The organism is Adlercreutzia rubneri, assembly GCF_009755265.1.
GTDB classification, from domain to species: Bacteria; Actinomycetota; Coriobacteriia; order Coriobacteriales; family Eggerthellaceae; genus Adlercreutzia; species Adlercreutzia rubneri.
This window is the reverse complement of record NZ_WPOO01000018.1, coordinates 1-50097: the sequence shown is the minus strand read 5'-3', so window position 1 is coordinate 50097 and position 50097 is coordinate 1. Positions and strand designations below refer to the sequence as shown.

At 64.8% G+C, this 50097-nt stretch carries 36 protein-coding genes; 10 read left to right on the top strand and 26 right to left on the bottom strand.

The window, feature by feature from the left end; all coding sequences use genetic code 11:
* Positions 1-189 precede the first annotated feature (189 nt).
* The 3 genes from GO707_RS09690 to GO707_RS09680 all read right to left on the bottom strand — a co-directional run bounded on the left by GO707_RS09690 (position 190) and on the right by GO707_RS09680 (position 4818).
* Complete coding sequence (locus tag GO707_RS09690; protein WP_157012903.1) at positions 190-2520, bottom strand: carbohydrate-binding domain-containing protein; 2331 nt, start codon at positions 2518-2520, stop codon at positions 190-192.
* A gap of 277 nt (positions 2521-2797) precedes the next feature.
* Positions 2798-3493, bottom strand: a complete 696-nt coding sequence (locus GO707_RS09685) for a DUF4956 domain-containing protein (protein WP_157012902.1) — start codon at positions 3491-3493, stop codon at positions 2798-2800.
* A 251-nt stretch (positions 3494-3744) separates the two neighbouring features.
* Positions 3745-4818: a VTC domain-containing protein gene (locus GO707_RS09680; protein WP_198161071.1), complete on the bottom strand. Its 1074-nt coding sequence runs from the start codon at positions 4816-4818 to the stop codon at positions 3745-3747.
* A gap of 260 nt (positions 4819-5078) precedes the next feature.
* Here GO707_RS09680 and GO707_RS09675 point away from each other — a divergent pair, with 260 nt between their 5' ends.
* Both GO707_RS09675 and GO707_RS09670 read left to right on the top strand, forming a co-directional pair.
* Positions 5079-5753 carry a response regulator transcription factor gene (locus tag GO707_RS09675; RefSeq protein ID WP_157012900.1) on the top strand — a complete coding sequence of 225 codons (675 nt, stop codon included), beginning with the start codon at positions 5079-5081 and terminating at the stop codon, positions 5751-5753.
* Positions 5754-5759: 6 nt separating this feature from the next.
* Positions 5760-7379 (top strand): sensor histidine kinase, encoded by a 1620-nt coding sequence (locus GO707_RS09670; RefSeq protein ID WP_157012899.1) that lies wholly within the window; start codon positions 5760-5762, stop codon positions 7377-7379.
* Positions 7380-7630: 251 nt separating this feature from the next.
* Here GO707_RS09670 and GO707_RS09665 read toward each other — a convergent pair whose 3' ends face one another.
* The 6 genes from GO707_RS09665 to GO707_RS09640 all read right to left on the bottom strand — a co-directional run bounded on the left by GO707_RS09665 (position 7631) and on the right by GO707_RS09640 (position 16348).
* Entirely contained in the window at positions 7631-8830 is a 1200-nt protein-coding gene (locus GO707_RS09665; RefSeq protein ID WP_157012898.1) for a 4Fe-4S binding protein, read from the bottom strand.
* 285 nt (positions 8831-9115) lie between these two features.
* The gene (locus GO707_RS09660; RefSeq protein WP_232325777.1) at positions 9116-10186 is read right to left on the bottom strand and encodes a 4Fe-4S binding protein; all 1071 of its coding nucleotides are present in this window, start codon (positions 10184-10186) and stop codon (positions 9116-9118) included.
* A gap of 12 nt (positions 10187-10198) precedes the next feature.
* On the bottom strand, positions 10199-10888 hold the full coding sequence (locus GO707_RS09655; protein ID WP_157012897.1) for a 4Fe-4S dicluster domain-containing protein: 690 nt from the start codon (positions 10886-10888) through the stop codon (positions 10199-10201).
* 219 nt (positions 10889-11107) lie between these two features.
* Positions 11108-12022: a dimethyl sulfoxide reductase anchor subunit family protein gene (locus GO707_RS09650; protein WP_157012896.1), complete on the bottom strand. Its 915-nt coding sequence runs from the start codon at positions 12020-12022 to the stop codon at positions 11108-11110.
* A 6-nt stretch (positions 12023-12028) separates the two neighbouring features.
* Positions 12029-12688: a 4Fe-4S dicluster domain-containing protein gene (locus GO707_RS09645; RefSeq protein ID WP_114549334.1), complete on the bottom strand. Its 660-nt coding sequence runs from the start codon at positions 12686-12688 to the stop codon at positions 12029-12031.
* Positions 12689-12703: 15 nt separating this feature from the next.
* Complete coding sequence (locus GO707_RS09640) at positions 12704-16348, bottom strand: molybdopterin dinucleotide binding domain-containing protein (RefSeq protein ID WP_157012895.1); 3645 nt, start codon at positions 16346-16348, stop codon at positions 12704-12706.
* A gap of 295 nt (positions 16349-16643) precedes the next feature.
* Between GO707_RS09640 and GO707_RS09635 the strand changes: the two genes are divergently transcribed.
* Both GO707_RS09635 and GO707_RS09630 read left to right on the top strand, forming a co-directional pair.
* Positions 16644-17597: a hypothetical protein gene (locus tag GO707_RS09635; protein ID WP_157012894.1), complete on the top strand. Its 954-nt coding sequence runs from the start codon at positions 16644-16646 to the stop codon at positions 17595-17597.
* Positions 17598-17606: 9 nt separating this feature from the next.
* Complete coding sequence (locus tag GO707_RS09630) at positions 17607-19559, top strand: UvrD-helicase domain-containing protein (RefSeq protein WP_232325776.1); 1953 nt, start codon at positions 17607-17609, stop codon at positions 19557-19559.
* 343 nt (positions 19560-19902) lie between these two features.
* Here the strand turns inward: GO707_RS09630 and GO707_RS09625 are convergent, their stop codons facing one another.
* Together GO707_RS09625 and GO707_RS09620 are read right to left on the bottom strand one after the other, a co-directional pair.
* Entirely contained in the window at positions 19903-20613 is a 711-nt protein-coding gene (locus tag GO707_RS09625; protein WP_232325775.1) for a TorD/DmsD family molecular chaperone, read from the bottom strand.
* 4 nt (positions 20614-20617) lie between these two features.
* Positions 20618-21454, bottom strand: a complete 837-nt coding sequence (locus GO707_RS09620) for a PD-(D/E)XK nuclease family protein (protein WP_157012893.1) — start codon at positions 21452-21454, stop codon at positions 20618-20620.
* A 331-nt stretch (positions 21455-21785) separates the two neighbouring features.
* On the opposite strand from GO707_RS09620, the gene GO707_RS09615 reads away from it, so the two are divergent.
* The 3 genes from GO707_RS09615 to GO707_RS09605 all read left to right on the top strand — a co-directional run bounded on the left by GO707_RS09615 (position 21786) and on the right by GO707_RS09605 (position 25457).
* Positions 21786-22301, top strand: coding sequence for a hypothetical protein (locus GO707_RS09615; RefSeq protein WP_114549336.1), 516 nt, complete (start codon positions 21786-21788; stop codon positions 22299-22301).
* Positions 22302-22526: 225 nt separating this feature from the next.
* A complete protein-coding gene (locus tag GO707_RS12430) occupies positions 22527-24422 on the top strand; it encodes a response regulator transcription factor (protein WP_232325774.1) in 1896 nt (631 codons plus the stop codon).
* Between the two features lie 510 nt (positions 24423-24932).
* Positions 24933-25457, top strand: coding sequence for a hypothetical protein (locus GO707_RS09605; RefSeq protein ID WP_157012892.1), 525 nt, complete (start codon positions 24933-24935; stop codon positions 25455-25457).
* Positions 25458-25581: 124 nt separating this feature from the next.
* Here the strand turns inward: GO707_RS09605 and GO707_RS09600 are convergent, their stop codons facing one another.
* The 3 genes from GO707_RS09600 to GO707_RS09590 are packed head-to-tail and all read right to left on the bottom strand — an operon-like array spanning position 25582 to position 28553.
* Positions 25582-26463 carry a sensor histidine kinase gene (locus tag GO707_RS09600; protein WP_335878781.1) on the bottom strand — a complete coding sequence of 294 codons (882 nt, stop codon included), beginning with the start codon at positions 26461-26463 and terminating at the stop codon, positions 25582-25584.
* A gap of 13 nt (positions 26464-26476) precedes the next feature.
* Positions 26477-27616 (bottom strand): hypothetical protein, encoded by a 1140-nt coding sequence (locus tag GO707_RS09595; RefSeq protein WP_157012891.1) that lies wholly within the window; start codon positions 27614-27616, stop codon positions 26477-26479.
* Entirely contained in the window at positions 27609-28553 is a 945-nt protein-coding gene (locus tag GO707_RS09590) for an ATP-binding cassette domain-containing protein (RefSeq protein WP_335878780.1), read from the bottom strand. The genes GO707_RS09595 and GO707_RS09590 overlap by 8 nt, the downstream gene beginning before the upstream one ends.
* Before the next feature lie 117 nt (positions 28554-28670).
* Between GO707_RS09590 and GO707_RS09585 the strand changes: the two genes are divergently transcribed.
* Together GO707_RS09585 and GO707_RS12775 are read left to right on the top strand one after the other, a co-directional pair.
* Positions 28671-29447 carry a response regulator transcription factor gene (locus tag GO707_RS09585; protein WP_232325773.1) on the top strand — a complete coding sequence of 259 codons (777 nt, stop codon included), beginning with the start codon at positions 28671-28673 and terminating at the stop codon, positions 29445-29447.
* Between the two features lie 223 nt (positions 29448-29670).
* Positions 29671-31728: a tetratricopeptide repeat protein gene (locus GO707_RS12775; protein ID WP_157012889.1), complete on the top strand. Its 2058-nt coding sequence runs from the start codon at positions 29671-29673 to the stop codon at positions 31726-31728.
* A gap of 7 nt (positions 31729-31735) precedes the next feature.
* On the opposite strand, the gene GO707_RS09575 is transcribed toward GO707_RS12775, so the two are convergent.
* Positions 31736-33352 carry a helix-turn-helix transcriptional regulator gene (locus GO707_RS09575; RefSeq protein WP_198161070.1) on the bottom strand — a complete coding sequence of 539 codons (1617 nt, stop codon included), beginning with the start codon at positions 33350-33352 and terminating at the stop codon, positions 31736-31738.
* A gap of 287 nt (positions 33353-33639) precedes the next feature.
* Between GO707_RS09575 and GO707_RS09570 the strand changes: the two genes are divergently transcribed.
* Positions 33640-35631 (top strand): FAD-binding protein, encoded by a 1992-nt coding sequence (locus GO707_RS09570; RefSeq protein WP_157012887.1) that lies wholly within the window; start codon positions 33640-33642, stop codon positions 35629-35631.
* 144 nt (positions 35632-35775) lie between these two features.
* Here GO707_RS09570 and GO707_RS09565 read toward each other — a convergent pair whose 3' ends face one another.
* From GO707_RS09565 to rplM, 11 genes are all read right to left on the bottom strand, one after another.
* Positions 35776-37869: a glutamine synthetase III family protein gene (locus GO707_RS09565; protein ID WP_157012886.1), complete on the bottom strand. Its 2094-nt coding sequence runs from the start codon at positions 37867-37869 to the stop codon at positions 35776-35778.
* Between the two features lie 269 nt (positions 37870-38138).
* Positions 38139-39500, bottom strand: a complete 1362-nt coding sequence (locus GO707_RS09560) for an MFS transporter (RefSeq protein WP_114540632.1) — start codon at positions 39498-39500, stop codon at positions 38139-38141.
* 26 nt (positions 39501-39526) lie between these two features.
* Complete coding sequence (gene rhaD, locus GO707_RS09555) at positions 39527-40459, bottom strand: rhamnulose-1-phosphate aldolase (protein WP_157012885.1); 933 nt, start codon at positions 40457-40459, stop codon at positions 39527-39529.
* 165 nt (positions 40460-40624) lie between these two features.
* Positions 40625-41878 carry an L-rhamnose isomerase gene (locus GO707_RS09550; RefSeq protein WP_157012884.1) on the bottom strand — a complete coding sequence of 418 codons (1254 nt, stop codon included), beginning with the start codon at positions 41876-41878 and terminating at the stop codon, positions 40625-40627.
* 245 nt (positions 41879-42123) lie between these two features.
* Positions 42124-43638 (bottom strand): rhamnulokinase, encoded by a 1515-nt coding sequence (locus GO707_RS09545; RefSeq protein ID WP_157012883.1) that lies wholly within the window; start codon positions 43636-43638, stop codon positions 42124-42126.
* A gap of 305 nt (positions 43639-43943) precedes the next feature.
* Positions 43944-44234, bottom strand: a complete 291-nt coding sequence (locus tag GO707_RS09540; protein WP_114540628.1) for a molybdopterin-binding protein — start codon at positions 44232-44234, stop codon at positions 43944-43946.
* A gap of 6 nt (positions 44235-44240) precedes the next feature.
* Positions 44241-45050 carry a molybdopterin-dependent oxidoreductase gene (locus GO707_RS09535; RefSeq protein ID WP_114540627.1) on the bottom strand — a complete coding sequence of 270 codons (810 nt, stop codon included), beginning with the start codon at positions 45048-45050 and terminating at the stop codon, positions 44241-44243.
* A 9-nt stretch (positions 45051-45059) separates the two neighbouring features.
* Positions 45060-46721 carry a molybdopterin-dependent oxidoreductase gene (locus GO707_RS09530; protein WP_157012882.1) on the bottom strand — a complete coding sequence of 554 codons (1662 nt, stop codon included), beginning with the start codon at positions 46719-46721 and terminating at the stop codon, positions 45060-45062.
* Positions 46722-46842: 121 nt separating this feature from the next.
* Positions 46843-48336 carry a hypothetical protein gene (locus GO707_RS09525; protein ID WP_335878779.1) on the bottom strand — a complete coding sequence of 498 codons (1494 nt, stop codon included), beginning with the start codon at positions 48334-48336 and terminating at the stop codon, positions 46843-46845.
* A 242-nt stretch (positions 48337-48578) separates the two neighbouring features.
* A complete protein-coding gene (gene rpsI / locus GO707_RS09520) occupies positions 48579-48971 on the bottom strand; it encodes a 30S ribosomal protein S9 (RefSeq protein WP_022740956.1) in 393 nt (130 codons plus the stop codon).
* A gap of 2 nt (positions 48972-48973) precedes the next feature.
* Complete coding sequence (gene rplM, locus GO707_RS09515; RefSeq protein ID WP_022740957.1) at positions 48974-49408, bottom strand: 50S ribosomal protein L13; 435 nt, start codon at positions 49406-49408, stop codon at positions 48974-48976.
* Positions 49409-50097: the final 689 nt, after the last annotated feature.

Sequence of the window (50097 nt, the reverse complement as noted above, 5' to 3'; positions counted from 1 at the left end):
AGTCATCCACGGACATCTCGCCGGGCATCGAGAACCACAGATCCAGCGCATCCTGCTTGGCCCTCTTGTCGTACATTCGAACTCCCTTCCGGACACCTGGGTGTCCAACTTGGAGTCCGCACCCCCTTGCGTCACAAAACCGTTCAAACCAAGCCAATTCGCGCGAAAAAAGGAGCGCCGGCACTGGCGCTAGGCGACCACCTCGGGCTGCGGGGTCTGCGCCGAGGCGCTCTGCTGCCCCTGGCCGCTCGTACCCTGCTGGTCGGCGCCGGTATTCTGCCCTTGCTGCGGGGCGGTGCCGTTCTGCTCGCCAGCCGTGGCGCCCTCGCCTTCGGTCGCATTGCCCTGGGCGTCACGCGCGCCGCCTCCGCGCGGACCGCCACCGCGACGACCGCCGTCGCCGCCACCCATGCGGCCCACCTCGTTGCTCGGCGTGGTGGAGGCGGTGAAGTCCACCGTCGTGCCACCCTCGACCGCAGCGCCAGTGGCATAGCCAGCGCTATCGGCGCCCGTCACCGTACCCCCGACGATCACTTTGCCCGTTGCACCCTCGGTCAGGCCGGGAGCGGACACGACGGCACACTGGAAGGCCTTGGGCACGGTATAGCTGACGAGCACGGTGCCCGCCTCGTCGGTCACGGCCAGATTCGTACCCGCGGCCCCCTCGGCCGCCACCATCGCGAAGGGCTGAGTGCCCTCGGTGAAGGTCTCGGCCATGCCAGTTGCGCCGGCGAGAATCACCGCGCCGCCCGTGATCTTGGCGCCGTACTCGTAGTCGAGCGCGCTATCGCCGCCGCCGGCCGAGCCACTCGCAAGAACCACGCCGCCGTTCACTTCCACGTACCCGTTGGAGTCGAGCCCGTCGCCGCCGGCGTCGACGGTTACCATGCCGCCGTTGATCTGGATGAGGCAATCCTCGCTCGCATTGGCCGCCACAGGACCACCCGCGCCGCCCATGCCGCCACGGCCGCCCTGGGGCATTGCGCCCTCGGTACCGGGATCACCCTCGGGACGCTGGGGCATCTGCCCCTCCTCCGCGCCCTCGGGCAGCTCGGGACGCTCGCCGTTCTGCGGGCCAAAGCCCTCGGGGGGCTCGGGAGCCTGCCCGTCAGCGCCCGTCGGCGGCTCGGGCATCTGCCCATCGGCGCCCGCCGGCGGCTCGGGAGCTCCCGATGCGGCATCACCCTGGGGGGCAGCCGCCGGGGCACCCCCGGCATTGCCGGCATTGTCGGCGCTCGCAGCGTCGCCGCCGTTGCTGTTGCCGGCCGCGGCATCGGTCGCCACAGCCGCCTCGGCGGTCTCGTCGGAACGCTCGGCCACCGCCGCGTTGATGCCATCGTCACTCGCCACGATGTTCAGCTCGCCGTCGTTCACGATCACCTTCTCGGCCTCAATGCCCTCGTCGCTTTCCGCAATGGACAGCACGCCGCCATCCAGGGTGAACCGGGTCTCGGCGTTCATGCCCTTGCCGCCAGCCTCAACCGTGAACTCGCCGCCGGTCATGGCCGCCTCAATCTCGGAGCGCAGGGCGTGGTCGGCCGCCTCCACCTGGCCCTTACCGCCGGCGATGCGCAGGTAGGTGGCCGCCTGCACGCCCTCGTCTCCCGCCTTAATGGCAAAGGTGCCACCGTCGATGGCCACGAAGCCGCGGGTCGGGTCCTCGTCGTTGCTCGACTGGATGCCGTCTTCCCCGGCCGTCACCGCGAACGTGCCGTCGGCGATCTTCACGCAATCCTTGCCGTGCAGACCGTCCTCCTTGGCGGTCACGGTGATCGCACCGCCCGTCACGACAAGATCGTCCTTAGAGTTCACGCCGTGGCGGTAGTTGCCCTCGACGGTCAGCGCGCCCGTGCCATTGATGGTCAGGTCAGCCTTGGAATACAGCGCGGCGTTGGGCTCGTCCTCCCCTTCCGCCAACATGTAGCTTGCACCGTCGGCCAACGTGTTCTGCGAACCTGCGGCCAAGGTCACGAACACCTTGTCGGCCTGCTGGATGTTCAGCGCCGGTCCCGCCTCGTTGCGAATGGAGGCGCCGCTAAGCACGATCTGCACCTTGTCCGCATCGCCCGCGTTCACCGTGAGCGACCCGGCCGTCAACTCGCCGCTCACCACGTAGGTGCCCGCCGCGGTAATAATCACCGTGGAGCCTTCCACCGCAGCCCCTTCGCCGGACACCGTCGCGCCCTGGCCCGTCAGCGCAATCTTCGTTGCCGCGGCCTCATCGTAGGAGGCGTCCCGGTCGCGGTCGGAGTACGCGAAATCCATACCGGGGATGTCGATGAGCGACGCCCAGTCCACCGCATCGGTCGCACCCGTGGCGCCGTTGTCGCCCTGGGCCTGGCCACTCTGTCCCTGCTCGGTCTTCTCGCCGGCACCTTCGGCGGCCTCTTCGAAGGTGCCCCCGGTGCACCCCGCCAGCGCCAGCGATCCCGCCAACGCCACGGCCAAGGCCCCGCGACCCCAAGCCCGTCGTCGCGCCACGCAAGCGCCCATTATCTCGTTCGTCTTCAACTTCAACATGTTTCTCCCTTTGTCGTTTGTCCTTATGGTCTTACACTACTATTGGGTCTATCTCCCTAGGTGCTTTCCGGCATCGGTGCTCGCCGACCTCTGATCGCCCCGCGAAGAACGCGGCCGTTAAGAAATAGCTTCCATGTCAGCAGCAACGATTTTGGGATGGTACCGACTCATGTGCGTTCCTTCCGCTATTTCTTTTGCCGCGTTCGCAGCGGGATAAAGCGATCAGCGGGCGGCGAGCACCGATGCCGGAAAGCACCTCGCGGAGTGCCCCGAGGACCTAAAGCGTCTCGCGCCCCTGCGGCGTCATCCCCAGAGATATCTTCAGATTCCCGTTCAGACACCGCAGCTCATCGATCATCGCTTTCTCAAGCCCCCGCTCGCGCAGGCGGAGCTGGTAGGTCAGCTGGAAGAGGCTGCCCATGTTGGTAGTCGTCACCTCGGTCAGCTCCGACTCCGCGGCGTAGCGGTTGAGCACTTCGTCGAAGACACCGTCGTACTCCAAATCTTCCGGAATGGTGATGCGCAGCGTCTTGCCCGGCTCGCGGGGCTTGCCGAAGGGCGTCAGCACGAACAGTAGGTTCACTACGGCCACCACCACGGTGAACACGACGGCAAGCCCCAGAAAACCCATGCCCGTGGCCAAGCCGATGGCCATGGCCAGAAACACGCTGCCGATATCTTTCGCCGAACCGGGAATGGAGCGGAAGCGCACCAGGTTGAACACGCCCATAACCGCGATGCCCGCGCCGAGGTTCCCGTTCACCAGCGTGATGACCATCTGCACGATGAGCGGCAAGAGCGCCAGCGTCACCACGAAGTTCTTCGAGTAGCTGTGCCGGAACATGTACACACCGGCGCAGGCCGCGCCCAGCACCACCGAGAACACGCAGCAGAGCAAGAAGTCCGCCGCCGAGACGGCCCCTACCAGCGATTCCGCTGTTCCGAACACTGACGAGAACGTTGATTCAAGCATGAGTTTCCTTTCTTGTTCATTCTCTGCCTACTCTTGCGAGCAACCTTCCAGACAATGCGCTCCCTCGTTTTGGGCAGGAATTCCGACTTGTTAGACTTCTTTGTTCTGAGCTTCGCCGAAAAGAGGGTCTGCGAGTGGGTTTTTCGCCTCAGATCGAATCACTTTTCCTCCGTTGAGGACCTTGAAGCTTAGCCCATGTCTAACAACTCCGTTTTTTCGCCTATTTCCAGGACTCGCATTTCCCGAACGGTTCACGCACCACCACGCATAGCCCTTCGATGATTTCGAGCGCGCGGCACAGCCGTTGCCATCTGATAAGCGTTGCCATACTTGGTAAATGAAGCCGAGTAGATGCGCTCGGCCGACAGCACGTCCACCAGCCACGGCGGGTAGGGCCCGGCGCTCTTTATCTCCATGACGGACTCGCTCGACTCGATGATGGGCCGCCATGGCGAACGGAAGCGATGACAGTCGAGATACTCCAAGCAGTCGTCGAAGGTGATGCGCAGCTCGGCGTCGAACAGCTCATCGCCCTCCCGCGCCTCGCGTACCTCGGGCCGATAGGCCCAGGCCACACGATCGCAGGCGATGCCCATGGAGGGCGCCAGGGGCAGCCAACGGTTCATGGCCGCCTCAAGTTCGCGGGCGATCTGGCGCGTGGCCGGGGAAAGCGCGGCAGCGGCCAGCACGGGATCAGCCAGAGGCCAGCGAGCGCAGGCTTGCTCGTAAGGCAAGCCGCTCACGAAGGCCAGCGCCGCCGGCAGCGTCAGGGCGAGCCGCCGCTTGTGCACGATGCCCTTGAACTTCTTCTTGATGCCAAAAAACACAGGGAAGCCCGCTGACAAACCGTTGCCCCGAAGCGCCTCTCCAGCGCACGGCCTGCACGCCTCGACACTTCCCACGGCATCTCCATCAGCATCGCCCATCGTCTGCAGCCCGGCGCCAGCAGGCGCCACTTGCAGCCCTGCGGCCGTCCTCGCCACTCGTAGCCCCGCAGCCACCCGCGTTTCCACTTCCCCATCGGAAAGCGGCAGGCCGCCTGGCTCACGCACAATCGGCCCGGCACCGAAAGCTCCCATGAGGGCCACCCCAGCCGCATCCCCGTAGGCGCGCAGACGCAGCTTCTCCTTATAGAGCGGCTTTTCCACCGAACGGGCGATCATGGCGCGCTCGGGCGTGTCCAGATACAAACTTGTGATGCGGGTGCGACCGTAATCATCAACAGCCATGAGGCGCTCCGCCGCCGCTTCCACAGCCGCACGCTCGGCCACGTCGATGCGGTATTTCTTCTCCACGCGCTTGAACACGCTGTTGTAGGCGGTCACGGATACTCCTTCCTCGCTGGCCGCGGATCCTGATTCTCGCCGGCCCGCGAAACCCTGATCTCCCGCAGGCCGGCCCCAACAATAAGGGGACTTCCTGAAAACTGCCTGAAGCAGCCGATTCCTTTCAGGTTGCCTTCAGGTGGGTCGTTACAATGAATTCAAGCGCGTCCAGCGCCACAACAGCTCCGGGCACACACTGCGAAGCGCCACAACCGAGCCCGAGGCGTCGGTGCGCGACGGCCCTTACGGAAAGGATCACCATGCACGTTCTGGTCGTGGAAGACGACGCCCGCCTCGCCGAGGCACTGGCCCGCATCCTTGAGGACAACGGCTATACTACCGACGTCGTGCACGACGGGGAGGCCGGCGTGCGCTACGGCGAGACCGGCACCTACGACGTCATCATCCTGGACGTCATGCTACCGAAGGCCGACGGCTTCACCGTGGCCCAGCGCCTGCGCCGAGCGCATGTGAGCACGCCCATTCTGCTGCTCACCGCTCGCGATGCCATAAGCGACAAAATCTGCGGCTACGACTCCGGCGCCGACGACTACATGACCAAGCCCTTCTCGCCGGCCGAGCTTCTGGCGCACCTGCGTGCCCTCACACGGCGCCAAGGCGATGTCGTCTTCGAGACGCTCACGGTGGGCAACCTCACGCTGAACCTGGAATCCATGGATCTCACCTGCGGCGACGAATCCATCCGCCTGTCGCAGAAGGAGTTCGCCATCGCCCGCATCCTGCTCGGCTCGCCGGGAGCAGTGCTTTCGAAAGAGCAGCTTATCAGCCGCGCCTGGGGGCCCTCATCCAGCGCCAGCGACAACAACGTAGAGGCATACATCTCGTTTCTGCGGAAGAAGATGGCCCACGTGGGGTCGAAGGCGAAGATCGAGACCATCCGCTCGGTGGGCTACCGGCTCGCCGAGGAGGGCTAAGCGCCCATGGGACTCCCTCCGAAACCGCGCCTCGCCCCCTGTCTGAACCCGAAGGGCGTCAGGACTCCGAAGCGCGCAGCCGACGAAGCCGCCCCCATGCTGCGCCAGCTGAGAACGAAGTTCATAGCCCTGAACATGACGCTGGCCGCCCTCGTGCTGGCCGCCTCGTTCGCCACTATCTGCTACGCCGACTACCGCGCCGACATCGACGACGTGCGCAACCGGCTCATGGCCGCCACGAGCCGCTCCCTGCACGAACCGCAGCTCATCCCCGACGCCGAGCCTTTCCATCGGGGCGAGGCCCCCCGGGAAGACGGCGAGAACGCCGCAGACGCCGATGGCACGGACGATGACGACAATCGCGCTGGAAACGAGGCGGCCGGTGGCACCGACGCGGACAACGACGCGGAAGGCGCCACGAGCGGCAACGCAAACCCGGGCAAAAGCGTTGAAGGCGCGGAAACACCCGCAGAGGACGGCTCGGCCCCCGCTCCCACCCAGGATATCGGCGCCGGCACCAGCGATCCCGGTTTCGCGCCGCCCCGCATCGGAGGCCCCGGCACCGCCGAGGAGGCCTCGCTGCCCGTGGCGGTCTACTACATTGCCGACCGCACGGTCATGCAACTGACCGACCGCTCGGGAGCCACCGTGCCCGAGGCGCTGCTCGTGCACGCCATTCCTGAAGTCGTCAGCGCTGAAGCGCCCTGGGGGTATCTGCCCGACGTCGGACTGTACTTCGCCAAGCATGAGGCAGGCCCCGACCTCATGGTGGCCTTCGCCGACGGAAGCGCCGCCGACGGCTGGCGCTCGCTGGCCCTCGTGCTCACCGCCGTGGGCCTAGGGGCGCTGGGGCTGCTGTTCCTTTTGAATCTCGTCTTCTCCCGCTGGGCGCTGCGCCCGGTTCAGCAGGCCTGGGCCCAGCAGCAGCAGTTCATAGCCGACGCGTCCCACGAACTGAAGACCCCGCTCACGGTCATCCTCGCCAACAACGCCATCCTGCGGCAGCGCGGCAGTGACACCATCGCCAGCCAGCGCCAGTGGATTGAGAGCACCCAGATGGAGGCGGAGCGCATGCAGAGCCTCGTGACCGATATGCTCGATCTGGCCCGACCGACCCCGCAAGGCGCCCAAACCTCGGAAGGCCCCGCGGCCGTCGTCGACCTCAGCCGCCTTGTGGAGGGCGAGGCCCTCACCTTCGAGGCCGTGGCCTTCGAACGGGATCTTACCTGGCAATGCACGGTCGCGCCGGGCATTGCCGTACGGGGCAACGCCGCGCGCCTCCAACGGGCCGTGGCCGTGCTTTTGGACAACGCCTGCAAGTACACCGACCCCGGGGGCACCGTGGCCGTGACGCTGCGGGCTGCGACGGGAGATGCCGTCCTTTCCGTGCGCAACAGCGGCGAGCCCATCGATGCGGCCGACCTGCCCCACCTGTTCGACCGCTTCTATCGCGCCGACAAAGCCCGCACCCACAACGCCGTCGACAGCGAAAACGACGGCGCCGGCGGCTACGGGCTGGGGCTGGCCATCGCCCGCGACATCGCCCAAGCCCACAAGGGCGCCATCGCCGTCACCAGCACCGCACAAGAAGGCACCACCTTCACTCTGCGCTTGCCCTTGGTATAAAACGCCCCCGGCGCCGTGAAGAGGATAGGGGCGCCGGGGGGCTGGGGCAGATCGAGGTCGCGTGGCTGCCGGGGCGGATGCCGGGGCAGTCGGGAGATGCGACCTCTCCTGCTTTGCGGAGAAGTCTGAAGTTCGCCGCACGACGATCCCGTCGCCGCCGTGCGGGCTTCGGCGAGACGCCGTGGAAGGACGGCTCGCTAACGGCTCGCCGACTCCCTGCGCGGAGGGCCCCGGCGATCGGTGCGGCTCCCCTACCGTTCGAAGATGTCTCCGTTGAAGTCGAGGCGGAAGGTGTCGAGGATCTGGTGTGGGTTGTCGGTAAGGCTCACGGGGCGCGGCGTCATGACGTAACGGTGGCGGCTGCCGTCGGTGAGCCAGCTTACAGGCACGGCATCGAGCAGCGTGATGGCGCCGGCCGGGCACACGTCCCCACAGCTGCCGCACTTCACGCAGTCGCCCGGGGTGTGGGCAACGCCTAGGGTGCCGTCGGCGTCGTCGAACTTCGCGATGGCGCCGGTAGGGCAGAATGTCGCGCACATGCGGCAAGAAACGCACTTCGTGCCGTCGATGACCACCGCACCCCACAGGCGGGTCTCCAGCTTGCCGCTCGCAGGCTCCCCTAGCTGCGCCAATGCGTCCAGCAATCGCTCGCGCCGATCGGGAATAAAGTGCGGCAGCGTGCCGTCCTTCATGACATGGAGGGAATGGGCGGGACGGCGCAGGGCATCCGCCTCTACAGATGAACCGGTGAGAAATTCTTCAGCTTCGCGTACAGGCGGACAAGCCGGCTCTTGGGCAAAGTGAGCGTCGCGGGCAGCTTCGACGGCTCCGGTATCGACGCCATCAGCAAGAACACCCACCGGAGGCACGTCGGTCACGACGATTTCCAGCTCGTTGCCCCAAGCGCCGAGCACCTGACGCGCCGTTTCGGCCACGAGCTCCGCCGTGTCGCGACCGTGGCGCTGGGCGCAACGCTCGCAGTCGCCGCAGAGCACCGTCACACAGCCCACGCCCTCGGCGGCGAGCCCCGCCAGCAATGACTCATCCACGCGCCCCGCGCAGACCACGGACGGCGCCGCGCCGGGCACCAGCAAATCGCCCAGGGCCTCTTCCATCTGACTGCAGGCAATGACCACTTCCCCATCGCGCGCGATGCGCAGGCAGGCGGCCTTCAGCTCGGCGTCCGAGGGATTCAGCGACTCCAAAGCGCACGTGGGACACACCGTGGCGCAGGTGCCGCAGCCGACGCATTTCGAGGCATCGATCACCAACTCGCCATCATCCAAAGAAAGGCACCCTGAAGTGCACGCCGCCGCGCACTTCAGGCAGTCCACATTGCGGTTGCGCACCTTCGCGCACCGCTCCCGATGCACCCGAATGGCCCCGCTGTCCACGACCGTAAACGCAGCCCCCACATAGCGATGGGCCCCCGCATCAATCGTCTCAACCATTGTCACTCCTCTTCCAAGACGGTCGGGCCTCTCCCAAAGCCCTCCCGCTCTTGCAGCTTAATATCACCTCGCGAGGCGGCCCGCGGAGCCCGTGATCGACGACCTCTGATCGCCCCGCGGAGAACGCGGCTCTTAAGAATCAGCTTCCACTTCAGCAGCAACGATGCCGGGATAGTACCGACTCATGTGCGTCATCTTCGCTGATTCCTTGGCCGCGTTCGCAGCGGGAAACAGCGATCAGCGGGCGGCGAGCACGGGCTCCGCGGGCCGCCCCCCAACGAGTCGCTAGTCCAACTTTGGCTCCAAGTCGTCCATGACCGGATCGGGAATTTCCACGACCGTCTTGCCCGCCTTCTTGCCGACGAACACCGGCATCGTGATGGCCTTCGTAGGACACACGTCCACGCAGTTGCGGCAGCGCGTGCAGTCGGCCATGGCGCGCAGACCGAATTCCGGATGACGGATGTTGATGTCGGCGTCGCACACCTCGGCGCACTTGCTGCAGGAGGTGGCACGGGCCGTCTCCAGGCACTTCTCATCATTAATGGTAGGCACGAACGTGCGCGAGAAGCGCCCGACCAGGTTCATGAGCGCCGAGAGCGGGCAGAAGTTGGAGCACCACTTGCGCAGCACCACCAGCTCGATAACAAGCATCGCCGGAATGAGAATGAGCCCAATGGTCGCGTCGCCGTGGGCGAAGGCGCGCCAGATGACGAGCACCGTGGCAAACGTGAGGCCCACCGGACACACGAGGCAGAACACCGGGAACCCGAACACGGCCGTGGAAAGCAGCGCGCCGCCGAGCACTGCGTGGCGCGAGTCCACCTTGCCGTGATGAACCGGCTGGCACTTACCGCAGGCGCCGCAGGCGTGGCCGTCCTTCGCAGCTTTCAAACTCGTCAGCTCCTGCTGCGAGATGGCCTTGATCTCGGAGTTCTTCTTCTCCGCTAGCTCGCGGCGTTTCTTGGGCGAGCGGAAGAAGTCGCGGATGCGGTCGATGAGCATGGTCGGGCACAGCCACGAGCAAAACGCGCGGCCGAACACGAGCACGAGGGCGGCGATAAGCACGAGCGACACCACCGCGCGGGGAATCATAGTCTTCGTGGCGATCATGGTGCCCAGCGCGCCCAAGGGGCACAGCATCGAGAACGTGTCCCAACCGAAGCCGGACATCGTGCCCATGCTCACGCCGGCGACAAGCCCGGCGGCCATGCCGACGAACACCACGGCTCCCACAGCCGTGCGCAGCCGACGCGTCTTCAGCTTCGCGGCCAGCGCGTTCGCAGAGCCCTTCCCCTTCACGCCCGCAGCCTGAGATGAAACGGACGCTTCCGTAGTTTCATTCTTCTGAGCCATAACTTACCCCCTTTAGGCTTCAATAGGGCGCACTACAATGGCGCGCTCGGTGGACTTGATGGAACCGGACGACAGCGACAGGCAGGCGGCCTGGCAGGCGCCGCAGCCGTTGCACTTGTCTTCCACGACGTAGGGAATGGGGTTCGCGCCGCCCTCGTCCTTAAGCTCGATGGCGCTGTAGTTGCAGGCGTCGTAGCAGTCGCGGCAGCCGGTCATGCGATAGGCCAAGCACGTGCGCGGATCGATCTCCGCCGTGCCGATGATGATGTCGCCCGTCTCGCCGGTCTCCGGGTTGCCCACCGTGTAGCTGGCGGGCAGCTCCAGGGCCGCCGTGGGGCACACGGCCGCGCACAAGGGGTTGCCGCCGTTCTCCTCGTAGCAGAAATCGCAGTAGTTTCCCGTGTTGAAGTCGAGCATGGGGCTGCGCATGCCCAGCAGCCCGTCCTCGATTTTCGCCGGCACGATGGCCTCACGGGGGCACGCCTCGTAGCAGCGCTCGCAGCGGATGCAGCCGCTTACCAGATGGGCCTCGTCGGTGCCTCCCGGCGGTCGGTTCAGCGGGTTGTGGCCCGCGTAGCGCAAAGCGCCCAGACCCAGCAGCGCCGCCGTCGATCCCACGCCGATGAACAGCCCGCGCCGCGTGATGCCGCCACGCGGCGCACGCTTGGCCTCGGCTTCGTCCTTCTTTTCCTCTTGAGCCATAGCAGTCTCCTCTTCACTCTTTGCTTAAATGGCTTCCAAATAACGGTTGCCGCGTTCTCTAACCGTAAAATCGTTATTTGCAAGCCATTTCGAAACAGACAGGGCGGTTTACTTGCGTCGCCTGCGGGGCTTAAGCCGTTACATCAAGCCGCCCTGTCCAACACTCGTCTTCAGAGAAGGGCCAACCGACCAGAGATGGCCCTTCTCACGTTCAACCTCTTACTGAAGCGCCCACTGGAACTGGATGAGGGCGTTCACGGCCACTTCGTAGAGCAGCACGCGCCACACGATGGTGCCGATCACGGCGCACACCAGGGCGATCACGGCCACAGCCAGGGCCTTCTCGGCGGGAACCTTGCCGCACATCACGAGGGCCGCCAGCACGGCGGGCACCGCGCAACCGACGACGATGTTGCCCAGCCAGAAGGCCACGGCATGCTCGCCGGCCAGAATGGCGCCGGTGATCTGCTCGGACTGGCGCATGGCCACGTCGGGCAGCGTCGGGTCGAAGTAGTACTCCATCTCGGTGTAGTTCGCGCCCATGCCGGAGATCGCGACCGCGTAGATGACGCTCACCACGGCGCACACCACGGCTCCGATGAAGGCCACGGTAGCGGACAGCTTCACGGCATCCTCAGCTTTCGTGGCGCCAGCGATGATCATGGCAGCCAGGCCGCCGAGCATCACCGTGGCCACCACGTAGTACAGAGGCAGCAGCATGGTGTCCCACACGGGAATGGCACTCATCAGATAGGAGTCGCCCGTCGCGAAGGGCAGCGCCAGGGACACGACGATGGCCAGGATGGCGCACCACTTGGGGGCCACGCCCTCCTCGGAGCGGCGCATCATGAGGAAGTACAGCACCACGGCGATGGCGAACACGATCACGAAGATGAGCTCGATAGTGATGCCCGAGGTGATGTGCCCGAAGCCGTTCAGCATGCGCAGCGGGTGCTGCAGGTGGAAGAACACCGACAGACCGCCGATGGCGAGAGCCACAATCGCGCTCACGCAGGACGCGAGCTGCATGGCCTTGCCCTTGCCGGCGAGCGTGAGAATACCCTGCATCAAGAAGATGCCGCCGGCCAGGCAATTAAAGAAGGTGAAGAGAATAAGGGGCCACTGAATTTCCATGGGTTGTTACTCCCTCCACTTCCGGCCCTCGCGCAACAAGTACATGAGCTTGGGGTTGTTGCCCTTGTTGGTGAGGTGATGAATGTCGTTCTCGGTAAAGGCTTCCACGTAGTCCTTGAGCTTGACGCGGGTCTTCGTCATGTCGTCGTACTGGCAGCCGGGGGTGTCCGGGTGCGCCGGGGCCTCGAAGTTCTCGACGCCCTGATCGAGGTCGCCGAAGAAGCGGGCGCGGGCGCCGCACTGGGCCACGCACTGGGGCAGCTCGCCCTGACTCGTGCGCTGCTCGCACAGCGTGCACTTCTCCACAACGCGCTCGGTCTGGTTCAGGTAGCGCACACCATAGGGGCAGGCCATGGCGCAGAACTGGCAGCCGATGCACTTGTCCTTGTCGATCTGGATGGTGCCGTCCTCGGCGACATGAGACGCCTCGGTCGGGCACACCTTCACGCACTCGGGGTTCTCGCAGTGCTGGCACTGAACGGGGAGGAAGTACATCTCCACGTCCGGGAAGGTGCCGGAACCGCCCTCGATGGGATGCGGGCCGACGCGCAGGGTCTTGATCCAGAAGTTGCCCACGTCCACGCCGTTGATGGCCTTGCACGCCACGGTGCAGGCGAGGCAGCCCGTGCAACGGTTGAGATCCGTGATGATTGCGTAGTTGGACATCGTGTTTCCTCCTTCCTATTCCTTGATGAGGCTGATCGTCTGCAGGCCCTTCGCATCGGCGCTCGCGTAGGTGAGCTCCACCTTGGAGTCGTCCAGACGCGGGTCGTTGGCCAGCCATTCCTTCAGACGCGGGTCGTTGGCGTTGGTGATCGCCTCGTTGCCCCACGGGTCGCACGGCACGGGGTTGCCGAACGGCGAGTTCTCCTCGGTGGCCTTGTAGACGACCATCGGGTTGCCGCGCAGCTGGGAGGCGCCGCAGATCCAGCACTGTGCGTACTTGTCCATGGTGCAGTTGATGCCGACAAGTTCGAAGCCGTGGGCGGCGTGGTCCATCTCGGGGTACCACCAGGCGTGGTTGGCGTTGGTGGTGCCTTCCTTGATGCCGTAATACAGATCGGCCACCTCGCGGATGGCGCCCCAGGGGGTGCGCACCCAGATCCAGTCGCCCTGCTCGATGCCGAGGCGCGCCGCGTCGTTCGGGTTCATCTCGAAGCGCGGGGACGGCCACAGCTCGCGGCACCAGGGCAGCTGACGGTGCTCGGAGTGGAAGTAGACGGGCTGGCGGGCACCGGAAGTGCAGATGAAGGTGGCCTCCGGGTTCTCCTTCACGGCCTGCTTGTAGGCCTCGAGGTTGTCGGTGGCGCCGTTGTCGGTCGCCTGGCCCGTGCCCACGCCGGCGATGCCGTGGTAGGGCTTGTTCAGGTAGTTGTCGCTGTTGTAGGACGCGCCGTCCACCAGGTTGGCGTCGTACCACTCGGGCGCCTGCACCCGCGAGTTCTTCGGTTCGAACCAGTGCGGGAACTTGTCGATGTCCGGAATGTCGCCGGCATAGGCGTCGCGATCCGGCGAGCACACCTGAGCGAAGTACGGGGTCTTCTCGCCCACCTTGGCAGAAGTGCCCGGCGTCTCAAGCACATAGGACTCGGTCACGGTGTCGCCGATGTAGGACTCGCAGATGGTCGACCAAATTTCCACCTTGCCGGTGGGGGTGCCGAAGGCGCACTTCTCGTCCACAGCGGCATACAGGTTGTAGCCGGCCTGCTGGCGACGGTAGCCCATCTCCCAGCGGCGGTAGGTGCCCCAGCGCTCGGGATGCCACTTGCGGCAGTCGAACCAGCCCTCTTCCTGGAACTTCGCGGCGTACTGCGGAAAGTCGGGGCCGTCGGGGTACTCCTCGGTCTTCCACCAGTCGGTGGCGTCTTTGAGCACGCGGTACTCCTGCTCCTCGTAGCCCACCGAGCCGCCGGCCTGGATGAAGTCATGGTAGTCGAGGTTCAGCCACTCGTCGTATTCGGGGTCGCGGTCGTTGAACGGCACGCCCATGGACTTGTGCAGGCACACGACGAAGGTCGGGTCGAAGACCACGTCTCCAATGGGCTCCACGCAGCGCTGGCCCGCGCCGAAGATGCCGCCGGCGCCCTGGGACACGCGGCCGGTGTTGGTCTCCAGCCAGTGGGTGCAGGGGAACACGTAGTCGGCGGTGCCGTTGTTCGGGCACGACCACAGGTTGATGTCGACCCAGAAGTCGAGCTGCGTCAGCGCGTCCCACGCCTCCAGCAGATTCGACTGGTTCATGAAGTCGCCGGACATGCAGATGCCGCCGTAGAGCTTGTAGGGGGAATCGATCTCGCGGATGGCGTCCCAGATGGAGGAGGCGTCGGTCCAGGAGTTCCAGAAGCGCAGAAGCGGGAAGCGCTCGGCGGAAATCTGGTCCGCGTTGTTCTCGAACGGGGTCTTCAGGCCCGGGAAGGAGCGCGATCCCTTGTAGTCGCCGCCCTTGCGCATAGCGATGATGCGGGCCTCCTCATCGGTGGGGATGTGGTTGCCGTAGCGCTCCATGAGCGGGGAGTTCTCGTCCTGCAGGTACTTCACGAAGTTCTGGATGAGCGGAATCTGGTCTTCCACGGAAAGGTCGCGCGGCGTGTTGCCGAGCTCCATGGTGCCGATGCCCTCGCGGATGCCCCAGTCAACGGGGTCGTGGTCGGTCACGATCATGTTGGCGCGGCCGCAGCAGCCGTCCACCTGGGCCTTGGAAGAGCCGCGGTTGCCGGCGGGCTCGTCGGAGTTGCCGGTGAGACAGGCGATGAGCTGCAGGGCGCGGGTGTTCTGCACGGCGTGGCCCGTCTGGTCGGGGGCCAGCTGGTAGTGGATGCCGCCGTTGCCGTGAAGCGGGTTCAGGCGCGTGGTGTAGGTGCGCACCGCCTCTTCGATCTTGTCGGCGGGAACCTCGGTGATCTCGGAGACGCGCTCGAGCGTGTACTCCTCCAGGTTGTGCTCCCACTCCTGCCAGACCGACTTGGCCTCGATCATCTTGCCATTGGCGAGCTTCACCTGCACGCCGTCGGGCCACAGCTCCGGATCCTTCGGCAGGCCCTTCGGATTCGACTTGGCGCCCTTCTCATTGCCCTCGCCCGTCCAGTAGGCGTCGTAGGCCGGATCGGCCGGGTCGGCGAACTTCGAGGGATCGGGCAGCCACGCATCGGCGATGATCGGCTTGTAGGGATGCTCGATCCAGGTACCGGTGGTCGGGATCTTGTGCTTCTCGCCCTCCCACTGGCATTCCTCGGCGTCCCAGTAGGTCGGCTTCTCGTTGGCGGCGTCCCAGCAGATGAAGCGGCGGTAGGAGTACTGCTCCGGCGCCGGCTCCCAGAACTGGGAGACCCACTCGCGGTCGAGGTCGGCTTCGGTGAGCAGGCGGCTCGTCATGTGGATGCCGCCGTTCATCTCCAAGAAGTAGCCCTTGTAGGTCTTGCCGTCGGCCTCGGGGTTGTAGAGGAACGGGCCGTTGGACCAGCGCTTCACGAAGTTCTTGTCGTAGGCGTCGTTGTCGACGATCCACTTCAGCCAGCCGAGCGACATGGCCAGGTCGGTGCCGACGCGGATGGGCAGCCAGATGTCTGCCTCCTTGCCCAGCGGGCTCATGCGCGGGTCAACGAGAATGTGCTTGTAGGCGCGCTGCGAGCAGTCCACGACGGTACGGTTGGTGGAGTCGTAATTGGAGTACTCGGACGCGGTGCCCCACTGCACGTACACGATGGGGCCCTGCTCGACCTCCATCCACGGCGAGCCCTTCTCATCGGTGAGCACGCCGCCGAAGTGGCGCGGCCCCTTGCAGATCTCGTAGGCAGAATGGAAGTTGTGGGTCCCGAAGACGGACTTCAGGGTGCCGTAGGGCGGCTGTGCCCACACGCGCGAGGTACCGCCCATGGAGAAGATCGACTTTCCGCCGTACTTGTCGATGAGCTCGTTGTACTTGGCGCCGATCTCGTCCATGGCCTCGGCGAAGTTCACGCGCACCCAGCCGGGATCGTCCTCGCCTTTGGGGTTGGTGCGCTTCATGGTATAGCGCAGACGATCGGGGTGGTACAGCGCCAGCATGGATGCCTGCGACTTGGCGCAGCAGTGTCCACGGCTGTGTGCGTTGGACTCGTCACCTTCTACCTTGATGACCTTGTTGTCCTGCACGGTGACCCACACACCGCATTCGCATTTGCCGCACGCGCGGCAGCAGGAACGGATGCGCTTGACCTCACCAGCTGATTCGTCGACGCCCTCGGCCAAAGCCGCAGACGGCGCCGCGGCGAAGCTCAGCGTGCTCGCAGCGCCCGTGACGGCGGCCGCCTTCAGGAAGCTGCGACGAGTCAGTGAAAGTTTAGCCATGGGTCCTCCTCTCTCTTTCGTTCGATGCTTTCCAACAAAACACCGGCGGCCCTCGGCGGCGTCGGCGGCCTTCGCGAGTGGAGGGGTGAAGATCCGCCTCCGCTGTCGAGCGGCCACCGATGTTTTGTTGCCCAACGGTTGAAAATGGTATGGGCCGCGCAGGCCGCGCAATCATAAGAGCAGGCCGATTTAAGGGACGGCAATCATCCCGCGCGCTCATCTCGATGGGATGATTTCCCTGCTCGAGGCCTCTCTATACTGGATAACGAAGAGGATAGGACGAAAGGAGACAACGATGAGCAAGCCCCATCCTTCCATGGCCCTCACGCTTGATTTGGACGAGTCGATCGTCGATCACGAGCTGCGATTGGAGATCGATCGCTGCTACTCTTACCTGGGAACGCCCGTGGTGCGCACCCACCCGGCGGCCGACGGCGAGCCGGTGAACACCCTCCGCATGACCGTGCGCGTGGGGGCCCGCGAGTACCTGGATTCCTCCGTGGAAGGCGCCGACGCGCTGTGGAGCGACTCCATTGAGCACTGGCTGCTGAACCAGGTGCACGCCGTGGACAACCAGATGAAGATCTTCAACCGCCGCCAGCGCGAGGAGGGCAAGCCCGAGCTTGTGTTCACGTGGCTGGAAATCGAGCTGCAGGGCGGCCGGCTCGTGGTGCGCCTGCGGCTGGATTCCACCTGCGGCATCGACCCCGAGGAGAGCAAGTGGGTGAGCCGCGTGCGCGAGGCCCTGAACGCCGGCGCGCTTGGCAAGGACGTCGTCGCCGTGACGCTGCCTTCCGCGGCCTCCTACGAGAAGCAGTACGCCGCCGGCATGGAAGCGCTTGAGACCCGCAAAGAGGCCGAGGCCGCCGCGGCCCGCGCCGCCGAAGAGGCGGCCGCAGCCGAGGCCGAGGCCGCCGAGAAGGCCGCCGAGGAGTCGTTCATGGCCTCCCCCGCCTTGGTAGCCGAGGCCGCCGAAGCGGCACTTGAGGCCGAGGAAGCGGCCGATATCGTCGTGCGCGCCCGCATCGCCCACGACCTGGAAGAGGTCGAACGCGGCGAGCTTGACAAGACCGCCGAGGAAATCGTGGCCGAGCGCATCGCCGAGGAGGCGCATCTGGGCGAGGACATCCAGAAGAAGTACGCCCTGCCCGATGCCGATTTCGCCCTCGCCTTCGACCAGTGGACGGTCGTCTACGCCGATGGCTCCACGCGCGATTTCGACTCGACCAGCGGCATCTTGGCCGATTAGGAGGCACTCATGACTGACATGATGGCAGAAATCGCCGCTTTCGACGGTCGCACGGCCAAAATCGTCGGCCCCGCGCGCTCCGGCAAGACCGAGGCGCTGCTGCGCCGGGCCGCTGCCGCCGTGGCCGCCGGATGCGCCCCCGAAGACATCCTCATCGAGACCTCCACGGCCGAGGCGGCCCGCGTGGCGCGTCGCCGCCTGGTGGACGCCCTGGCCGCCGCCGGGGTGCAGGACGTGGAAGACATCGCCGGCCGCATCACCGTGGCCTGCGCCCAGCAGGTGTGCCTTGCCGTGCTGGAAACGCCCGAGGCTCGCGCCGCCACCGGCCGCACCCCCCGCGTGCTCGCGCCCTTCGAGTACAACTTCTTCCTGGAGGACATGAAGACCCTGGGGACTCCCGCCCGCCGCTTGCGCTCGGAGCTCGGCCACATCAAGAAGCAGTGGTGCGCGCTCGCCCCCGAGGACGACTGGGCCGTGGGCGAGGAGAAAGACGCGCTGGAGCTGGCCCATCGCCTGCTCGGTGCCACGAACGCCATGCTGGAAGACGAGGTGGCCTACCTCTGCGGGCGCTACCTGCAAAGTGATGCAGGCGCCGGCGCGCGACAGCGGTTCTCTCTCGTGCTCGCCGACGACTTCCAGAACCTTTCCGTCGCACAGCAGACCTGCCTGTGCCTGCTCGCCCGCGACCAGCTCATCGTCGCCGGCAATCCGGACGAGACCGTGCGCGTCGCCACGAGCTTCCCGGCCCCCGAGGGTTTCGCCACCTTCGACACCCTGCGTCGGAACGTGACCGTGTTCGCCCTGAACACCGCTTTCGGCAATCCCAACGTCACCGCGTTCTGCAATGCCGTTGTCCGCGCGGGCAACGAGGAGGCGCTTGCGGCCGACCAGCGCGAGGGAACCATACGCGACATCGCCACCGTGAAGTGGAACACGCCGGACGAGGAATTCAACGGGCTGACGCGCTACCTGTTCGCCGTGAACGCCGAAAATCCTGAGGCGGCCCAATCCGACCTCTGCGTCGTCGCCCCCAACAAGCAGTGGGCGCACGCCTTCGAGCAAATGCTCGTCCGCCGCGGCTTTATGGTGTCATCGCTGGGCTTCGAGCGCCTTGGCGGCGATCCGCGCGACATGAACCGCGCCCGGGCGCTTGTGGCCTACACATCGCTGAACCTGCTGGCCGACCCGGATGACCTGTTCGCCTGGCGCGCGTGGGTGGGCTTCGGAAACTACCTCACCTATTCCGACGGCTGGCACTTCCTGATGGAGTGGTGCGACGAGCACGACGCCGGCATCCTGGATGCCCTGGAGGCGGCCGTGGCCGCCCGCACCGCCGGCGAAGCGGAGCCCTTCCCCCGAGCCGAGCGCCTGGCCGAGCGCTACGAGGCCGGCCGCACAATGATCGCCGCCCATGCGGGGCGCCGCGGGCACAACCTGCTGGCGGCCCTCGGCGCCGACAAGCTGCGCGATTTCGCGACGCTTTCCGCGACACTGGCCGGCGACGAGGACGCGCCGACCTTGTATGCCATGATCCGCGAGACCCAGTTCTTCCCCACCCACGAGGCCAACGTCCGCGCCGTGCGCGTCAGCTCCTACGAGCAGCTGTGCGGCTGCGGCTACCGCGCCCTGTACGTCACCGGCTGCGTGGACGGCTTCATGCCCGCCCGCGACGCCTTCGAGGTGGTCTCCACCGACGCCGACCGCGACCGCGTGCGCGAGGCCGATCGCCGCACGTTTGCCGCTGGCGTCGCCAAAGCCACCGACGCGTTGATGTTCTCCACGTTCAGCCGTGCCCCGCTCGAGTTGGCCGAGCGCACGAAGATGCAGGTGGCCCGCGTGCGCATGGAAGACGGCGAGCGCATCGCCACCCTGCGCCCCACCTGCTTCCTGGAAGAAGCCGGCGCCGCAGCCCCCATCACCTTAGGCGGCCAGGCCCTCCTCGCCGACGCAGGGATCGACTAGAGCCGGCAACCCATCAACCGCCGACAAACCCTCTCAAGAAAAGCCCCGCAACCGGGGCTTTTCTTGTTTCGCCATTTCCCCCCTCACCGCCGGACGGTATCCCTCAATTGCTTGAGAAATGACGGTTAGCGTAGTTTTTCTCTTTCCTCGCTCTTCATTCTGCTTGGAAAACAACGGGTAGCGTAGTTTCTGGGTACGCTACCCGTTGTTTTCCAAGTAGCTTCCTCTCGCACACCGCGGGGCAGCACGCGAAAACGGGTCGGCCCCGCCGAGGAGGGGCGGGGCCGACGAAGGGAGGGGAAAGAAGGAAGGGGTTGGTAAGGTTTGGGCCGCAAAAGGCCGCTTAAGCTTCCACGGAATCCAAAAGCTCGCGCAGGACGGCTTCGTCCTCCTGCAGGGAGCCGAGCGTCAGCTGCCCCAGACCCTGGTAGAACAAGGTGCGGGCGTGCATGCGCATATCGGCGACCAGCATGGGAACCCAGTTCAGCAGGTGATTCTCCAAAAAGTCGTAGGACGTGCGCAGGTAGGCGATCACCTCGTCCTCGGCGTTGTCGGACAGCGCCTCGGCGGCGCGCAGGGCCATGCGCTGCATGAACTCGAGCTCCAGCGCGATGTGGTCCTCGGCCTCGTTCCAGTTGCCGCGTTTCAACTCGTTTTCGCGCAGCGTGGCGAGCACCTCGGCGCGGGCCTCCTGCATGAGCAGACGGCGCTCGGACGTGTACACCGACTCGTACGGATAGGCGGCGGAATACCCGTTCACGCCGTGGCCGATGAACGTGCTCACGTAATCGATGGCGAGCTCGGTCACCGAGTCGTCCCAGGCGCGCTTCAGGTAGTCGTACAGCTGGTGGTAGCCCTCATCGGCGGCCGCATTGCCCGTGGCCTGGGGAAAGCGCATCTTCTGCAGCTCGCGCAGCGTCGGCAGATCCACCTCTTCGCGGAACAGACGCGCCAGCATGCCGTAGGATCGGGCGCGGGCGTTCATCAGCTCAACGAGGTTCACATCCTCGGAAGCGGCAGCTTCCTCAACGACGGCTTCTTCCATAACGACCATAGCGTTAAGCCTCCTTCGCGCTCTTCAGCTCGGCGAGCATAGCCCGCCCCAAATCGGTCAAGTTCCAGGCGCCATCGCCCCAGATGACGCAGTCGCAGGTTTCCAGCACATCGATGAAGTGCTGACCGAAGCGGCGCGGCGACTTGGTGATCTCCATGGCGTCGGTCAGGCTCTCAATGGCGTCCAGCTTTCGCGGCGCCTCTTCAAGGGCTTCCATAACCGCCGCGTACACCTCGGCGTAGCGCGCCTCGTCGGATCCCAGCACAACCGCGCGGAAGCTCTTGCCGGCGAGGTACTCCGCGCGCAAGGCCAACGCCTCGGGAGTCGCGCGCCACACCGGATCCACGGTCTCGCGAATCTCCAGGTACGCCACACCCTCCTCGGCGCTCTCGTGCTCCTCGGACACGTCGGGCATCTCCAACGTAAGCGCTCCGGCGCGCTCCAACATGCGGCAAAGCGTCATGGGAGCGTATACCGACCAGTTGTCGCGCTGCCACTCATCCACGCGCTCGGAAATGACGCTCGAGGGGCAGCCGCCCTCGCACAGGCCGATGATGTTCAGCAGCACGGGCCGACGGTTGGGGTTGCGGACAATGAGCGCCTGAAGCGCCTCGGTGGCGCTGCCTTGGCGTGCCGGCGAGTACACCGGATCGTGGTGCACCGTCTCGGGCATGTTGCGCATGGTGGGGTAGTCGATGGTGTCGTAGGGGTTCTCGTCGTCCATCCATTCCTGGTCGATCTCCGAATCGTCCACCGCCAAAGGGTCGAACTCGTCGTCGAAGGCGAGCAGCTCGAGGGTGTCCCCGGCACTCGCGCAAGAACCCTGATGCTGATAGGCCATACAGGTTTCCTCTCTCGTTTCGCGTGCGGTCGTCATCGCGAACCCCGATGCGCGGAAGGCTCTTTTCGCCCTTCGTTCGCTCGAGCAATCCGATAGCAGACGCCGCTTCCTATCCTCTTCGTCCTACATTCTAGGAAGCATCGCGGCGCCCAGCTCATACGACCAGGCCCATCTTTGCGAAAAGCGGCATCATCCTCTCGTGATGATTTCGCCCTTCCACGAGGATGATTGTGCGCTGCACCTGGGGTTTTGCCCTTGACCTTTTCCGTGCGCGCGCCATAATGGGGCTGCGTTGCGAAACTGCGGGGCGACCACGATTGAGGGAGCACTTATGACCAACGCAGCATTCGGCAAGAAGGTTCTTGCCATTGCGGTTCTGGCCTGCCTGTGCGCAGCCCTGATCGCTGTCCCGGCGTACGGCTTCTACTACGTGCACGACGACAGCGTGTCGGATTCCTCTGACGGTCTGGGTAGCTACGAGGTCTTCATGGTGGTCGACGAGACCGCCGTGGGAGGCGACGTGCACTCCGACCTGATGTTCGTTCCGGCGGGCAGCACGGCCGATGTCGTCCTTACCGAGGGCATCATCTCCAGCGAGAACCAAAACGGGCTGGACGCCATTCACAACTATGACGTTCAGTCGGTGGCCGACTACCTCGCCGCCAACGGCTACAACGCTGAGATCAGCGTGTATGCCACCGGCGAGCAGCAGGCCTACAAGGACGCGGAAGGCGCCTACGCCGCCACGTCCCAGAACGTGAGCGAGGCTTACACCGCCCCCGCGAAGGGCGATGGCTCGACCGTTCTCGATCGCTACGACAACGTGGTGATCACGGTGACCAAGTAGGTCGCCGACCGTTGCAGGGCCATCGTCGACCAGCGGTGGCCCCGACCGCAGCGCGCAAGAGCACGCCGATGGCAACGGCATAGCAGCGCGCCGAACAGGAGGTTTTACGGGCCAGGGGATCCGTGAGCAAGTTGACGAGGCACCGTCCGCTATCTATAACCCCCTGACTCAGCAATAATGCGTCATCCCGCCCGGCGAGACGGCCGGGCCCGCAGGAGGGGGATTATGGGGTTTCAGGTTCCTCGCGTCACCATCAACATCGACTTCAAAGAGGGCACATCCTTCGGCGAGTTGAGCATCATCTCGCTCGGCTATGGCCTGCATCAGGCCTGGATCTACAGCTCGATGTTCGACAAGGGCGGCATCTTCGGAACCAGCGGCCTTCAGGCCGGGCCCTCCAACGATCAGCTGTCTCTCGCCTATTTCGTGTCCATTCTCGTGTACGGGCTCTTGCTGCTCGTCGCGAGCGTTCTCGATACCAGGCTCATTCGCCCGCTGCACGCCACGCCCACCCTCGTCATCGCCGCTCTGCTCGGTTCGACGGGGACACTGCTCTTGCTCGCGCCCGACGGATCGCTCCTTAGCTCGGAAGCGCTGCAGCTTGCCTCCGGCGTGCTCACCGGCGCCGGATCGTCGGTGCTGCTGCTGGCCTGGGGCATCGCCTTCTCGCGCCGCGATTCAGCCTCCGTCGTCATCAACGGAGCACTCTCCATCGCCATCGGATTCGGCATCTACGGTCTGGTGCTGCATCAGATCCCCTTCCCGTGGGGAGGCGTGGCAAGCGCGCTCATTCCCTTCGCGGAAATCGCCCTGCTGCTCGTGCTTCGTCGCCACGTAAGCCTTGATTTCGATAATCGCCAGCTCATCTTCCAGCCACTGCCCATCAACCACGCGCGCTTCGTGCTGCGCTTCGGGTTGCCGGTGTTCTTCCTCGGCGTGGCCTTAGGGATCATGCGCCAGACCTCCATCGAGACCATCCTGCCCGGCAGCGCTTTCGAAGACCAAGCACTGCTGTTTGTCACCGCCTGCGCCGCCACGGTGCTTATCATGGTGACGTTCCTGGCGCTGGGCGGCGACGAGCGCTGGCACACCTTCTTCCGCCCGCTCATCCCGTTCATCGCCGTGACGGCCGTGTTCATCCCCTTCACCGCCGGTGGCGCGTCGTTCTGGGGAACCTCGGTGGTGCTCGTCGGCTACATGTCCTTCGAGGCGCTCATGTGGATCTTCTTCTCGGAGCTTTCCCAGCGCTTCCGCCTCTCCCCCATCTTCGTGTTCGACCTCGGCCGCGGCGTTATGGCGCTGGCGGCTCTGGGCGGATCCACCCTTCCCCTGTTCACCGGCGCCCTCGGCGCGCCGACGGGTCTGGGGGAGATGGGCACCGTGCTCATCGTGCTGGTCGCCATGATGCTCGCCTACGCGCTTCTGCCCGACGAGCGCGAGATGGCCTCCATCGTGGCCGTAACACCGAGGAAGGTGGCCGTACAGAGCGCCTCGCGGGCCCCGCTCATCGTGGTGAACGAGGGGAAAGCAGATGCGTTGGAACGTGCCCGGGAAGGCGCGGTCCCCTCTGCCCCCGAGCAGGCCGACGTGCGCACCCAGGTCCCTGCAAACTGGGAGCACGCCGTCGTGGCCGCCCTTGCCGAGCTGGGCGAAACCTCCGGCGCGGCATCGGGGCAGATCGCCTCCGCATCTTCTGTCGTTTCCGCCGCAGATGGCCCGACCGCCGTGGACGCCATGCAGGACGATGCATCGGATGCAAGCGCCGCTTCTGACACCGCAAGCTCTGCCTCCAATGCCCCCTCCCCCGCCCGTCAGGCCATGGACTTCTCGCGCTCCATCTTCGCCGAGGAGGCCGTCGCCCCCGCGCCCGCCGACGACACGCCCGCCGCCCGGGGCCGCTTCCGCCAGCGCTGCGAGATCGTCGGCAACACCTACTTGCTGTCGCGCCGCGAAAGCGAGGTCATGTACTACCTGGCCCGCGGCTACAAGTCCTCCCACATCCAGCAGCAGCTCTACATCTCCGAAGGCACGGCGAAGACCCACATCCGCCACATCTACCGCAAGCTGAACATCCACAGCCAGCAAGATCTCATCCACCTCATCGACGAAGTGGAGCTGTAACCCCGTGCGGAGCTGCGGCCGCCGCGCATCTCCTGCCGCAACGGCCGCAGGATCTCCTAGGGACTCACGCCGATGCCCCTTGCTCACGATTTCGCTTCTGTTGCTTTAACCATTGCGGAAGTGAACCGAGATTCACTTCCGCTAATTTAACATAGCGGAAGTGAACCGCCATTCGCTTCTGCTCATTCCGCACAGGGGAAGCTGATTTCATCCCAACCCGTAGCCCGGCCCTACATTTTGCCGCGCTCCTTTGAGTTCCCTGACATTTTCCCTTCCCTGGCTACGGGTTCTGTTCCAAAAATCCACCTCGGGCTGCGGATCGCACGTTCGAATCCGCAGCCCGACCTAGCTTTTTGCCGCAGTTCTTCAGAGTTTCTGACATTTTCCCCGATCGGGCTACGAATTTTGGGGCATTTGTGGCGATCGCGAACTTTTTCTTGATTAATTCGGTCATGAAAAGTATTATTTGATTCTATTAATAATTTCGGCTCTCAGAGAGAAAGGAGAAGTATGGCCTGTTCATTCCGCTATTTCCTACTTAAACGCTGCCAAGGTTTGACCGGTTTAAACACTACAAGCACGAAGAAGTTCTTCGCCGCCGCCGAGGATGCGCATCCCGAGGCATTCGCGCCGCTTCTTCTGCTTGCGATCTGCGACGGACGCGAGGAATACCTGCTCCGACGCGCGGAGGGCACGAAAGCGGCCGAAATGTTCGACGGGTTCGTCGAACACTGGCATGCGTCAGGGCGTCCGCTGGAGGTGTACTTGGGCATGTTGTCCGACGGCGACCCGTTCAAAACCATCCTCGTCGAATGGCGCACCGACTCCTCGCGCATCGAGGTCGACCGCAAAATCCTGAAGTACGTCTCAACCGCCTTCGGCGATCTTCTGGCCGACAAGAACATGACCCGCGCCGAGGCCTGCCGCGTCACCCGCCTGAACAAGGGCAACTTCTACGCCTTCCTCAAAGGGGACACGTCGAAGATGAGCCGCAAGACGGCCATGAACGCCTACCGCGAAATCGCCGCACTCTAGCGTACGCAGGGTCGGGCAGAACGACACGGGGCTGCAACCTCACGTGAGGTTGCAGCCCCGCTTTCATTGCGGCAGATAGCGGCCCTTGTGAATCCAGATGTGCCCTTCTCTCCTACTGCGCCTCTTAGGAGGTGGCGGGAAAGACGAGGGTCAAGAAGAGCTCGTCGCCTTCCAAAGAGGCCTCAACCTCTATGTTCTGGGCGGTAGCGAGGCTGGCCACCACGGCAAGGCCCAGGCCTGCGCCTCCTTGGGCGCGAGCGACATCGGCGCGGTAGAAGCGCTCGAAGAGACGGTTGACGTCGATAGCCGCCGGGTCGGGAACCTTGTTGGAGAAGGTCAAGCTACGGCCCCTTTGCACGATGGACGGCGCAGAAGCTCCATAGCGCAGGGCATTGCTCACCAGGTTCTCGAACATACGAGCCAGCGCCTCGCTGTCAGCCTCGACCACCAGGGACTCGTCAGGAAAGTCCACCGCCGGCTCCCAGCCGCGCTCTTCGAAAGCGGGAAACTGGCCAGTGAGCACATCGGCGAGCACGGGCAGAACGACAAGGGGGCGCCTATCCAGATCGGACGCGGCATCGGTGGCGCGGGCGTAGGCGAACAGCGCGTCCAGCAGGCCCTCCATGTCGGCCAGGCGCGCTTCGGCTGCCTGCAGGTAATGGGCGCGGCGAGCATCGTCCGGCTCCTCGGCGGCCAGGGAGACATAGCCCTTCGCACCCATGAGCGGCGTGCGAATGTCGTGGGACAGGCTCGCCAGATCGCGCTGGAACTGGCGCTGCTCGGCGGCGCGCTCGCGCTCGCGCCGGTCGGCGGCATCCAGCGTGCCGTTCACCGCACGAGCCAGATCGGCGAACCCGGGTCCGGGCATTTCGGTGGTCAAGCGGCTATTGGAGCGCCCGTCGCGATTCCGCAGGAAGCGGGCCATGCGGCGAAGTTCGTGGCCGTACAGCAGCACCAGCGCGAACCCGCAGAGCGCCAGGCCCCCGAAGCATATGGCAAGCGTCACGATGCTCCTTTCTCTACAAGTCGCGCTTCCGCAGCGGGCCGAACGTCAGCGCGGCGCAGAGGGCGACCGCGGCGGTGCCCACGATGAGCACCTGCACAGCGAGGGGCGCCATGGTCAGCGGGGCGGCAGCAGGCGTCGCGAGCAGCGTCGAGGCGTGATTGCCCACATTCTGCATGCAGGAGGCGAGCATCCACGGCTCCAACGCGCCGATCCAGGGCACGCCCCGGCCCAGCAGAAGCAGCACCTGGCCGAGAAGCGAGCCGGCGATGCCGGAGCTGACCACGAGCGCCCAGGCCACCCCGGCCCCGGCGCTGCGGCTCGCCCACACGATGACCGCCGTCGTGCACCCGTAGGCGAAGGCCAAAAGCCAGGCCAGCCCGAGGAAGAGCGCCAGGTCGCCCAACGGGCTTGCCGCCGCATAGGTGAAGCCTGCCGCCGCGAAGGACGCGGCTCCGGCCAGGGCGACCACGGCCAGATAGAAGGCCGCGAGAAGACCGACGAGCACCAGCTTCTCGCCGTAGTAGCGCACGCGCCCCCGGCGATCCATCACCAAGTTGCGCGCGAAGCGCATGGAGAAGTCCTGGGCAAGAAAGAGTGCCGTCACCAGCGAGACGACCATGGCCAGCGCCCCTCCCGACACCGCCATATCTCCCAGCATATCGGCCGGCGAGGCCAGGGTGCGCATGTCGCGGGACACTCCTTCGAAATCGGCGTCGCTGAGCGCCTCGGGATTGTCAGCGACGAGATCCCGCAGCTCGCTCGAGGCGAATGCGGAATCGCTCGCCGTCTCATCGTCGCGCACGCTGTCCTCTTCGGATTCGGCCGATCCGGCGGCCTCGGCAGCGCCTAGCGTGTCCAGCTCATCCAGCGACAGGCCGCGCCCCGAGGCGCCGGCCGCAGCCGCAGCTTCCGCTGATGCATTCGCAGCGGCAGCATCTCCTTCGCCCAGGACGCCGGCCCCGCCGGTCACCCCGTCGCTGACGTTCACGGTCATCTCGAAACTCGTCGCCGTCATGCGCAGAAACTCCGGCGAGGACACCCAGTGCATCATGCCGGCGGCCAGAGCGGACAGAGCCACCAGCACGATAGCGGCCACCCAGAGCATTTTGCCGTGCACCAGGCGGTAGATATCGCTCTTCAACAGGTTAAACATACTGCGCGCCCCCTTCCATCAGTTCCACGAAGCACTCTTCCAGATCGCGGTGGCCTTGGGACAGCTCGCGCACCACCTCGCCGGCGCCGGCAAGCAGACGGCTGATAGCACCATCGTCGTAGTCCCCCGTAATAACAATGGCCCCGTCCGGCTCCGCCTTGAAGGCGAGCGCGGGATACGCCTCTTCCAAAAGTGCCAGCGCCCGGGCCGGGCTCTCGGTGCGAACGCGCAGGCTGCTGCGACACTCGGCGGCCACCTCCTCGGCCGTCATCTCGCGCACCATGCGCCCGTCGGCGATGACCCCGTAGCGCGTGGCCATGCGATCGAGCTGATCGAGCACATGCGAGCTGACGACCACCGTGATGCCCAAGGTTTCGTTCACGCGCACGATGAGGTTGCGCATGGCGCGCGTCGCCTCGGGGTCGAGCCCGTTGAAAGGCTCGTCTAACAGCAGCACATCGGGGCTGCCGAGCAGCGCCATGGCGAGCCCCAGCCGCTGCTTCATGCCGAGCGAGAACCCGCGCACCTTCTTGTTGCCAACCGAGGAGAGCCCCACGAGCCTGAGCACCTCCTCGCAGCGGGCCGGACCGTCCACGATGCCCCAGGCGAGTGCCTTCGCCATGAGGTTCCGGTAGGCCGACAGGTTCAAAAGCAGCCCCGGCTCTTCGATCAGCACGCCGATGCGCCGCACGCCGCCCTCATCCGGCCCCGCAGCGCCCGCGGCCCCCGCCGCGGCTCGATCGCTTTCGAACAGAACGACCTCACCAGCCGTCGGAAGGGCGTCGCCGCAGATCATCTTCATGACCGTCGATTTGCCAGCGCCGTTTTTCCCCACAAAGCCGTAGATGTCGCCCGCAGCCACGGTCATGGCGAAATCGCGCACCACAGCCCGACCGTCGTAGACCTTGGTCAGCCCGCGCGCTTCAATGACATTCACGGCCGTCTCCCTTCTCGCATACATCCCATCGCTTTGTCCTTTCTCGCTTATACCGCATTTCCTACGGCTTTCAGTCTGAATCGGGGAATTAAAGAAAGTTCTGGCGAAGCGTTAAGATTGTTTGAAGATGCCGACGCCAACGCATCCGCGCGTATTATCCTGCTTCCCGTGGAAACCGTTGCCGACATACTCATCATCGAGGACGACCCCTCTATCAACGAGGTGGTCTGCGCGCATCTGGAACGTCGCGGCTACCGCTGCCGCCAGGCCTTCTCGGGCACCGAGGGCCTCATGCTTCTGCGCGAGCAGCGCCCGGATGTGGTCATCACCGACCTCATGCTGCCCGGCGTCCCCGGCGAGGAGATCGTGCGCGCCATCCGCGGCGCCGACAGCGCGCTTCCCATCATTGTCATTTCGGCGCGCATCACCGCCGCTGACAAGATCGCGCTGCTTTCAGCCGGCGCCGACGACTATCTGACCAAGCCCTTCGATTTAGACGAGCTACAGGCCCGTATCGAGGTGCAGCGGCGCCACCGCGCCGAGCGCGCGAACACCGGGACGGGCGCGAGTGCCACAGACGCGGGCGGCTACCAGCGGCTGCTCGCCTTCCGCCGCTGGGAGCTGGATCCCGACGGGCGCGTCTTTCGCGTCGACGGCGAGGAAGTGGCCCTCACGCGCACGGAGTTCAACATTTTAGAGCTACTCATGGGGCGGCCGCAGAAGGTGTTCACCAAGCAGGAGCTATTCGAGCTGGCGTGGGGCGAGCCCTACTCGGTGGAGGACTCCACGGTGAACGTGCACGTGTCGAACCTGCGCCGCAAGCTGAAGCCCACGGGCACCGACGGCTACCTGCAAACCGTGTGGGGCATGGGCTACAAACTGCACAATGCCTGACGGGCGGCGCCGCAGAGGGCTTCACTGCACATCGCTCGCTAACATTCCTGATGCTTTTGCTCATGAATGTTGTTGACCTCACCCCCTTTCCCGTCAATTAAGCTCGCAAATCCCCTGAAAACCGTGATGGTCTGGCACTTTCTCCCAAGTTGACACGGTGAAACGCCGCGCACTGTGGGACAATGGGCAGACTTATCCAACTACTCCGGTGAAAGGTTCCGCCGTGTTCGACTTCTTCCGCAAAAAGGGCAACAACCCCGAGGAGTCCGCCAAAGACGGCGGCTCCCAGAACGCGGCCGGCGCCACTGCCTCGGGCCGCACCACCCGCGACGCGCTGGCGGAGTTCACCGCCACCCCGCTGCCCGACGCCATCGACGGGCTGCTGTTCCGCGTGTCCATGGCCGATCCGGGCGACCCGACGTCGTCCTCGGGCTTCGACGCTTACGCCGCCCGCCTGCTCTCCGAGGCCGAGGCGCCCAGTCTGCGCGCCATCGCCGTGGAGCATCCGGTAGAGCTGCGCCGCCTGAACACCACGGGACTGTTCTGGTCCATCTTCGACGACAGCACGATTTCGGCCGGCAACCGCGGCACCATTTTGCGCATCGAGTCCGTGCTCGATCGTTTGGCCCTCATTTCGAAGACCTTGGAAGGCGACGAGGGCACCGCCTTTGCGAGTGCCACGACCGAGGGCGCCTGCAGCGAGCTTGATTGGCAGGTGCTGCGTTCCATCGCCAACGACGCCAACGACTACCTGACCGCCGCCGAACGCGACAACAAGCTGGACACCCAGTACGGCACGACGGGCACCCGCGGCGGGAACTGGGATCTCTCCACGCGCCTGGCCGCCGCCTGCGAGGCCATGGTACTCCCCTTCCGCTTGGAATACCGCTTCGCCTGCGATGCCGGCACGGGCACTATTGTGGCCAGCGTGTCGCTGCCCACCCCCGACGTGTTCCCGAAATCCCGCTTCAGCAGAGATGCGGGCCAGTGGATCGACTGCACCGCGCAACGCCCCGCCGCCGCGGCCGCTTACGCCCTGCGCCTGGCGGCCCTCATCGCCGCCGCGGCCTTCGGCACTTCCGTCGGCGTGACGCGCGTCGTCGTGAACGGGCGCGAGGGCTCCATCGCCGGGGCCAACGTGCTGTCTCTGGAGTTCGGGCGCATCCCCTTCACCATGGGCGCCATGGCGAAGATCCGCAGCGGCGAGTTCTCCGCGCCGGCCACCGAATGCGACCCGGCAACGCTGTTCGATATGCTGCACCTGACTCAGTTTGCCGCCAATATCGACGGCGAGGGCAACCTGCAGCCCGTCAAGCCGCTGGCCGTGGAGCTGTCGGTTCCCTACACCCCCGTGGCAGAGGACACACGTCCCTTGCCGGAAGATCTTCGCGGCATGCTGCACGCCGACATCGTGAGCGACTTGGACGTCATGAGCGAGCAGGACGCCGAACTGGGGGGCCGCTACCGCGCCATCATGGAGGAGAAGGACGACTCGCTGCTTCTGGCCGTGGCCCAGCTGGAGGATATCGTGGCCGAGACGAGCGCCACCGCGGCGGCCGATGTCGTGGCCGACGACCTCGCCCAGCCTTCGGAGCCGCGCCGCATCCTGTACTGCGAGAACGTCTTCGCCCGCTATCTGACGAGCCTCGTGGAAAGCGACCCGTCCGTGCGCTACGTGCGCGCCTCGGACATCGGTCAGGCGGCCCGCTCGTCGCTCTCGCGCATCTACCGCGACATGGGCGATTTGGATGCGGCCGAGGCCCAGGCCCGCGCCTGCATCGAACTGGCCCCCACGAGCGCCCCGGCCTACAACGACCTCATCACCTGCTTCGCCGAGGGCGACCACTACGATCGGATCATCGACGTGGCCCGGGAGGCCCTGCGCGTGGCCGTCACTGGCAACGATATCGCCTACGTGTACTACCGGCTGGCCTTCGCCTACTGGCAGACGGGCCGTCTGCCCGAGGCTTTGGCCTGCTACCTGCGCGTGCCGGAGGCAAGCCCCATGGGCGAGGCCGCCCTGCGCGAACGCAACGACTTGGTGAGCGAGATGGGCAACAGCGTGCCCGGCAGCGACTGGGACCCTGTGGCCTGCCTGCGCACGGCCGGCGTGCCCCTGGCGCCCTTGGACGACGTGATGGAAGTGGTGGGCCGCGCGCTCATCGAGCTGTGTGACGCCAACATGCCGCTGGCCGCCGCCCCTCTGGCGAGCCTCGTGGCGAGCACCCAGCGCAACGACATCCTCCACGCCGTAGCCGCCAGCCTCCGCCAAGGGGTGTAGAGGATCCCTAACTTAGGCTGTCCTCGATAAGGGATAGAAGCTCCTGCTGGGTGTGGATGCCTAACTTGCGGTAGAGGTTCTTGCGATGGGTGTTCACGGTGTTTCGAGAGATGAACAGCGTCTTCTCGATATAACCTGCGTCGCGGCCACGGGCCAGCAGCATGAATATCTCGTACTCGCGCTCCGTGAGGCCGAAGGCGGCGGCCACATCACGGCAACGGTCGTCCAGCGACTCGTGGGACAGCTTCAGCAACCGCGGGGAAAGCAGGAGCAGGGTGCGCTCGGGCAGCACGAAGACGTAGGCGACCACAAGCACCGTGACGGCAGCAAACCCCACATAAGGCAGAAGCTCGGCGCCGATGTGGCCCGCGGCGTACCACTGCATGAGCTTCGCCGCCGCGAACCCGCAGGGCAGCGCCAGGAACTGAAGCCCGAAGACGCAGCCGATGACCCGGCGCGGAGCTAGCTTGCGCATGAACACCACGGCCCAGGCGAGAATCCACATGGTAGCGCTGATGAGCGCATAGGCCACATACACCACCGCGTAGGAGAAGAACAGGTGGTGATAGGACAGCGGCAGCGCCACCGATCCCATCACGGCCAAGGCGAAGGCAGCGCGGTAGAACAGCTCCATGCGGTAGGCCCGCCAGCGCTCCATCAATCCCAAAATGACGCCCATGACGAGAATGGCCGCCCCCAGCACGCAAACATAGACGAGCCAGAACAGCCCCTCGTCCAACGGCTCGCTCGTCATGACCACGTTGCAGGTCCACACGAACTCGACGGTGAAGGCGAAGCAGAAAAGCGCCCCGGACAGCCGTGCCGTCACGTGATCCGAACCGACGTCCGCGCCCGCGGGTACCGTCGGGCGCATCGTGGACGCTGGACGAATCGCAACCGCGGATACTATCTCGGACAGCTCGTCACCGAACCCGCGCAAGCACCACCACGACAGCAGCGGCAACACTCCGGCGAGCGCGCCCTTGGCCACCGCCCCCATGAACCCCACAGCCACGAAGGGAACCCATTGCACGCAGAGCGCCGCGCACAGCGCCACGAGAATCTCCCGCATGTCGAAGACGGCGATGACCGATCCCCAGGCCAGGGTGAAGACGGCGATGAAACAGCCGGCGCCCGCTCCGAGCACCATGGCGAGAAGCCACATGCCCGGACCGTTGGAGGTGGCCAGGGCGCTGAGGGCCACCCCGCCCACGGCGCAGGCCGCCCCGAGCACGGCAGCGGCGGCCAGGAAGCGGCGCCAACGACGCGGACGTCCCTCCCCTTCCTCGGCAACCCGTTTGCGGGGGCCGGGCCAGAGCGCTGCGACGATGAGCCCCGCCACCGCCAGGACGCACGCGGCGACGAAGAACGGATCGCGCACGACTCCGCCGCCATAGATTACGGTGTCGCGCAGAAGCCCCTCGAAGCAAATGAGCAGGTTCGTCCAAGAAACGAAGGCGGCGAGCCCGACAAGCAGCCGCGCCTTCGCACCATCGAGCGTCACAACGAGAAAGGGCTCGCGTGTCGGCGCGGCGACATTCGGCGCCCCGGCCATACATCTTCCTCTTTTCCCCTCCCGCTCTTCCATGTCCGGAACCTCATCGCTGCTTTGCGTCTCAGCCATGATTCGCGCCTCCCTCGCCCGTTCCATCCATTGGCTCCCCTCGCCATTATACGTCGTGCACCCGTGCGGGGCTGAAATTTTCTTGCGCAATCTACCAGGGAAAATGGAAAATTCACCTTCTCGTGGTGAGGGAGATTTGTCCCATTTCACCACCTCGTCGGTATGGATGGGAGCCGCTGGGCCGTGCATAGTCGATTGCGGCCGCGCCGAAAAGGCGGCCACGAACCGAGATCGCGCGAGAACCTGGTCGTGCAGATCTGAGAAACCGAAGGAAAGGGGATGGGACGATGACGAACCATCATGACGACGGCCTGCGCGGGCGCATTCCGCTCAGCCGCCGCAACTTCCTGGCCGGGGCCGGCGTACTCGCCATGGGCGCCGCCAGTGCCGGCATGATCGCCGGATGCAGCCCGGCACCTGCCGCCGAGAGCGACGCTCCGGCCAAGGGCGGCGCGGCCATGGCCGAGACCGGGGCTGCCGCAGCCGCCACGGGCAACGAGGGCAAGACCATGGGCGAGGTGCTCGGCGCCGGCTGGCTCGGCGAGGAGCCGGAGATCGCCGATGACGCCATCGCCAGCGTGACCGACGCGGACATCGTCGTCTGCGGCGCGGGCCACGCCGGCACCGCCGTGGCCCGCCGCGCCAGCGAGCTGGGGAAGAAGGTCGTGGTCGTGGAGATGCAGCCCGAGGACACCTTCAGCGCGCTCGGCAACGACATCGGGCATTTGAACTCCTCCTGGCAGGTCGACCGGGTGGGCATTCCGGAGTACTCCGTCGTCGACTTCATGAACGAGTACCAGATGTACGCCGCCGGCCGCGCCCAACCGACGCTGATCTCCCAGTTCGCCAATCGCTCCGGCGAGGCGCTCGATTGGTTCATCGACGGGTATACCGAGCAGGAGAAAGACGAGCTCATCCCGCTCAACTGGCCGGTGGTGGACGGGTACCAGTACAAGAAGAACGGCTTCACCTCCTACGTGGGCACCTGCCAGTTCGGCGGCTCGGTGGGTATGACCGACGCCGTGAAGCGCTCCCAGGACAAGGCGAAGGCCGCCGGCGCTCAGTTCGTCTACGGCCAGGCCGGCGTGCGCCTCGTGCACAACGAGGACGGCACCGAGGTAACCGGCCTTATCGCCAAGGACTCCAACACCGGCGAGTACCACCAGTACAATGGCGACGCCGTGGTGCTGGCCTGCGGCGACATCGGCAGCAACTCCGCCATGTACAACGCCATCTGCCGCGAGAACTACGAGCTGGGCGAGTACAAGGACTGCGCGGCCATGTCCGGTCGCGACGGCAGCGGCATCGCCATGGGCATGCGCATCGGCGCCAAGGTGGAGATTGCCACCGGCGGCGACATGGGCAGCCATGCCTTCATCCCGCTGTCCCCCATGGAGGGCATTGAGTGCCTGTGGCTCAACAAGTACGGCGAGCGCTACTGCAACGAGGCCTTCGGCGGCCCGCTTTTGTCCGGCTGCGCCGGAGCCCGCGAGCCGGGCGACCGAGCCTATCTTATCTGGGGCGGCGATTGGAAGGAAGTGTTCCTGAACCAGCTGGCGGGGCACCTCGCCCCCAAGGAATGGGACGCCGAGACCGTCGCGAACATGGAGGCCACCATGGAGGCGGCCATCGGCTCGGGCGCCGAGGGCGACGACACCTCCGGCAAGTTCCTCTACTGCGCCGACACCCTGGAGGAGCTCTGCGACTTCATGGGCATGGAAGAGGGCGTGAAGGCCAACGCACTGGCCGCCGTGGAGAAGTGGAACGCCGCCGGCGACGCGGGTGCGGACACCGAGTTCGGCCGCGATCCCGAGACCATGTGGCCCATCAAGCAGGGCCCCTTCTACGGCTACCCCTGCGGCAAGCGCATCGGCGGCGGCTCGCTCGTGGCCACCTCGGGCCTGCTCGTTACCGGGCGCCAGCAGGTGCAGGGCCAGGGCTTCGAGCCCATCAAGGGCCTGTTCGCCTGCGGCAACAATTCCGGCGGCCGCTTCCCCATGGGCTACAACGGCATCATGAACGGCGTATCCATCGGCATGTGCCTGTGCCTCGGCTACACCCTGGGCGAGTTTTTGGCCACCGAGGACTTCGACCGCTACTGCACCCTGGGTGCCGGCAACGCCGACATCAAGCAGTCCGACAAGGGTATGCAAGGACCGCCTCCCGGCCAGGGCGGCGCTCCTGCCGAAGGCGGCGCTCCTGCCGGCGACGGCGGCGCACCCGCAGAGGGCGGCGCCCCGGCCGACGGCGATGCCCCTGTTGGCGGTGCGCCCGCCTAAGCGCCCGGCCCGTCGCGACACCCGGCTTTTCCGCCGACTCGGAGCGCCTGCTCCCTCCTCCCCCTCCGTCAGGCGCCCCCGAGCATAAGAGAAGGCCTCCCACTCCGGGAGGCCTTCTCTCCTCTATCTAATGACTGCTAACTCTTACGCGTAAAACAGGATTTCATTATAAGTGGGCACCGGCCACGCTTCGCGCTCGACGATGATCTCCATGGCGTCAACGGCCGCGCGCAGGGCGTCCATCACGGGAATGATCTCGTGGGCGTTCATGTCGGCGCGCTTCTGCTGATCCTCCACTTCCAGAGAGGCGTAATGCAGCTCGTGCAGCCTCTCCAGTTGGCGGTTGATCTCGGCGGCGCCGGCCACGAGCTTCTCCAGCTTGTCCTTCATGAACGACGTGTCGCCCTCCGGAAGCACGTTCTTGATGGCCGTGATGCCGTTGGCGAGCTTGGCGGCGTAGCGGTTGATGGCCGGCAGGTAATCGCGGCGCACCAAGCGCTTCATGGCGCGGATCTCGATGTTCATGATCTTGTTGTACTTCTCCAGCTTCACCTCGTAACGGGAACGGATCTCGTCCTCGGTGAGCACGCCGAACTCGGTGAACAGATCGATGGACTTCTGATCGATCAGGCAGGGCAGCGCATCGGCCGTGGTGCGATGGTTGGCCAGACCGCGGCGAGCGGCCTCCTTCTCCCATTCCGCCGAATAGCCGTCGCCGTTGAAGATGATGCGCTCGTGGTCGCGCAGGGTGCGCTTGATGTAGTCGATGGCGGCTGCCTCGAACTCCTCGCCGGTCTTGCCTTCCATCTGGTCGGCGAATTCCTTCAGCGACTTAGCCATGGCCGTATTCAGTACCATGTTCACGTCGGAGAGGTTCTGGGCGGACCCGGGCATGCGGAACTCGAACTTGTTGCCGGTAAACGCGAAGGGACTCGTACGGTTGCGGTCGGTGTTGTCCTTGATGAAGTTCGGCAGCACGTCCACACCGAGGTCCATGGACACGCGCTCGGCCGAGGTGTAGTCGTGATCGTCGATGAGCGCATCGACGATGGCGCCCAGCTCATCGCCGAGGAACATGGACACGATGGCCGGGGGCGCCTCGTTGGCCCCGAGGCGATGGTCGTTGCCGGCGCTCGCCGCCGACATGCGCAAAAGCTCCTGGTACTCGTCGACTGCCTCGATGACGCCGGTGAGGAACACGAGGAAGCGAAGGTTCTCCATGGGGTTCTCGCCGGGATCCAGCAAGTTGCGGCCACCGGCGGAAATGGACCAGTTGTTGTGCTTGCCCGACCCATTGATGGACTCGAAGGGCTTCTCGTGCTGCAGGCATACCAGGCCGTAGTGGCTGGCCAGAAGCTTCATCTTCTCCATGGTGAGCAGGTTCTCGTCCACCGCTCGGTTCGTCTCGGCGAAGATGGGCGCCAGCTCGTGCTGGGCCGGAGCCACCTCGTTGTGCTTGGTCTTCGCGGAAATGCCCAGCGCCCACAGCTCATCGTCGAGCTCCTTCATGAACTCGTTCACCGTGGGGCGAATGGCGCCGAAGTAGTGCTCCTCCAGCTCCTGGCCCTTCACCGGCGGATAGCCGAACAGCGTGCGGCCCGTGAGCATGATGTCGAGGCGCTTCTCATAGTCCTTCTCGGAGATGAGGAAGTACTCCTGCTCGGCGCCGAGGGTGGTGGTCACGCGGTCGGACGAATCGTCGCCGAACAGATCGAGCACGCGGCGTCCCTGGGTCTCGATGGCCTTCATGGAGCGCAGAAGCGGCGTCTTCTTGTCGAGCGCCTCGCCGGTGTAGCTGCAGAAGGCCGTGGGGATGCAGAGCACCTCGTCCTTGATGAAGGCGTAGGAGGTGGGATCCCACGCGGTGTAGCCGCGGGCCTCGAAGGTGGCGCGCAGGCCGCCGGAGGGGAAGCTGGAGGCGTCGGGCTCGCCCTGGATGAGCTCCTTGCCGGAGAAGGTCATGATGGCGCAGCCGTCATCGGTGGGATCGATGAAGCTGTCGTGCTTCTCGGAGGTGATGCCCGTCAGCGGCTGGAACCAGTGAGTGTAATGGGTAGCGCCCTTCTCGATGGCCCACTCCTTCATGGCATGGGCGACGACGTTGGCCACGTCCTCGTTTAAGGGCGCGCCCTCCTTGATGGTCTTCATCAGCTGCTTGTAGGTGGTCTTCGGCAGACGCTCGCGCATCACATGCTCGTTGAACACCATGGAGCCGTACAGATCGGTCACTTTCGACATAACGGGTTCGCTCCTCACTCGGGTCGATGATCGGAATAAGATACCACGTCGGAGCCACCGCAACGGCTGCACCCGGCACGTTCCAAGTTAATGGCGCATTGTTTCGAGGAGTTTTCTGGTAAGCGAAACCGACGTTACGAAAGGGGCGGTTCGTTTTCACGCCCCACGCAAAACGACCCCGCCGAGGCAGGGTCGTTGAGGAATTAAGATCGCGCTCGACAAATGGCAGCGCGTATTCGGCGCAACACGACGGTGTGCCTAGGGTGCAGCTAATCGATATGTTTCCCGTAGCGTTCCTCGGTGATCTCGTCCAGGGTGCGGCCCTGGGTGTTGGGGCACCAGATGACGCCCACCACGAGCGACACCAGAAGGAAGCCGCACATGATGATGCCGGCAGTCACGAAGCCCGCCGGGGTTTCCACGCCGAGGCCCGCCACGGCCACGAGCGACCAGATGCCCAGCACGCCGCGCACCAAAAAGAACATGATGCCCTGCACGCCGCCGCGATACAGCGTCGGGAACAGCTCCGTCGACCACAGCGCATAGAAGCACTGGGCCGAGAAGCCGGCTGAGATGCCCCACAGCGCCACGAACACCCACAGAAGCCAGCCCCAGCTATCGGCCGTGCCCGCTTCCAGCTGCATGCCGAAGAACACCATGACCACCCAGGCCGCCAGCGCCATCACGGCCGTGGCCGCGAACAGGATGCGATGCGGGATCTTGTCGCCGAACTTCGAGAAGATGGCAAGCGAACCCACCGCCGTGAGGATCCACATGACCGCCTGTAGAAGCGAGATGGTCGTGTCGTCCAAATGCCCGGCCGCCGCGTACATGTAGGGCATGAACTGGCCCATGGTGCCGGCCACAATGTTCCACGTCAGGTACACCGCCACCAGGAACACGATAGACTTCACGTTCACCGAATTGGTCAGCGCGCGGCCCATCATCTGGATGAAGGTGTCGCGCTTGCCCTCAGCCGCGGACTGCTTTTCCGTCCAGTCCTTCGACTCCTCCAGCTTGCGCTGCAGATTCCACGCGATGAGCGCCACCACGAACAGGATGAGGAACAACAGACGCATGGCGAACAGGCCGTCGAAGGGCCCGTAGGTGCCCGCCGGCAGAAGCGCGCCATCCGGCCCGAAGGTGGGGAAGATGAACGAGAACAAAAGCGCGATGAGGAAGATGACCGCCGGGCCGCAGGACCAGGCGAACTGGCTGATGCCGATGTTGGCGGCGCGGCTCGTGGAGGAGGACATCTCGGAGATGTAGCTCCACGACGACGGTACGCCGGCGCCCACGGACAGGCCGGAAATGACGATGCCGGCGCAGAGCATGGGCAGGTTCACCGCGCACATAATGAGGAAGACGCCCGTGGCGTACACGAGCAGGTTATAGGTGTAGATGAACTTGCGCCCGAAGCGGTCGGCCAGAAAGCCACCGATGAGCGCGCCCACCGCCGCGCCGAAGGCATTCGCGCCCACGGCGCCCAAGATGGACACCCACACGTTGTCGAAGTTGAAAGCAATCGCCCAGGCCGCCAGCGCCACACCCGAGGCCACGATGCAGCCGGAGTCGAGGAAGTTGGTGAGTGATACGGCGATGGTGCCTTTTTTCTCTTGGGACAGAGCCATAGTTTTGCAGACCCTTTCTTAGTTGCTTAGTTGTCGGTCGCCGAAGCCGCGGGGAAATCCAGCATGGCCTCGTTGATCTTGACGTTGAACTCGCGGCCGATCTGCCGCAGCCCCTCGTCGGTGATGGTGTTCAGGAATTCGCCCGAGCCGCCGTTCATGGCGCGGGCGCGCCCGTAGATGTCGGCGGCCTTCTCGATGGTGTGCAGAAGCCCGAAGGTACTATCGAAGTCGGCGCCGGAGACGAACAGGCCGTGACTCGCCCACACCACCGCGTCGAAGGTCTTCATCTGCTCGGAGGTGGCCCGGGCGATGTCGGCCCCACCGGGCACCATCCAGGGCACCACGCCGACGCCAGCCGGGAACACGACGACGCACTCGGTCATGGCCTTCCACAACACGCGCGTGAACGTGCGCGCGTCCAGCGGCAACAGGCAGGAAAGCGCGATGATGTTGGTGGGGTGCGCATGGTAGATGACGCGGCAGGCGCCGTCGGTGGCTGCAGCGCGCACGGCGTGGTTCATGACGTGGGTCGGGAACTCGGACGTGGGACGGCCCCCGTCGTCGAGGCCCCACACGATGCGGTAGGCGTCGCCGGCCGCGGACAGTTCCACAATGCCGATGTTGCGAGAGGGATCGGACGCCACATTGCGCATGTAGTTGCCGGTGCCAGTGACGAGGAAGTACACACCGCCCATAGTCGGCGCCTCAACGCCGAGGGGCGTCCAGGGGCGCGGCTCCTTGTCGAAGAACTTGCGGGCGGTATCCACATCCTCGGGACGCAGGCGGTAGCTGAGGTTGCCGCCGTTGCGCTCGTGCCAGCCCTGCTCCCAGCCATCGTTGCACAGGCGCACGAACCCGCGCACGAACCCCAGCTGCTCCATGGCCACGCCGGACATCGCCCCGCGCGCCGTGTCGATGCCTTGGGAAAGCATCTCCTGTGCCTGATCGAAAAATGCCATATCGTTGCTCCTTGCTTGAAACTCCTCGGGGGCGAGACCACGCGGTATTCTGATTCGCTCAAACAGTCCTCGCTTTGTGAAACAGCCCACTGGGCTGTTTCAGTCGTTGCGGAACTCGCTCGGTCAGAACACCCCGTGTTCTCGCTTAGCTCGACCTTGGTTGAGCTACACGCGCTCGGGCAGGACTTTGGCCTCGTAGGCGGCCACGGCCGGGTACAGCTCGCCATCGAGCGGGCAGCCGGCGCGGCGGCAGTACTCGTCCCACACGGCACCGAAGGGCATGCTCTTCGCCTGCTCGGCCAGCATCATCTTCTCGGTGAACTGGTAGGTGTCCTGCAGCTCCTTCAGGCGCTCGCCCGGCTGCAGCAGCGCGTAGAGCAGCGACTTTTCCATGGCGCGTGTACCCGTGGCCCAGGCGCCCACGCGGTTGATGGAGGCGTCGAAGAAGTCGAGGCCGATGATGACCTTCTCCCACGCGCCCGGGATGTGGGCGATCTCCATGGCCACTTCCTTGGTGGGGTCGTCGAAGAGCACCACGTGGTCGGAGTCCCAGCGCACCGGGCGCGTCACGTGCAGCGGCACCTTGTCGAAGAACAGCAGCAGGGCCGAGAGCTTGTCAGCCACGTTCTCAGTGGGATGGAAGTGACCCAGATCCAGCAGATCGTACACGCCGGGGTGCGTGGCGGCGTAGGCCAGGTAGAACTCGTTGGAACCCACGGTCATCGATTCCAATCCGATGCCGAACACCTTCGATTCGCAGGAGTCGATGACGCGGTCGTACTTCACGGCGTAAATCTCGTCGAGGGAATCGCGCAGGCGCTCGCGCAGGCCAAAGCGGTCGCCGGGCACGTCCTTCAGGCCGTCGGGAATCCAGATGTTGCAGAGCGTCTGGTCATCGAGCGCCTCGCCGATCTGCTGGGAGATCTTGCGGCAGGCCTTGCAGTGGCGGATCCAGAAGTCGCGCGTCGCCGCATCAGGCGAGGACAGCGACAGCTCGTTGTTCATCATGGGGTGGCCGAAGATGGTGGGGTTGAAATCGATGCCGTAGCCGTGCGCCTTCGCCCACGCGACCCAGGGCTCGAAGTGCTTGTACTCCAGGACGTCGCGGTCGACCCAGGGGTTCTCGTCGGTGAAGACGGCGTAGGAGGCGTGCAGGTTGATGCGCTTGGCGCCGGGCACGAGGGCCATGGCGGCCTCGAAGTCACAGGTCAGCTCCTCGAAGGTACGGGCGCGACCGGGATAATTGCCTGTAGCCTGGATGCCGCCGGAAAGGCCCCCTTCCTGGTCGAAGCCGAGCACGTCGTCGCCCTGCCAGCAGTGCACCGAGATGGGCTTGGCGGCCAGCTTTTCCATCACCGCCTCGGTATCGATGCCGAGGGCGGCGTACTCCTCGCGGGCCAAATCGTACATGGTAGTCATCGGGTTTCCTTTCTGTTGCCGTATCAAGAAACTATTTGTTCGTGCACAAAAATCGACTTATATAGCGTTCGTTCGGGCGAAATTGCAGGTTTTCCGACTTATATAGCGTTTCCCACTGCTCTCTTCCCTTTCGAAACGCTATATATCTCGATTTTTGTGCATTTCGACGCCACATTTTGTCACCAGGCGAACCAGGGCCAAGGAATCGGGGCACCTCGCGAAACCGCCGAATGCAAGCGAGGCCATCACGGTTCCACCTTCTGCACGTCGAAGGACTCCGCGATGGCAGCGCGGACGGCCTTGAGGTGCGGGAACACCCCGTCGGCGAGCATCTGCACGGCTAGGTTGCCGAGCGCGGTGCCCTCCACGGGACCGGCGTACACGGGAAGGCCGCACACCTCGGCAGTGCGGCGGTTCAAGTGGCCGTCGCGGCAGCCGCCCCCGACGATGTTGATGGATTTGTAGCCGTGTCCCGCCAGCGAGCTCAAGCCTTCCACGGCCTCGCGGTAGCAGCGCGCCAGGCTCTCGTAGACGCAGAGCATCAGCTCGCCCAAGGTCTGCGGCACCGCCTGGCCCGTCTCCTCGCAGGCTTCCAAAATCTCCTCGATCATGGAATCAGGCGAGAGGAACCGATCGTCGTTCACGTTCACAATAGAAGCCTGAACGCCCGCGCATTCCGCCTCGTCAGCGGCGCGGATAAGATCCTCGAAGCCCACTTCCTGACCGAGGCCCTCCACACGCATGTACTGGTGCAGGCGGCCCTTGCGGATGGCCTTCTCGTCCACAACGTAGGTGATGCCGTTCAGCTCGCGGCGAATGGATTGGATCATCCACAGCCCCATGATGTTCTTCAGGAAGCGGTACCGGAAGTGGTAGCCGCCCTCATTGGTGAAGTTTTCGCCGTAGGCCGCCGCCGTGGTGAGCGGGCTGCGGTTCTCCACGCCGAGCAGGCTCCACGTGCCCGAGGAGAGGAACACCGCGGGCAAATCGCACGCGGGAACCGCCAGAAACGCGCTGCCGGTGTCGTGGGTGGCGGGCAGCACCACGCACGTGTCGTAGCCGATCTTCTCGGCGATAGAGGGCTTCACCGGCCCCAGGCACGCCCCGGCCATGGTGACGTTGCGGAAGAGGCGCCGCGGGATGTTGAAGCGGGCCAGCACCGTTTCGTCCCAAGCGCCGGTCTCGGCGTTCAGAAGGCCGGTCGTAGAGGCGTTGGTGTACTCGAGGGCCTTCTCGCCGGTCAGCAGAAAGCCCAGGTAATCGGGGATCATAAGGAAGGTCTCAGCCGCTTCCAGCTGTTCGGGGTTCTCGCGCTGCAGGGCCAGGAACTGATAGATGGTGTTGAAGGGCTGGCGCTGGATGCCCGTGCGGCGGTAGAGCTCTTCGGGGCTCATGATGGCGTCGGCCACCTCGAACATGCCCTGAGTGCGCTCGTCGCGATAGGCCACGGCGTCGCCCACCAGGTTGTCGTCAGCATCCAGCAGGACGAAATCGACGCCCCAGGTGTCGATGCCGACGGATTTCGGCGCGAACCCCGCCTCCTTGCACAGGGCAAGCCCGCGCACGAGCTCGCCGTAGAGCAGGTCGATGTCCCAGCAATCGTGGCCGCCCCGGCGCACCTGGCGGTTGTCGAATCGGTGCACCTCTTCCAAATGGATGCGGCCGTCTTCCACAAAGCCCACCACCACGCGGCCCGAGGAGGCTCCGATGTCCACCGCCGCATAGCAGTCGCGCCGCAGATCACGGGCAGAATGCGCCATGTCGCCATTCCTATCTTCGCACGCCAACAGGGCCCCCGTTTTGGGCGAACCCCGCTGACCATGAGCGTATTTCTCAACTTTTACCTGGGAAAACGCACAAGCCATTAATGCGGCGCACAGTGTACCAGCAAAGGGGCCCTCTGCAAGGGCGCGCGCCCAAAGAGGTGGCGGCCTGTAACAAATCAACAACAATGACTTCATGGGTCGTCATTGAAAGGGGCCCGGACGAACCGGGCCCCTCGAGGGAGAACACCTGCTCGGATGCCCTCCCTTGTAGCCAATCGTGCAGCTTCAAACAGCCGCCCCTAGCCTTCCGGCGCGAAGGCGATAAAGGTAGCGGTATCCGGCTCCGGGCTTACCCCGCCACGCTCGTTGACCGAGCGCACGAGCAGGCAGTAGGTTCCCGGCACCTCGGGGGTGTACTCGAACGTCCAGTGAACCCATCGATCGCCCGTGGAGGCGGACACGTCGTAGTCGGTCCAGTTCTCGCCGTCGTCCAACGAGAACTGCACCGTTACAATGGGCACGCCGTAGTCCTCGGCGTAGCCCTCGAAGCGCACCGGGCGCCCCACCTCCACCGACAGCGGCGCTATCATCGCGATCTACTCCTGCGCGCCTGTCAGCACGCCGGCGTTCGGGCTGTTGGGATGCTCGTCGGCCTCGCCGGGCACGGCCGGCGCCTCGTCCTCGGCCGACACCACGATCTCCACCACATCGCGCACGAAGTAGTTCGCGGGCGTGCGGGTCATCCACAGCTGGTTGCTCCCGCCCACCGAGGCGGTGAGCGCCTCCTCGTTGATCTCGTAGCTGAGCACGCCGTGGCGCCCGATCACGTAGCCGAGCGGCAGCATGGTCTCGGTGCCATCGGCCGACACGAACGTCACCGCGTTGGCCCCGGGCTGCACGCCGGCGCGCTCCAGAATGGACTCGATCGGAATGCCCTTCACGTTCGCCGTAACGATGGCGCGACCGCCCGCAGGGTTGCCGCCGCAGGTGCACGTCATCTTCTGCTGCACCGACTCGTCGCCGGCAAGATCGCCCACCGAGGCGGTGTAGGCGTCATTCACCGCGCCCGACACCGTCAGTTGCCAGTCGAGCGGGTTCTCCGAAGCAAACGCAATACCAGCGCCGCACACCACGCGCACAGCCTTCTGGAACATCGTGCGGATCGTCTCGTTGGGTGTGACGGCCTCCTGGTCGTAGGAGAAGACGCCCTCGGCTCGGGCCACCTTCACCGCACCGGCCACGGCGGCGTTCTCGCCCACCTCCGCTTGCGGGTCGGCGGCTGCATTCCCGTCAGCGCCATCGCCCGGCGCCACCGCCAAGGCCGGCACCGCCGACATGGACGCGATCATCGTCAAACTCGCCAAGGCGCCAGCCGCGGCCCGGCCCTTCGATTTCAAATCTTTCATGGTCTCCCCCTACTCCACCGTGAACATGAACTGGGTATCGTACTGGCTCACGTGATCGGAGCCGTCCGGCGCGATGCTCGTCGTGCGGATATCCATCAGGTACGTCCCGGCCTCGGGCGGCGTGAAGTCCATGCGCCAGTAGGTCCAGTACTTGGAATCGTTATTCGGCGTGTCCAGCGTCGTCCAGGTCGCGCCGTGGTCGAAGGAGAACTCGAGCTTCTTGATGGGCTCGTTCCACGCGTCGGCGAAGCCCTCCAGATGCACCGGTTTGGCCTCGTCGCCCGTGAGCACCACATTGGTGGGGTAGTTCAGCACGCCGCTGTTGGGCTTGGAGTACACTTCGCCCGTGCAGTCGTCGGCGAACTCGCCCAGGTACACCTGACTCATGGCGGCATCCTCAGGCTGAGTCATGAACGTGAGGTTGCTGATGCGCTTCACGAAATTGCCGCCGGAGGTGTTGTACACCCACACCATGCAGGGGTAGCCCTGGGTGTTCGGCAGCGTCTCGCCATCCATCTTTGTGACGAGGATGGCGTTGTTGTCCACCACCCAATCGATGGGCATCTGGGCGTAGTCGTAGCCATCCGAGCCGATGGGGCTCACGATGTTCGCACTGGCCTTGGGCTTCGCGAACTCGATGACCTTCGACAGCGGAATGCCCTCCACCTCGCTCTGCATGATGGTGGCCTGGCCCACGCCGTTGATGGTGCAGTCCATCTTCATGACCTGCTTCACGGTGCCGAACTGCTCTTCCATCTCGGGAAGGGTCATGGTCACCGGATTGTCGCAGTCGCCGTCGATGGAGACGGTCCAGTTCTCGTAGATGGACGGATCCACCTGTGTGTCGTCCACGAGCCACTCGGACGGCTCGTCCTTCACCGTCTTGAAGAAGCGATTCTCGGCCGGAGTGATCGTGGTCTGGTCGTAGCTCGTCGTCACCTGGACCTCTTCGGCGGCCACGTCGGTGATGCCGTGGTAGAGGTTGTACTTGTAGTCGTCCCAACGGCCGAGGGTCTGCGTCTCCACGTCGTTGTAGTGGCACGAGAAGCAGGTGCCGCCCTGGCTCGTGAACATCGCGTTCGTCATGTGGGTGTTGTGGATGGCCTCGCCCAGGTAGTTCGTTCCCTGGTAGGTCTTGGAATGGCACGCAATGCAGTTCGCGAAGGTCTGCTCGGTGGGATAGCCGAAGAAGATCAGGCGATGGTAGGTGGGCAGACTCATGATGGCGCTCTCAAGCGTGTGGCACGAGGTGCAGCCGCGGTTCTCGGCGTTCAGGTACGTAATGTTGAACGCGCGATCGTCGGAAGGCACTGGCTGCACGGTGAACCCGTTGCGGTCGGTGTAGCGAAGCGGCTCGTTGGCCTCGGCGTTGGCGGCGTTCTTCTCGCTGTTCTTATAGAAACCGGGCAGGGCGGTCACGCCGTCCACGAAGCGGCCCTCCGTGGGGAACCCGCTGATACTGGCCAGCTGATCGCTGTAGCCGTCACTTGTCGCCGGTGCCGGCTCGGTTGTTGTCGTGGAGTCAGCCGTCTTGTCGGCCCCATCGCTCGGCGCGGCAGCCGGAGTGCAGCCCCAGGCCAGGCATCCCGCTCCCAAAACGCACGCGAGCACCGCCGCGCACGCAATCCCCTTGCGCGAGCGCCGCCCCGTTCTCGTTGCTTGCTCTCTCATAGCTCCTCCTTAGGTTTTGGAAAATAGGTTCCCCTGACGCTTCGCGCCTCCTTTCCGGGCTTTCGAAACTTGATGGAATTGGAATGGGCGCTGCGCCGGCACCCGTGTGCGGCCGCAGCGCTTAATCCCGGGTTGGACTTCGCCGTATCAGGCCGTCGCTGTCGGCGATAGAGGCACGTCGAAAGTCGTAGTGCTCGGTGTACATCTTGTCGAGCAGCGCCTTCTCGTAGAAACCGATGTCGCGGTTGTACAGCGCGGAAGCCTCGTCGGTAGCGCGAAATTCCGGACGCAGCCGCCCCTCGTCGTCGTAGTAATGCAGATAGGCTTCGGCGCAATGCTCGCGCAAATAGGCCCGGCACCGCTCGTGCAAGTCGTCGTTGGCGAAGAAGAAGTGCCGCACGCCATCGTCGCTCTGTTGGAGAAAGCCCAGATCCATCAGGCGCCCGAAATCGCTGCGGGCGCTCGGATAGGAAATGGCATAGCGCCTCATATGGATGTCGTAGGTGAATTCCGCGTTGCTATGCAGCACCGCCTCGAGCAGCACTTCCTTCTGGCGGGCGTTCATCGAGCCGTCGGCGTCGATGATGGCGCGCAGCCGATCGCGTCGCCGGCTCATGCCCTCGAGTTTGGTCATCACCCAGCGCTGCTCTTCCAAAATAAGCTCGACGGCACGTTCGAACACGAACGTCCAATCGTAGGTGCCGTCGTATTCCACGGCCAGATCCCCCGGCTCGAACGGCAGCGTCGGCGCGTCCGCCTCGGCGGCGTAGCGCCCGCGCTCTTGGGCGCACAGGGCGCTGTCGGTACCGTAGAGCAAGCGCATAACGGGGACATGGGCCGAGAAATGGTAGCCCGAGCGATGAAGGAGCAGCAAGTACAGCAGGTAGGCGAACGGGGCATTGCCCACAGGGAACATACCCGATGTGCTCACGAAGAACAGAGCCGTCAGCGCCACAATAAGGCGATGGTCGCCGCACTGGCCCTTGAGGGGGCCGGTGTCCCCATTGATGAACGAGCAGAGCAGCTCGAGTCCCTCGACTCGAGCGGAAACGTCCTCGGGAACCGCCTCGATGCCGGCCACCAGCCTGGCGTAGAGCATCTCAACGAAAGCGGGGGTGATCGCCTCGTCGCGGTACTCCTCTATTGACAGCAGCACCTTGCCGGCATTGGCCGCCAGAAGTTCGATACCGCATTCCGGCTCGCAGGCATGCACGCACACGCGCCGCAGCCGCGCGACATCGATGTCGGGATGCTCGAGGCCGATGGCGTACACCACCTCGTTGGCCGCCATATTCAGCTCCAGATGGCCGCCTTCCGGATCGTAGAAGATGCGCCCGTAATGGGACGCAAGCCCCTCGTTGATCTGGAACGTTTCGAGAAGAGCCTCCAGGTGCCAAGTGGGATCGTACCAACAGCGGGCCGAAGCCGAAAGCGGCGGCAGATCGTGCCCGAGACCGCGGCGCAAGCTGTTGATGGAAAACCAATACAGCGCCGCATCCTCGGGAGTGACACCGAGCGATTCCGCCAAACTGTCGTAGGTTTGCGCCCGCTGGGAGGCGATGCGCAGAGCCCGATCGAGCAGCGGTGCCGAGCGAAATGCCGGTTTGGATTCCACGATTGTCCCCTCCCCTTTGCTCTCCCATTTTTCCTCCGAACGAAGCTATGTTCTCAGAAAGACGCGCCCCACTTCAAGAGGCTGGGCGCGCGCTAGAAAGTTTTTACCACCCCCTCGGCGCCCCCTCGGGAAGCCTTTCCGCCCATCGCGAAAGTATCTGGGCACAAAAAAGCCCGCTGCGGACAGCGGGCTTTCGGTTGCAGTATTGCGGCAACACCGATAAACGATGCGCGGCTCCAAACTTAGCGCTTGGAGAACTGCGGGCGCTTGCGGGCCTTCTTCAGACCGTACTTCTTGCGCTCCACCATACGAGCGTCACGCGTGAGGTAGCCGGCCTTCTTCAGCTCGGCGCGGTAGTCGCCGGCCTCCAGCAGAGCGCGGGAGATGCCGTGACGCAGAGCGCCAGCCTGACCGGACACGCCGCCGCCGTCGATGCGAGCCTTCACGTCGAAGTGGCCGGTGGTGTCGGTCACCTTGAAGGGGGTCATCGCGTAGTTGAACAGCGCCTCGCGGCCGAAGTACTCCTGGCCGTCGCGACCGTTGATGGTCACCTTGCCAGTGCCGGGAACGAGACGGACGCGCGCCACCGCGTTCTTGCGGCGGCCGGTGCCGTAGTACAAAGCCTCATCTGCCATGATTAACCCTCCAGATCGATCTTGCGGGGCTGCTGAGCGGCATGGGGATGCTCAGCGCCGACGTACACCTTCAGTTTCTTGCCCATCGCACGGCCCAGCGTGTTCTTCGGCAGCATGCCCTTGACGGCATGCTCGATGACGCGCTCGGGGTGCTTGGTCATGGCCTCGGTGAACGTCTCCTGCTTGAGCCCACCCGGGAACCCGCTGTGACGATAGTAGGTCTTGGTGGCAGCCTTGGTACCGGTGACCTTGATCTTGTCAGCATTGATGATGATGACAAAGTCGCCCGTGTCCACATGGGGGGTGTACTGCGGCTTGTGCTTGCCCTTCAGAATCTGAGCAGCCTTGGTGGCCACACGACCGAGAACCTGATCCTCAGCGTCGATGATGACCCACTCGCGCTCAACCTCACCGGGCTTTGCATGATACGTCTTCACTGTTTTCCTCCAATAGATTGCAGGTTCTGTCGGGCGGCTGAAGCCTCCTCCCCTGCGTCGGCGTGGCAGCCGCGATAGCCGGGGTGGAACCGTCCGCCAGAGTGTTTGTTTTCAAAAGTGCACGATCCTTGGAAGTCGGTTTCCTACGCCGACACGCGGTGCTTCGGGCCTGGACAACCCTCGGCGGTTGCGTTTCCTTGAACCCATGCGTTTACGGGGCTTTTGAAAGCGAACTTTTGCATTCTCACCCGCCCGCGCGCGAATGTCAACGAAACCGCTCCGAGAATGCGAAGAATCGCCAAAACTCCACTGCCGAGCGGCAGGCTGGGAGCACTTCACCGCAGAAGGGAACCATGCACAGAAAGACGATCCCTCTGCAGTAGGGAAGGACGGCCGCCACGTTGCGCTCCGTCGACGAATCAGTCGAAAAATGCACGAGATTGACGGTTATGAGCGTCTAAAGGTTGAGCAACGAGGCGCATTCCAGGAAGACGCTTGAAAAACCCCAGGTCAGAGCATCGCGCGTACAGGAGCACCTTCACAGCTGGCAACCTCGCACCCCTCCAGGGGGGTGCGGACTCCAAGTTGGACACCCAGGTGTCCGGAAGGGAGTTCGAATGTACGACAAGAGGGCCAAGCAGGATGCGCTGGATCTGTGGTTCTCGATGCCCGGCGAGATGTCCGTGGAT

Excerpts from the sequence above, each read along its gene's own strand:
- GO707_RS09690 (WP_157012903.1), bottom strand. The coding sequence starts at position 2,520 with ATGTTGAAGTTGAAGACGAACGAGATAATGGGCGCTTGCGTGGCGCGA.
- GO707_RS09685 (WP_157012902.1), bottom strand. The coding sequence starts at position 3,493 with ATGCTTGAATCAACGTTCTCGTCAGTGTTCGGAACAGCGGAATCGCTG.
- GO707_RS09675 (WP_157012900.1), top strand. The coding sequence starts at position 5,079 with ATGCACGTTCTGGTCGTGGAAGACGACGCCCGCCTCGCCGAGGCACTG.
- GO707_RS09670 (WP_157012899.1), top strand. The coding sequence starts at position 5,760 with ATGGGACTCCCTCCGAAACCGCGCCTCGCCCCCTGTCTGAACCCGAAG.
- GO707_RS09665 (WP_157012898.1), bottom strand. The coding sequence starts at position 8,830 with ATGGTTGAGACGATTGATGCGGGGGCCCATCGCTATGTGGGGGCTGCG.
- GO707_RS09660 (WP_232325777.1), bottom strand. The coding sequence starts at position 10,186 with ATGGCTCAGAAGAATGAAACTACGGAAGCGTCCGTTTCATCTCAGGCT.
- GO707_RS09655 (WP_157012897.1), bottom strand. The coding sequence starts at position 10,888 with ATGGCTCAAGAGGAAAAGAAGGACGAAGCCGAGGCCAAGCGTGCGCCG.
- GO707_RS09650 (WP_157012896.1), bottom strand. The coding sequence starts at position 12,022 with ATGGAAATTCAGTGGCCCCTTATTCTCTTCACCTTCTTTAATTGCCTG.
- GO707_RS09645 (WP_114549334.1), bottom strand. The coding sequence starts at position 12,688 with ATGTCCAACTACGCAATCATCACGGATCTCAACCGTTGCACGGGCTGC.
- GO707_RS09640 (WP_157012895.1), bottom strand. The coding sequence starts at position 16,348 with ATGGCTAAACTTTCACTGACTCGTCGCAGCTTCCTGAAGGCGGCCGCC.
- GO707_RS09635 (WP_157012894.1), top strand. The coding sequence starts at position 16,644 with ATGAGCAAGCCCCATCCTTCCATGGCCCTCACGCTTGATTTGGACGAG.
- GO707_RS09630 (WP_232325776.1), top strand. The coding sequence starts at position 17,607 with ATGACTGACATGATGGCAGAAATCGCCGCTTTCGACGGTCGCACGGCC.
- GO707_RS09625 (WP_232325775.1), bottom strand. The coding sequence starts at position 20,613 with ATGGTCGTTATGGAAGAAGCCGTCGTTGAGGAAGCTGCCGCTTCCGAG.
- GO707_RS09620 (WP_157012893.1), bottom strand. The coding sequence starts at position 21,454 with ATGGCCTATCAGCATCAGGGTTCTTGCGCGAGTGCCGGGGACACCCTC.
- GO707_RS09615 (WP_114549336.1), top strand. The coding sequence starts at position 21,786 with ATGACCAACGCAGCATTCGGCAAGAAGGTTCTTGCCATTGCGGTTCTG.
- GO707_RS12430 (WP_232325774.1), top strand. The coding sequence starts at position 22,527 with ATGGGGTTTCAGGTTCCTCGCGTCACCATCAACATCGACTTCAAAGAG.
- GO707_RS09605 (WP_157012892.1), top strand. The coding sequence starts at position 24,933 with ATGGCCTGTTCATTCCGCTATTTCCTACTTAAACGCTGCCAAGGTTTG.
- GO707_RS09595 (WP_157012891.1), bottom strand. The coding sequence starts at position 27,616 with ATGTTTAACCTGTTGAAGAGCGATATCTACCGCCTGGTGCACGGCAAA.
- GO707_RS09575 (WP_198161070.1), bottom strand. The coding sequence starts at position 33,352 with ATGGCTGAGACGCAAAGCAGCGATGAGGTTCCGGACATGGAAGAGCGG.
- GO707_RS09570 (WP_157012887.1), top strand. The coding sequence starts at position 33,640 with ATGACGAACCATCATGACGACGGCCTGCGCGGGCGCATTCCGCTCAGC.
- GO707_RS09565 (WP_157012886.1), bottom strand. The coding sequence starts at position 37,869 with ATGTCGAAAGTGACCGATCTGTACGGCTCCATGGTGTTCAACGAGCAT.
- GO707_RS09560 (WP_114540632.1), bottom strand. The coding sequence starts at position 39,500 with ATGGCTCTGTCCCAAGAGAAAAAAGGCACCATCGCCGTATCACTCACC.
- rhaD (WP_157012885.1), bottom strand. The coding sequence starts at position 40,459 with ATGGCATTTTTCGATCAGGCACAGGAGATGCTTTCCCAAGGCATCGAC.
- GO707_RS09550 (WP_157012884.1), bottom strand. The coding sequence starts at position 41,878 with ATGACTACCATGTACGATTTGGCCCGCGAGGAGTACGCCGCCCTCGGC.
- GO707_RS09545 (WP_157012883.1), bottom strand. The coding sequence starts at position 43,638 with ATGGCGCATTCTGCCCGTGATCTGCGGCGCGACTGCTATGCGGCGGTG.
- GO707_RS09540 (WP_114540628.1), bottom strand. The coding sequence starts at position 44,234 with ATGATAGCGCCGCTGTCGGTGGAGGTGGGGCGCCCGGTGCGCTTCGAG.
- GO707_RS09535 (WP_114540627.1), bottom strand. The coding sequence starts at position 45,050 with ATGAAAGATTTGAAATCGAAGGGCCGGGCCGCGGCTGGCGCCTTGGCG.
- GO707_RS09530 (WP_157012882.1), bottom strand. The coding sequence starts at position 46,721 with ATGAGAGAGCAAGCAACGAGAACGGGGCGGCGCTCGCGCAAGGGGATT.
- rpsI (WP_022740956.1), bottom strand. The coding sequence starts at position 48,971 with ATGGCAGATGAGGCTTTGTACTACGGCACCGGCCGCCGCAAGAACGCG.